The organism is Proteus sp. MB838 (assembly GCF_054767435.1).
In genome coordinates, this window is record NZ_BAABMO010000012.1 from 57,672 (window position 1) to 101,762 (window position 44,091).

37 protein-coding genes and 1 riboswitch (1 of these 38 cut by a window edge) are annotated in these 44,091 nt (G+C 38.6%); of the genes, 19 read left to right on the top strand and 18 right to left on the bottom strand.

What is annotated here, in order from left to right; all coding sequences use genetic code 11:
* Nucleotides 1-759, bottom strand: the 5' end (the start) of a protein-coding gene (gene dnaG, locus ACYUCW_RS07420; protein ID WP_004249459.1) for a DNA primase. 990 nt of this gene lie to the left of the window's left edge; 759 of the gene's 1,749 nt are visible here — the first part of the coding sequence; the start codon lies at nt 757-759; its stop codon lies off the left edge, out of view.
* Nucleotides 760-872: 113 nt separating this feature from the next.
* Nucleotides 873-1,088, bottom strand: a complete 216-nt coding sequence (gene rpsU / locus ACYUCW_RS07425) for a 30S ribosomal protein S21 (protein ID WP_001144069.1) — start codon at nt 1,086-1,088, stop codon at nt 873-875.
* Nucleotides 1,089-1,430: 342 nt separating this feature from the next.
* Here rpsU and tsaD point away from each other — a divergent pair, with 342 nt between their 5' ends.
* On the top strand, nt 1,431-2,453 hold the full coding sequence (gene tsaD, locus ACYUCW_RS07430; RefSeq protein WP_020946207.1) for a tRNA (adenosine(37)-N6)-threonylcarbamoyltransferase complex transferase subunit TsaD: 1,023 nt from the start codon (nt 1,431-1,433) through the stop codon (nt 2,451-2,453).
* 120 nt (nt 2,454-2,573) lie between these two features.
* On the opposite strand, the gene ACYUCW_RS07435 is transcribed toward tsaD, so the two are convergent.
* The 5 genes from ACYUCW_RS07435 to plsY all read right to left on the bottom strand — a co-directional run bounded on the left by ACYUCW_RS07435 (nt 2,574) and on the right by plsY (nt 6,726).
* On the bottom strand, nt 2,574-3,929 hold the full coding sequence (locus ACYUCW_RS07435) for a 3-deoxy-7-phosphoheptulonate synthase class II (RefSeq protein WP_460408326.1): 1,356 nt from the start codon (nt 3,927-3,929) through the stop codon (nt 2,574-2,576).
* A gap of 59 nt (nt 3,930-3,988) precedes the next feature.
* Complete coding sequence (locus tag ACYUCW_RS07440; RefSeq protein ID WP_004245582.1) at nt 3,989-4,387, bottom strand: cupin domain-containing protein; 399 nt, start codon at nt 4,385-4,387, stop codon at nt 3,989-3,991.
* A gap of 70 nt (nt 4,388-4,457) precedes the next feature.
* Complete coding sequence (locus tag ACYUCW_RS07445; RefSeq protein WP_004245580.1) at nt 4,458-4,982, bottom strand: prephenate dehydratase domain-containing protein; 525 nt, start codon at nt 4,980-4,982, stop codon at nt 4,458-4,460.
* 19 nt (nt 4,983-5,001) lie between these two features.
* Nucleotides 5,002-5,700, bottom strand: coding sequence for an RraA family protein (locus ACYUCW_RS07450; RefSeq protein ID WP_004249461.1), 699 nt, complete (start codon nt 5,698-5,700; stop codon nt 5,002-5,004).
* A 369-nt stretch (nt 5,701-6,069) separates the two neighbouring features.
* Entirely contained in the window at nt 6,070-6,726 is a 657-nt protein-coding gene (plsY, locus tag ACYUCW_RS07455) for a glycerol-3-phosphate 1-O-acyltransferase PlsY (RefSeq protein ID WP_004245577.1), read from the bottom strand.
* A 104-nt stretch (nt 6,727-6,830) separates the two neighbouring features.
* Here plsY and folB point away from each other — a divergent pair, with 104 nt between their 5' ends.
* On the top strand, nt 6,831-7,181 hold the full coding sequence (gene folB, locus ACYUCW_RS07460; RefSeq protein WP_004245575.1) for a bifunctional dihydroneopterin aldolase/7,8-dihydroneopterin epimerase: 351 nt from the start codon (nt 6,831-6,833) through the stop codon (nt 7,179-7,181).
* 18 nt (nt 7,182-7,199) lie between these two features.
* On the opposite strand, the gene ACYUCW_RS07465 is transcribed toward folB, so the two are convergent.
* Nucleotides 7,200-8,423: a multifunctional CCA addition/repair protein gene (locus ACYUCW_RS07465; RefSeq protein WP_049219647.1), complete on the bottom strand. Its 1,224-nt coding sequence runs from the start codon at nt 8,421-8,423 to the stop codon at nt 7,200-7,202.
* 27 nt (nt 8,424-8,450) lie between these two features.
* Nucleotides 8,451-9,071 (bottom strand): TIGR04211 family SH3 domain-containing protein, encoded by a 621-nt coding sequence (locus tag ACYUCW_RS07470; protein WP_012368329.1) that lies wholly within the window; start codon nt 9,069-9,071, stop codon nt 8,451-8,453.
* A gap of 219 nt (nt 9,072-9,290) precedes the next feature.
* Between ACYUCW_RS07470 and ACYUCW_RS07475 the strand changes: the two genes are divergently transcribed.
* The 5 genes from ACYUCW_RS07475 (at nt 9,291) to ACYUCW_RS07495 (ending at nt 17,069) form a co-directional block, all read left to right on the top strand.
* Nucleotides 9,291-10,214: a CYTH domain-containing protein gene (locus ACYUCW_RS07475; RefSeq protein ID WP_004245571.1), complete on the top strand. Its 924-nt coding sequence runs from the start codon at nt 9,291-9,293 to the stop codon at nt 10,212-10,214.
* Between the two features lie 24 nt (nt 10,215-10,238).
* Entirely contained in the window at nt 10,239-13,073 is a 2,835-nt protein-coding gene (gene glnE, locus ACYUCW_RS07480) for a bifunctional [glutamate--ammonia ligase]-adenylyl-L-tyrosine phosphorylase/[glutamate--ammonia-ligase] adenylyltransferase (protein ID WP_460408327.1), read from the top strand.
* Nucleotides 13,074-13,173: 100 nt separating this feature from the next.
* Entirely contained in the window at nt 13,174-14,598 is a 1,425-nt protein-coding gene (hldE, locus tag ACYUCW_RS07485) for a bifunctional D-glycero-beta-D-manno-heptose-7-phosphate kinase/D-glycero-beta-D-manno-heptose 1-phosphate adenylyltransferase HldE (protein ID WP_036905068.1), read from the top strand.
* A gap of 210 nt (nt 14,599-14,808) precedes the next feature.
* Nucleotides 14,809-15,762 (top strand): reverse transcriptase domain-containing protein, encoded by a 954-nt coding sequence (locus ACYUCW_RS07490; RefSeq protein WP_004250214.1) that lies wholly within the window; start codon nt 14,809-14,811, stop codon nt 15,760-15,762.
* Nucleotides 15,762-17,069: an AAA family ATPase gene (locus tag ACYUCW_RS07495; protein WP_004250215.1), complete on the top strand. Its 1,308-nt coding sequence runs from the start codon at nt 15,762-15,764 to the stop codon at nt 17,067-17,069. The genes ACYUCW_RS07490 and ACYUCW_RS07495 overlap by 1 nt, the downstream gene beginning before the upstream one ends.
* 60 nt (nt 17,070-17,129) lie before the next feature.
* Here ACYUCW_RS07495 and ubiK read toward each other — a convergent pair whose 3' ends face one another.
* Complete coding sequence (gene ubiK, locus ACYUCW_RS07500) at nt 17,130-17,444, bottom strand: ubiquinone biosynthesis accessory factor UbiK (RefSeq protein WP_004249470.1); 315 nt, start codon at nt 17,442-17,444, stop codon at nt 17,130-17,132.
* Nucleotides 17,445-17,645: 201 nt separating this feature from the next.
* Nucleotides 17,646-17,805: riboswitch (FMN riboswitch) on the top strand.
* Nucleotides 17,806-17,929: 124 nt separating this feature from the next.
* Between ubiK and ribB the strand changes: the two genes are divergently transcribed.
* Together ribB and ygiD are read left to right on the top strand one after the other, a co-directional pair.
* A complete protein-coding gene (gene ribB, locus ACYUCW_RS07505) occupies nt 17,930-18,583 on the top strand; it encodes a 3,4-dihydroxy-2-butanone-4-phosphate synthase (protein WP_004245565.1) in 654 nt (217 codons plus the stop codon).
* Nucleotides 18,584-18,754: 171 nt separating this feature from the next.
* Nucleotides 18,755-19,540: a 4,5-DOPA-extradiol-dioxygenase gene (ygiD, locus tag ACYUCW_RS07510; protein WP_004249471.1), complete on the top strand. Its 786-nt coding sequence runs from the start codon at nt 18,755-18,757 to the stop codon at nt 19,538-19,540.
* Nucleotides 19,541-19,679: 139 nt separating this feature from the next.
* On the opposite strand, the gene ACYUCW_RS07515 is transcribed toward ygiD, so the two are convergent.
* The 3 genes from ACYUCW_RS07515 to tolC form a co-directional block, all read right to left on the bottom strand.
* Nucleotides 19,680-20,843 (bottom strand): glutathionylspermidine synthase family protein, encoded by a 1,164-nt coding sequence (locus tag ACYUCW_RS07515; protein WP_020946201.1) that lies wholly within the window; start codon nt 20,841-20,843, stop codon nt 19,680-19,682.
* Nucleotides 20,844-20,850: 7 nt separating this feature from the next.
* Nucleotides 20,851-21,579 (bottom strand): DUF1190 family protein, encoded by a 729-nt coding sequence (locus ACYUCW_RS07520; RefSeq protein ID WP_004249472.1) that lies wholly within the window; start codon nt 21,577-21,579, stop codon nt 20,851-20,853.
* 330 nt (nt 21,580-21,909) lie between these two features.
* Nucleotides 21,910-23,307 (bottom strand): outer membrane channel protein TolC, encoded by a 1,398-nt coding sequence (tolC, locus tag ACYUCW_RS07525; protein WP_004245559.1) that lies wholly within the window; start codon nt 23,305-23,307, stop codon nt 21,910-21,912.
* Between the two features lie 213 nt (nt 23,308-23,520).
* Between tolC and nudF the strand changes: the two genes are divergently transcribed.
* The 10 genes from nudF (at nt 23,521) to folA (ending at nt 39,547) form a co-directional block, all read left to right on the top strand.
* Nucleotides 23,521-24,150, top strand: a complete 630-nt coding sequence (nudF, locus tag ACYUCW_RS07530; RefSeq protein ID WP_004245558.1) for an ADP-ribose diphosphatase — start codon at nt 23,521-23,523, stop codon at nt 24,148-24,150.
* A 231-nt stretch (nt 24,151-24,381) separates the two neighbouring features.
* Nucleotides 24,382-25,221: a 3',5'-cyclic-AMP phosphodiesterase gene (gene cpdA, locus ACYUCW_RS07535; RefSeq protein WP_004249476.1), complete on the top strand. Its 840-nt coding sequence runs from the start codon at nt 24,382-24,384 to the stop codon at nt 25,219-25,221.
* A 3-nt stretch (nt 25,222-25,224) separates the two neighbouring features.
* Nucleotides 25,225-25,815: an esterase YqiA gene (yqiA, locus tag ACYUCW_RS07540; RefSeq protein WP_004245556.1), complete on the top strand. Its 591-nt coding sequence runs from the start codon at nt 25,225-25,227 to the stop codon at nt 25,813-25,815.
* A 107-nt stretch (nt 25,816-25,922) separates the two neighbouring features.
* Nucleotides 25,923-27,818, top strand: coding sequence for a DNA topoisomerase IV subunit B (gene parE / locus ACYUCW_RS07545; RefSeq protein WP_004245554.1), 1,896 nt, complete (start codon nt 25,923-25,925; stop codon nt 27,816-27,818).
* Between the two features lie 33 nt (nt 27,819-27,851).
* A complete protein-coding gene (gene parC, locus ACYUCW_RS07550; protein WP_004249477.1) occupies nt 27,852-30,809 on the top strand; it encodes a DNA topoisomerase IV subunit A in 2,958 nt (985 codons plus the stop codon).
* A 64-nt stretch (nt 30,810-30,873) separates the two neighbouring features.
* Nucleotides 30,874-31,623 carry a 1-acylglycerol-3-phosphate O-acyltransferase gene (locus ACYUCW_RS07555; RefSeq protein ID WP_004249478.1) on the top strand — a complete coding sequence of 250 codons (750 nt, stop codon included), beginning with the start codon at nt 30,874-30,876 and terminating at the stop codon, nt 31,621-31,623.
* Between the two features lie 354 nt (nt 31,624-31,977).
* Nucleotides 31,978-33,399 carry a cell division protein FtsP gene (ftsP, locus tag ACYUCW_RS07560; protein WP_004249479.1) on the top strand — a complete coding sequence of 474 codons (1,422 nt, stop codon included), beginning with the start codon at nt 31,978-31,980 and terminating at the stop codon, nt 33,397-33,399.
* Nucleotides 33,400-33,858: 459 nt separating this feature from the next.
* Nucleotides 33,859-37,113, top strand: a complete 3,255-nt coding sequence (gene pta, locus ACYUCW_RS07565; protein ID WP_460408328.1) for an autotransporter Pta — start codon at nt 33,859-33,861, stop codon at nt 37,111-37,113.
* A 105-nt stretch (nt 37,114-37,218) separates the two neighbouring features.
* Nucleotides 37,219-38,400, top strand: a complete 1,182-nt coding sequence (locus ACYUCW_RS07570; protein ID WP_036918979.1) for a hypothetical protein — start codon at nt 37,219-37,221, stop codon at nt 38,398-38,400.
* Nucleotides 38,401-39,061: 661 nt separating this feature from the next.
* The gene (folA, locus tag ACYUCW_RS07575) at nt 39,062-39,547 is read left to right on the top strand and encodes a type 3 dihydrofolate reductase (RefSeq protein WP_004245545.1); all 486 of its coding nucleotides are present in this window, start codon (nt 39,062-39,064) and stop codon (nt 39,545-39,547) included.
* 376 nt (nt 39,548-39,923) lie between these two features.
* On the opposite strand, the gene apaH is transcribed toward folA, so the two are convergent.
* From apaH to surA, 5 genes are all read right to left on the bottom strand, one after another.
* Nucleotides 39,924-40,745: a bis(5'-nucleosyl)-tetraphosphatase (symmetrical) ApaH gene (gene apaH, locus ACYUCW_RS07580; protein WP_460408329.1), complete on the bottom strand. Its 822-nt coding sequence runs from the start codon at nt 40,743-40,745 to the stop codon at nt 39,924-39,926.
* Nucleotides 40,746-40,747: 2 nt separating this feature from the next.
* Nucleotides 40,748-41,125, bottom strand: coding sequence for a Co2+/Mg2+ efflux protein ApaG (gene apaG / locus ACYUCW_RS07585; RefSeq protein WP_004245543.1), 378 nt, complete (start codon nt 41,123-41,125; stop codon nt 40,748-40,750).
* A gap of 29 nt (nt 41,126-41,154) precedes the next feature.
* The gene (rsmA, locus tag ACYUCW_RS07590; RefSeq protein WP_004249482.1) at nt 41,155-41,973 is read right to left on the bottom strand and encodes a 16S rRNA (adenine(1518)-N(6)/adenine(1519)-N(6))-dimethyltransferase RsmA; all 819 of its coding nucleotides are present in this window, start codon (nt 41,971-41,973) and stop codon (nt 41,155-41,157) included.
* A complete protein-coding gene (gene pdxA, locus ACYUCW_RS07595; protein WP_004245539.1) occupies nt 41,966-42,967 on the bottom strand; it encodes a 4-hydroxythreonine-4-phosphate dehydrogenase PdxA in 1,002 nt (333 codons plus the stop codon). Before pdxA ends, rsmA begins: the two co-directional genes overlap by 8 nt.
* A partial coding sequence (gene surA / locus ACYUCW_RS07600) for a peptidylprolyl isomerase SurA (protein WP_460408330.1) occupies nt 42,957-44,091 on the bottom strand: 1,135 nt, incomplete at its 5' end. The genes pdxA and surA, both read right to left, overlap by 11 nt.

Here is a 44,091-nt window from a genome sequence, read left to right on the forward strand (position 1 = left end):
CTGTTGTGCTTCATAAAGCCCGTAAAGTTGGCGGCCTTTATGGAAAATCTCTGTTTCTGGGGAGTTTAAGTATTTGGGTAAATCATCACCTAATACACGTCCACCAAATGCAATAACACGACCTCGTCTGTCTCTAATCGGAAACATAACGCGCTGACGAAAACGGTCATAAGTGCGACCTTTATCGTTTGTTATTACCATTCCTGCTTCAAGTAACAGGGCTTGATTATCGGGATTTTGCCCAAAACGTTTTAGGATATTGTCCCAACCCGTAGGTACAAAGCCGATAGAAAAGCGGGTAATAACCTCTTCACTTAGCCCGCGATGCGCAAGATAATTTCTTGCTTCCTGAGCGTCAGGGGTATTGAGGGTGCTTTTGTAATACTGATTCAATTTCTCCATCACTTGATAGAGATTTTGTCTTATATGTCGCTCAATCGGGCTACTGCCAGTTCCTGATTCATAAGGAACTTCTAACCCATGCATTGCTGCTAACTCTTCAATGGTTTCGACAAAATCAAGCCTGTCGTAGTTCATCAAAAAATCAATAGCATTGCCATGCGCACCGCAACCAAAACAGTGATAAAACTGTTTGTCGCTATTTACTGTAAAAGAGGGCGTTTTTTCATTATGAAACGGACAACACGCTGAATGATTTTTGCCTTGTTTTTTAAGCGGCACACGAGCGTCGATAAGATCGATGATATCGGTTCGTGCTAATAAATCATTGATAAATGAACGTGGAATTCGTCCAGCCATAAGCCCTTTTACGCCTGTTGTTGAACGAGAATAAGCCGCGCTCTCATAAGAAAGCACGGCCTTTTAACTGCGACTACAGTGTCTGCATAAATTGCGGTATCAGCCGCAAAATATTAGTACAGACGAGTACGACGTGCGTTTTCGCGAGCTAATTTTTTAGCGTGACGTTTTACTGCTGATGCTTTAGCGCGTTTACGCTCAGTCGTTGGTTTTTCATAAAATTCACGACGACGAACTTCTGCTAATACGCCTGCTTTTTCGCAAGAGCGTTTGAAACGACGAAGAGCAACGTCAAATGGCTCGTTTTCACGTACTTTGATTACCGGCATGTGCCTCTCACCTCAATAGAAATCGGTTTGTGCTGGCATGATTTTAGCCAGCCGACATTTAAAATGGTGCGGAATTTTACTTCAAAGCAGGGCACTTTGTAAAGAGATGCACAAAATTGAAACGCAAACTCTCACTTTTGTGTCTTAATTTATTCAAAACACAACGTGATAGTTGCTAACCACACATTTAAATCATGTAAAATAGGTGGATAATTATAGACCAGAAAAAGAAATTTGTCACATACTGGTATGTAAAAGTTGTGGCGAAGGCGTATTAAATTAGCGAAATAATGCTACAATCGATCCATTACGCCATTGCGCGAGGAAGAATTTGGAAGCGTCATGCGAGTTTTAGGTATTGAAACATCTTGCGATGAAACCGGTATCGCAATTTACGATGATAAAGCCGGTCTGTTAGCGAATCAACTCTATAGCCAAATAAAACTGCACGCCGACTATGGTGGTGTTGTTCCCGAGCTTGCTTCACGAGATCATATCCGCAAAACAGTGCCACTGATCCAAGCCGCCCTTAAAGAAGCAAATTTAACTGCAAAAGATATTGATGCGGTCGCTTATACTGCAGGACCAGGGCTGGTAGGGGCATTGCTGGTGGGGGCGACTATTGGTCGTTCTCTGGCGTTTGCATGGGATGTGCCTGCTATTCCAGTTCACCATATGGAAGGGCATTTATTAGCACCGATGCTTGAAGAGAAAACGCCAGATTTTCCTTTCGTGGCGTTACTTGTCTCGGGGGGGCATACACAATTAATTAGTGTAACAGGGATTGGGGAATATACCCTGTTAGGTGAGTCTATTGATGATGCTGCCGGTGAAGCATTTGATAAAACAGCCAAGCTATTGGGGCTTGATTATCCCGGCGGCCCTGTTTTATCAAAAATGGCACAACAAGGTGTAGAAGGACGTTTTGTTTTTCCTCGCCCTATGACAGACAGACCCGGACTCGACTTTAGTTTCTCTGGTTTAAAAACCTTTGCCGCTAATACCATTCGTCAAAACGATGATTCAGAGCAAACTCGAGCAGATATTGCGCGTGCTTTTGAAGATGCTGTAGTAGATACTCTGGCAATAAAATGTCGTCGAGCATTAGAGCAAACAGGCTTTAAACGCTTAGTGATGGCGGGGGGTGTAAGTGCTAACCGTACTTTACGCGCCAAAATGGCAATGATAATGGAACAACTCGGAGGGGAAGTGTTTTATGCTCGCCCTGAGTTATGTACCGATAATGGTGCCATGATTGCTTTGGCGGGGATGATCCGTTTTAAAGGTGGTACCGAGGGGCCTTTAGGGGTGACAGTGAGACCGCGTTGGCCTTTAGCTGAATTACCTGCTTTAGCGGATGAATGATTAGCCATTGGCAGTGTTGGAAATGATAAGTGCTTGGCTTAAGTACTAAGCACTTATATTTGGTTACAATTAAAGTGAATTATGCCAATGCCGTCCAACCAAGAAGGCTAACTCTAATGATTATGTCCGGTTAAGACGAGGGTCACATAAAGTTTGATAACCATGACTTAGGTCAGTGTATCGAATTTGTTGTAATCCTCCAGTACATTCAGTGACTTCTTGTCCGGTCATTTCTAAATGTATCCCCCCAGCCTGTATGCCCATCTCATGTAAAATATGAATAAAAGCACGAGTTTCTTCGGCAATATCATTGAAATGTCGGGTTTTCATACTGTCATTTGCTGATTGTGTATTGCCATGCATTGGATCTATTTGCCAAATAACCGCTCGTTGATGTTCTTTTACCGTTCTTACTAATTCCGGAAGATATGCATGAATAGCATCTTTACCCACGCGAATGATTAAGATAATTTTTCCAACTTCATTGCTCGGGTTAAGAGTATCTATTAGCTTAATCAGTTTTTCTCCTGACATTCTGGTGCTGCATTTTATACCGATAGGGTTTTCAATACCTCGTAGGTACTCGATATGGGCATGATCAATATCGGTTGTTCGTTCTCCTACCCAAACCATATGTGCTGAACAGTTATACCATTTGTTGTCAATGGAATCTTGACGAGTCATCGATTCCTCATAATGCAGTAACAAAGCTTCATGACTAACATAATAAGAAGAGGTATCGGGCTGTTTATTAATAATATGGTGTTGTGAATGATAGAGTTGTTCTAGCAAATGGAAATAATGCTCAGGCTCTGTAGAGCCAGGATGAGCGTTAATATCCAAGGCCCATTGTTGCTTGGTATATTGTGTATAATTCATCGCACGTAACAGATTTAAGGTCGCTGCTGAGTGATGATAGGCAGTTATCATTCTAATCGGATCTGGCTCTCTACTTTTAACTGAAAAATCAAGACCATTAATAATTTCTCCTCGATAGCTGGGTAAAGTTAAGCCATTTTGTGTTTCAAATGCTTGGCTACGAGGTTTAGCGTATTGTCCAGCCATACGACCTAATTTAATCACCGGCAATCCCGTTGATTGTTCAATTAATGCGGACATTTGCGATAAAGTGAATGTTAAATCACGGATAATAGTGGCTTGGCAATCATCAAAAGATTCTGCACAGTCTCCTCCTTGCAGAAGAAAAGCTTCACCATTTGCAACAAGTTTTAATAAATTTTTAAATGCTCTGATTTCGGAAGCTAAAATTAGCGGGGGATAATGCTTAAGCTTTTCTTTGCAATAATTTAAGGCATGTATATCTGGGTATTCAGGGAGTTGCTTGGCGGGTAAAGATTTCCATAATGATGGGTGCCAAGAGATGGAAAATATATTCTGTAATGATAGGGTGTTTTCTATTGGTAAATATTGATGATTTTGTTCTGTTAAAACATCAATATTATAGGTGCTAAACATAGAAAGTGCTCCTGCGATTATAGTAAGAATAGAAAAAGCGAGGTGATCCTCGCTTTTTGTTATCCTTGGGGTTGAGATGTTTCTAAATAGGTTTTAATGACGCCATTTTGCCTTGCCACATAGTCTTCTCTAACGGGGGTATAGACATCAATAACCTCAGAAGGCTCTAAAGCAATTGCGTGATGAACGGCCCATGAGGGAATAATAAAAGAGTCGCCAGCATGTAAATAAACAATGCGGTTATTTACCGTCAGTTTCAAAGAGCCTTTTAGTATAGATGTGGCAGTTTCATGTTCATGTTTATGTTCAGGAATAATGGCATTAGTTTTAAATGTCCAAAATGCCATTGTAAAATTAGAGCCATGAATAAATTTAGCTTGAATTTTACTTTCTTCACCTTCGTTTCTATTTAGATCCATATCATAAGAGATCATTTCACTAGATAAATATAAGCTCATAGTTTTTTCCTTTTTATTAACCAAGTGACTAGATAATTAACGTTTTGACTGTTGTGATGTAATTAATTACTTAATTTAATTTTGAATGAATAGAAAATCCCATAGGGACAGGGCCAAAATCATATAAAATATTTAAATGATATTTTTTAGCTGCACTAAGTGTGGTAATGCAGCCATCTACTCGCCCTAAACCACATTGAAGTGCTGCTTCACTATTTGAATTAAAAAGAACTCTTTCAATATTATCGAGTTCTGTTATTTTTCTAAATAGATCTTGTGGTGCGGGATGAGAACCTAACTTTTTTATCTCCTTAATATTATTAAATCGGCTAGCAAATAGCATGTTATGGGTATCCATAACAAAACAATCTGTTAATTTGATAAAAGATAGATTATTAAAAACAATATTGTGTAAAAAAGGATAAACAATACAACCTAATAGAATACTATTTTGGCTTACCTCCATTTCTTTTACTGCGGTTTCTAATGTAGGGTGAAGAATAATATTTCCTTGTTGATTATTTTTATTTAGCCAATAATAAGCGGCTTTCTCACAGTTTGTTCCTGCAGGACCCAATGTATGAATATTTATCATGGTCAGTCACCTTTATTTATTATATACGTCCCGTTATATTGATAAGTTCTGGTAAACGTTGTCCATGTTTGATTTTTTCTAGCATGTTATTTTCAATGCTATCTATCTTAATCGCTTCTTCTAGAACATTATCGACGAGTGAAAAAGGGATAATCACGGTGCCATTAGGGTCGGATATCACTAAATCACCACTACAGATTGTGGCATGCTCAATGGTGCATTGAGTGCCAGTCTCACTGACAAAATAAGCGCCTTGTGTATCTGTAGGAGTAAGATTGGTGGCAATGACTGGAATGGTTAGATTGGTGAGATCTTTCTTGTCTCGTACCGCTCCCCCTAAAATAACTCCTTCAAAGCCTAATTTTTCAAAATAAGTACAACTCATGCCACCTGCAAGTGCTGCTTCGGTTATTAGTTCATGTCCTCCGGCTATATAGAATAATCCTTTTGCATCTGTTATTTCAGGGACTAAAAAAGAACTAACTTGTTCCCACGTAGAAGGTTGTTTATTTAAAATAGATTTTTGTTTTCTAATTAATTTCCATTGCACAGTATAAGCTTGTCCAACAGAATAAAAGTTTTCTAGGTTAATACTTTTTAATTGACTATTTAATACAATGGTTTTTCCTAAACTATCGAGAATATCGACTAATGTAGGAGTACTAAGTTGCATTCTTTTTATTAATGCAATTTTATTGGCAGATATTTTTTGTAGCATGGTGAACTCCAATGTTTCACAGAGTTAAATGATTATTTTTTTATAGTTATTAATTAATAGATGTAAGTTGGTTTTTTTTCAAGCTATTTATTTCGTTAAATTTGATTTTTTATATAAGTTTATCTTATTTAAGATTTTTATTTTTAATGTTTTTTTGTAATAAATAAAACCAATGTTGATATATTTAATCTAAATATAGAAGGGTATTATTAATAATGTTATTTATTATTTTTATTTTTCGAATATAAAAAGGGTGTTTTTTTTTATGTGTGATTATTTTTAATTTATTTATATTTTATAATAGAATTTAATTATTAAATAAAAAGGTCACTTAGTTAATAAATGACCTTTTTTTAATAAGGATAAGCGTTAATCTTCTTTTTCTTGCTCTTTGGCTTCTTGGATTATCTCTTTATCTGTTTTCTCTGTCTTTTTTTTCAGCTTATGCCAAATGCGACTCTCTTGTCCTCGCCATAAACGTTGAATATTGTCATGATGACGGTAAAGTACTAAGCATGATAATAGTGCAACGGGATAAGTGAATTCGGGTTTAAACCACCAGACATAAAATGGGGCAAGCAATGCACTGATAATAGCACCCAGTGAGGAATAGCCACTGAGTAAAACAGTTAGTAGCCATGTTCCCGCAATCAGTCCGCTAAGATCCCAACCAATAGCAGCGATAGAGCCAAATGCAGTAGCAACCCCTTTTCCGCCTTTAAAGTGGAAAAAAACAGGGTAAATATGGCCTAGACAAGCCGCTATTGCGACAATACCGAGATAAAAGGGAGGCACATTTAGGTAATAGGCGAGCCAAACGGGGATCATCCCTTTTAGGACGTCACAGATAAGCACAGATGCCGCTGCAAGTTTACCACCAATACGTAGCACATTGGTGGCGCCAGGATTACCAGAGCCAAATTTTCTTGGATCAGGGAGTCTTGCCAGTCGGCAAATCAAAATCGCGCTGGAGATTGAGCCGCACAAATAGGCGAAGATGATCATTCCAAGTGCGTTAGCACTCATTTGTATTCTCCAATGTTGATGAACGTTCGTTAGACATGTATGGATAATACGCATATTTCATCGGAAGTGGTATCCGATGAGCAGAAAAAATAAGAGATGACGTGATGGATATCGTATTTATTGAACAATTATCAGTAATAACCACAATCGGTGTTTATGATTGGGAAAAAACCATTAAGCAAAAGTTAGTGTTCGATATCGAAATGGAGTGGGATAATAAACGCGCATCCCAAACCGATGATGTTGCTCACTGTTTAGATTATGCCAGTGTCAGTCACGCCATAATAGAGTATGTGGAAAAGCGACGTTTTGAATTAGTCGAGCGTGTTGCTGAAGAAGTGGCACAGCTACTGATAACTCAGTTTTCTGTACCACGTGTCAAAATAAAATTAGCTAAACCAGGGGCGATAGCACAAGCCGCCAACGTCGGGGTGATTATTGAGCGTTACGCTTAATATTGCCACACACAATAGTTAAAGTCGCGATTTCCATTCTATTATCGCGACTTCTCTTTGTTTAGTTAATGCTTCTCGTATGGCATTGCCTTTTAAACCACGACTGACAATTGATTTAACATCAACTTGATTGGCAATCTTAAAGGCTTGACGAAAAAATATTCCTTGGGGATAAGACAAATTTTCTGATCCTTGGCGTCCCCTTGCATCGGCCTCGCTAATTATAGCGAGTTGATCGATGCGTTCTGGTTTGCGCCAAGCATCAATCGCATCGAAAAGTCGAATTATTTTTGAGGGGCGCATTCTTTCTATGCGGTGGAGATGATCGTGATATTTGGCTGCCAGTTTGGCGAGATCACGTATCTGGTTAGGAATACGATAACGTTGGCACAGAGCCTCAACTAAAGGAACACCCGCAGGGCCATGTCCGTGATGGTGAGGCCAATTTTCTACCGGGGTAACACCTTTACCGAGATCATGACAAAGTGCGCTAAAACGTACCGCGATATCGTCAGTCAACCGGCTGGCCATGGCTAATACCATCATGGTATGGATACCCGTATCAATCTCAGGATGCCACTTTTTAGGGGCAGGAACGCCAAAGAGTGCATTAATTTCAGGGAAAAGTATTTTTAGAGCGCCACATTGATGTAAGATCTCAAAATAGACTTGTGGGGCTTGGCTGTGAAGTGCTTTTTCCGTTTCTTTCCACACTCGTTCAGCCGTGAGGGCATTTAATTCACCGCTGTTTGTCATCTCTTGCATCAATGACATCGTCTCCGGCGCTATTGTAAAACCTAAAGGGGCAAAACGAGCCGCAAAACGAGCGACACGTAGTACCCTTAATGGATCTTCACTAAATGCATCAGAAACATGGCGCAGTAATTTGGCATGAATATCATCAATGCCATGATAGGGATCGATATATTCACCTTTAGCAGAGTAAGCAATGGCGTTAATGGTTAAATCACGCCGTTGCAAATCATCTTCTAAGGTCACATCAGGGGCTGCATAGCAGGTAAATCCCGTGTAACCTGAGCCTGATTTTCGTTCGGTACGCGCTAAAGCGTACTCCTCGTGAGTATCAGGGTGAAGAAAGACCGGAAAATCTTTACCCACTTGTTGGTAGCCTTGTTGTAATAGTGTCTCTGGTGTTGCGCCAACCACTACCCAATCTCTGTCTTTTACCGGTAAATTTAATAGTTGGTCGCGCACAGCACCACCAACAAGATAGATTTTCACGGGATCTTGATCCTTAATTGCCTGTGATTAATTCATCCAACGGTCATTACGCTTACGGCGACGAGGAATAATATGTGGCAATATTAAACCCAAAATAAGACCAGCACCGGCAACACCACCACCATACATAAACCACTGTAAGATGATATCACGCTGCCTATCATCTAATTGTTGATTAGCAAAATCGAGTTTTTTCTCAGCAACCGCTAATTTTGTTCTCATCTGCTCATTTTCTTTTTTCAAACCATTGATAATTTCATCGCTGTTTGACACTTTATTTTGCATGTCAATTGTGCGCTGGTTCCAGCTTTGGTCGATATTCGCTAATTTATCGCGTAGGGTTTGGATCTCTTTTTCCATAGCCGGAATGCGAGTGCGCATACTCGGTTGTGTACTTAATTGATTTTCTGGTAACCAAACTGTCCGATCTTTATCGTCTTTGATTTGCACATAACCTGTAGCGGCATTACGAGAAAGTACCGTAACTGTTGCCCCTGAACTTAATGAGCCAACAATACGGTATTGATTACCAGGGCCACTGTGAACATAGGTGGATAATTCATCGGAAACATAACGAGTTTCTGCGTGTGAGCTCAGAGAAACGCCTAAGCCAAGTAAGGAAAGAAAAAGTAAAGGTAATTTTCGCATTATGTTTTCAACTTTTTTATCTATACAAGAGAATATTTTTACTGATACTAAAGAGTAAAGTTTGCGTAAGCAAATAGTAAACCAGAATGAGAACAGTCTTAACTGATAGAATATAAGGGTAATCTGCCTTTTATTCATTATTGTGAATAGACTACCATTTGCGAAATAACAATGCGTTAAATATTTTACTAATCGATTGATTTACTTAAGGGAAATAGAATGAGCCAATTAGAAACCGAACTCAAACTTAGTGCGATACCTGCCGCTATTCCTCAGATTATTCAGCGCATTCTGACTTTGCCATACCAGCATACACCACCGCATAAATTGACTAATCTTTACTTTGAAACCTCCGATAATCAGATGCGTAATTGGGACATGGGGCTACGTATCCGTGGCATTGACTCTCATTATGAAATGACAATTAAAACAGCGGGTAAAGTGGTTGCGGGGTTACATCAACGCCCAGAATATAATGTGACATTAAATGAGCCAACCCTCGATTTAACCCGTTTCCCAGCAGAAATTTGGCCGGATAAGACCGATTTAACGGCATTACAAGCACAATTAAAGGTTCTTTTTCATACCGATTTTCATCGTGAAATTTGGCTGGTGGATTATTTAGAGAGTCAAATTGAAGTGGTGCTAGATAAAGGCACTATTCGTACAGCGCAATATGAATTACCTATTGAAGAGTTTGAACTGGAGCTAAAAAAAGGCCAAGTGGCGGATGTGATTGCTTTGGCGACTTTTTTAGGTGAACAAGGGGGATTACGACTTGCTTCACGCAGTAAAGCTGCCCGTGGTTATTATCTTGCTAAAGATAAGCCCGCATTATCGTTAAGTGTGGTCAATCTTGCACCTAATGACACAATAGCGGAACAACTGACTAAGTGGTTAGCGGCTATTCAAGCGTTAGAAGAAGCTATTTTTGCTAATCCGACGCCACCAACACTCACTATGCCCGCTATGTTAGCACTGTTTTCTGATTGGTGTAAAAAGCAGCCTCAGTTACCTGAATCAATGCAGCAAGCACTCGATAATCTTTCGTTGTTATCCTTTACCCGCGCAACGGATTATTATCATGTGTTATGGCTGAATTTTAAATTATCTGCAATGGCGTGGTTGCTGGCTATCGCTTAATTTTCTGACAATTGAGAGTTTATTATGTCTGCTAACAGTGTGTTTCAACAATTATGGGATAAAGCACAATGCACGTTTTCTACAAAGCTCAACGAGCTTGCCCCTTTTAGTGAGCGAGAGCAGCAATTTTTTGCCTTTAGCCCCTTTGCAACCGAGCATTTACGTGTCAATCCTCACTGGTTAACGGAAATCAGACAAACACCACCTGTTAGTGATGAGTGGCAAAATTACTCATCTCAATTAAAGCAACAACTCACTCATGTTGATAATGAAGATGACTTGATGGTCATTTTACGACAGTTCCGTCATCAACAATTAGTGCGTATTGCCTGGTCACAATTTTTCCAACTCTGTGATACACCCTGTACGCTCAAACAATTGAGTGTACTCGCGGAAACCTTGATTAGTGTCGCCAAAGATACGCTATATCAGCAATGTTGCCAACAATGGGGAACGCCTTGTGATAGTGAGGGAAAACCTCAGCCATTACTTATTTTGGGAATGGGCAAGTTAGGTGGATTTGAACTGAATTTCTCTTCTGATATCGATCTTATTTTTGCTTATCCTGAAAATGGTGTGACTCAAGGTGGGCGACGTGAATTAGATAATGCTCAGTTTTTTACCCGATTAGGGCAAAAACTGATTAAAGTGTTAGATCAACATACAATGGATGGTTTTGTGTATCGTGTAGATATGCGTTTACGTCCTTTTGGCGAAAGTGGCCCTTTAGTGATGAGCTTTGCCGCGCTTGAAGATTATTATCAAGAGCAAGGACGTGATTGGGAGCGCTATGCAATGGTAAAAGCGCGTGTTTTGGGGGCAGAAAAAAGAGAGTATTGCCAAATCTTACGCCAAATGTTGCGCCCTTTCGTTTATCGTCGCTATATCGATTTTAGTGTGATCCAATCTCTTCGTAATATGAAATCGATGATAAGTCGTGAAGTACGTCGTCGAGGGATGATTGATAATATAAAGCTTGGAGCGGGGGGGATACGTGAAATTGAATTTATTACTCAGGTTTTTCAATTAATTCGAGGCGGTAGAGAGCCTGAGCTACAAAGTCATTCACTATTAACGGTGCTTAATGTCATTGCTAAATTGGAATTACTCTCTGCACAAGAAACATCACAGTTAGCAGATAGCTATCTTTTCTTACGTCGATTAGAAAATCTTCTTCAATCTATTGCGGATCAACAAACACAAACGTTACCTGACAATCTTGAAGATAAGGCACGACTGGCGTTTGCGATGGGATTTGACGATTGGCAAATGCTCTATCAACAAATTAACCAAAAAATGCAGGCTGTTTCCGTTATTTTTACGCAACTGATTGGCGAAGATGATGAAAATGAAGATGAAGAAGATGTCAGCGAATTTAAGCGATTATGGTTATTAGGGCGTTTACCTGATAGCGCAACGCTTTTTCATCAAGGGCTAACGGCAGAAGATAGGCAAGCTATTTGTCAAACACTGCAACTGTTTCGCCAAGATATCAGTAAACGTACTATAGGGCCTAGAGGGCGTGACGTGCTTGATGCGCTAATGCCTAAATTATTGGCTAAAGTGTGTCTTCAACCACAAGCGTTGGTGATCTTACAGCGTATCACCCCGTTGTTATTGGGCATTGTAAGTCGAACCACTTATCTAGAGTTAATGCAAGAGTCTGATGAGGTATTAACCCACGTAGTGCGCTTATGTGCTGTATCACCGATGATTGCTGAACAATTAACACGACATCCATTATTATTGGATGAATTACTCGATCCTCATTCCCTCTATCAACCATTACCATTAAATGCCTATCAGGACGAATTACGTCAATATTTATTGCGTGTGCCAGAAGAAGATGAAGAGCAACGTTTAGAAGCATTACGCCAATTTAAACAAGCCCAGCTATTGCGTATTGCCGCAGAGGATATTGCAGGGGTATTACCGGTGATGAAAGTCAGCGATCACCTAACCTATTTAGCGGAAGCCATTATCCATGCCGTTGTTCACCAAGCATGGTCCTATATGGTGAAACGCTATGGGGAACCTGCGCATTTAGCGCAACGAGACGGTTTAGGTTTTGCGGTCGTTGGGTATGGCAAATTAGGGGGCTGGGAATTAGGGTATAGTTCTGATTTAGATTTGGTTTTTTTATTAGATTGCCCAATGAATATTCTGACAACGGGGGCAAAACAGATTGATGCTCGCCAATTCTATTTACGTTTAGCGCAGCGTATTATTCATCTATTTAGCACCAGAACCTCTTCCGGCGTGTTATATGAAGTAGATGCACGCTTACGTCCTTCCGGTGAATCAGGTATGTTGGTAAGTACTATTCAAGCCTTTGATGAGTATCAGAAAAATGAAGCTTGGACTTGGGAGCATCAAGCATTAATTCGTGCAAGAATGATTTATGGCGATGACCAATTACAGCAGATGTTTGCACGTACTCGCCATGAAACATTATGTTTAGCACGTAACGCAACTGTACTGCAGCAGGAAGTGCGTGAGATGCGCCAAAAAATGGTACAGCATTTGGCACCCACTCAAAGCAATACATTTGATTTAAAGGCCTCATCAGGGGGGATCACTGATATTGAGTTTATCGCACAATATTTGGTATTGCGCTTTTCACATCAATATCCGGCTTTGACCCGTTGGTCTGATAATGTGCGAATTTTGGAATTAATGGCAAAATACCAAGTGATGAGTGAACAAGAGGCTCAGTTATTAACTCAAGCTTATGTCACCTTACGTAATGAGCTTCATCATCTTGCATTACAAACATTACCTGCGGTTGTTGATGAAGATTGTTTTATAACAGAACGGCAATGGGTATTGAGTAGTAAACAAAAATGGTTAGATGAATAAACGCTCTTTTTTGTTCACACTATTCTGATGAGTTTCGCTTTTTGCGTAACAAGTTATGGTATTATTTCGGCTTATTTTTGAAAATAATGTGGAGTATGGGATGAAAGTAACGCTGCCGGATTTTAATAAAGCCAATGTGCTGGTTGTCGGTGACGTCATGTTAGACCGTTATTGGTATGGTCCTACAAGTCGGATCTCACCAGAAGCACCAGTGCCTGTGGTAAAAGTAGATACCATAGAAGAGCGTCCGGGTGGTGCAGCTAACGTTGCAATGAATATTGCTTCTTTAGGGGCTAATTCTCGTTTAGTGGGGTTAACCGGCATCGATGAAGCGGCAAAAGCATTAAGCAATACATTAAGTCAGGTTAATGTGCGTTGTGATTTCGTCTCTATTGCGACACATCCAACTATTACTAAATTACGTGTCCTATCACGTAACCAACAACTTATCCGCCTTGATTTTGAAGAGGGATTTAGCAATGTCTCTCCAGAGCCAATTTATGAGCGTATTCAACAAGCATTACCCTCAATTGGTGCCTTAATTTTATCGGATTATGCTAAAGGTGCACTTTCTCACGTACAGCAAATGATCCAATTAGCTAAAAAAGCAGGTGTGCCGGTACTAATCGATCCTAAAGGCAGTGATTTTGAACGCTACCGTGGTGCCACACTATTAACACCGAATATGTCAGAATTTGAGCAAGTGGTGGGCGTTTGTCATACAGATGATGAGCTAGTAGAAAAGGGCACTCAACTAGTAAAAGATTTAGCACTTGATGCACTATTGATCACTCGTTCAGAGCGGGGCATGAGTTTATTACAAGCCAATGAAGCGCCATTGCATTTACCCACTCAAGCACAAGAAGTTTATGATGTGACAGGGGCTGGAGATACGGTTATCGGCGTGCTTGCTACTGCGTTAGCTGCAGGCAAACCATTAGCGGAAGCGTGCTTTCTTGCCAACGCTGCGGCTGGTGTGGTTGTGGGGAAACTGGGAACGTCAACGGTTTCTCCTATTGAGCTTGAAAATGCTATTCGCGGGCGTGCTGATAACGGCTTTGGTATTATGGAAGAGTCACAACTCAAACAAGCGGTTGCTTTAGCGCGTCAACGTGGTGAGCGCATAGTGATGACAAATGGTTGTTTTGATATTCTTCATGCTGGGCATGTTAGTTATTTAGCTAATGCACGTAAATTGGGTGATCGCCTGATTGTTGCGGTAAATAGTGATGCATCAACTAAACGATTAAAAGGTGAAAGTCGCCCAGTCAACCCATTAGAGCAACGAATGACCGTATTAGGCGCGTTAGGGGCAGTTGATTGGGTTGTCGCGTTTGAAGAAGATACCCCACAGCGTTTAATTGCATCAGTATTGCCTGATATTTTAGTAAAAGGTGGCGATTATAAACCCGAAGACATTGCTGGCAGTAAAGAGGTGTGGGCTGCGGGTGGTGAAGTGAAAGTACTTAATTTTGAAGATGGTATTTCCACAACTAATATTATTAATGCCATTAAAAAGAAATAATTAAGCTGTTTATTATAATTGAAAGGGCACTCTAATGAGTGCTTTTGTTGGATGTACTTGCCGTTTATGTTGGAAATGGCTATAATATAACCATACTCCTGACTAGCGAGTTATCTCCAGTCATAAAGGGAGTCCCTAAAGGCAGTATAAATATATTAGAAAGGGTGAAGAGAGATTCTTCACCCTTTCTAATATATAGGGGGAAAGAATATGAAATTAGAGGAAGTCTTTAATTTTTATTTTAATGGAAAAGAGAGTTTCGAACAATTTTATACATTATCTTTAAATGATCATATTAAAGAATTTAATTTTAATAATAAAAAATGTTATTCAATCAGTGATGAATTAAAAACAATTCAACTATTTTTATCTAAATTTATTTTTGAAAATATAGAGTTTAGAAAAGATTTAGTTTACTCTTATCGAAAAGGAGTTAATGTAGTAGATTGTATTTCTCCTCATAGGTTTAATAATTATATATATAAAACAGATATTGAAAATTTTTTTCCATCTATAGGCTATGACTTAATAAAAAATAAAATAATAGAAAAAGTAAAAGATATTTCTTTTTTAGATACAAATGATGTAATGGTTCATTTATCTAGAATATTAGAGTTAGTTACTATAGATAAAAAACTACCTATAGGTTTTTCGTCATCACCAGCTATAAGTAATTTTGTTATGTATGATATTGATTGTAAAATAGATTGTTTTGCTAAAAATAACGATTTAATATATACAAGATATGCGGATGATATTATTTTATCAGGTAAAAATAATTTAGATAAGAATTCAATTAACCAAGAGATTAATAATATATTGAATTATAATCAGGATAATGTATTTCATTTAAATGATAAAAAAACAAAAATAATAACAAAAAAATTTGAAAGGAATATATTAGGTATAAGCATTTCTCCTGTAGGAACTCTTTCGATAAGTCGTCAGTTAAAAAAAGAGATAGAAGTTAAAATATTTTTTCTTATTAATAATAAAGATAAATTTGTCAAGTTTTCAGAAATGGATGAAATGAGTGCAATATTTTCTTTAGCTGGAAAATTATCTTATGCATTAGGTGTTGATCCAGTTTATATAAATAAGCTAAGACGTAAATATGGTAATTCAATAATTAATAAATTAATTAAAAATAAAGGTGATTTGTGATGTTTATATCACTAAACATTAAATCATTACAACACATTAATAATGTTTTATTAGATTTCGATTTTTCCAATAGGAATTTAATTTGTATAACTGGCCGGAATGGAATAGGGAAAACATCTATAGTAAAATCATTATGCTTATTAAAAGATATAAGTGTCTTAAATAAGACATCTTCAATTTTCAGTATAAATAAAGAAACTAATATAACAATATCTATAAATAAAAACAATTATCATTATTATTGTAATAACGGAGAAATTGATTCAAAAGATATTATTGATGAAAGTTTTTTAAATGTTGAACTCCCTATTCCTTATGGAAAACGTTTCTCTAATTTTCCTGTTTTAGGTAATATTGATAAAGAATTAAGAGAGAGTTATATTAAGGGAGAGTTTAATAAAAATATAGAAATAATTTATTTTTTGAGCCAAATCTATATAGGAGAGAGATTCTCATCACTCAAAGAGGTAATTATAAGAGGTAATAAGTATTATTTTCTTCCTCTTGATGGATATAGATATATTAGAGAGGATTATTTTAGCTCTGGAGAGTACTTTGTAATAAATTTATATAAGACAGTAACTTCTGATTGTAAATTAATTGTTGTAGATGAAATTGATATTTCTCTTGATGCCTCTGCTCAAGTTAGATTAATACAAGCCCTCAATAATTTGTGTGATAAATATAAGAAAAAAATAATATTTACAACACATTCTCTTCCTATTATGAGAGTGTTATATCAACAGGTTGGTGAGTCTATATTTTATTTAGAGAATATTAATTCCAGGCTAATTATGAGAGAAGTCTCATATAGTTATATTGTGGGTGAGCTTTTTGGTTTTAAAGATTATGATAAATATATTCTAACAGAAGATATAATGTTGGAAATTTATTTAAAAAGATTAATTTCTAAAATTGATACAAATAAATCAGTAAAGATTATTTATATAGGTGGTGCTTCAAATGTTATAGATTTTATGAGAAGAAATAAGCGGGAAAACTTTATTTGTGAAAGTAAACATATGATTTCTTTTTTAGATGGTGACTCTCGAGGTAAAGTATCTGGAGATAATATCTTATATAGTCCATTTTTAGATATAGAAGATGAGTTTTTTAGAAAATATACTGAAGAAAATAATAGATTTAATTTACCTTCAATCGGGGTTGATAATTGTAAAAGTAAATATTACTGTAAAACAGTAATTAAAGATATTGGTTACGAAGCTTTTTTTAATATCCTCGATATTGATTTTGAAGATAAAATAGAACAAACAATAGCCGAACTAAGAGAATTTATTAACAAATGAAAGTTATTTTTGAGAAAACACCCTGTCCGAATGTGGCACAGGGTGTTATTACACTATCAACTAAGCTTTACTGTCATTCCCAGTTTCAACAATAACATCAACTTCTTCAATCTGTGCAACTTCCGCTGGCGCTTGTTGTCCTGCTTCCAACTCATTTAAACGTTGCTCTAAACGAGCCAATTTTTCGCGAGTACGTAACAGCACTTGTGTTTGCACATCAAATTCTTCGCGATTAACCAAATCTAATTTGTTTAATTGAGATTGAAGTATTGCACGGATTTTCTTATCAATATCATCACCTAAATCTTTGATACCTTGTGGTAGTACATTTTGGATTTGGCGAGCGACTTGTTCAATTTTTTTTGGGTCCAGCATGGATAGTCCTCACAATAAAATAGAAAGCTATGCTAAGTGTAATATGAGGGCTGTGGGAATAAAACCTGATATCGATATTATTGTTATATTTTTATGATAAATCGTTAAATTCTTTGCCTATCAATAACAGATTAGTGTGATTTGACAAGGGTTATTGTGGATTGGGATTGCCTCTTATTATTTTAAAGCGTATAGTTTCCCTGTTTATCTCAGGGCGGGGTGAAAGTCCCCACCGGCGGTAGATACCTGAATAATCAGGTAAAGCCCGCGAGCGCTTTGTATTACCAATGTGATGCAAAGGTCAGCAGATCCAGTGTAATTCTGGAGCCGACAGTTAAAGTCTGGATGGGAGAGAATAAAATAGCATCAGTGGGATCCTTGTATCCATTCCTGTTGTTTCTGCTTGTCTATTTATACAGCAGAGATCCACTCCTAAGACTGCCCTGGTTCTGGTAACTTTCATTAATTATTGAGGTTTTTTTACCATGAATCAGACGCTACTTTCCGAATTTGGCTCTCCATTAGAGCGTGTTGAGCGTGCGCTTGAAGCCCTTCGTGCCGGTAAAGGTGTGATGGTGCTTGATGATGAGAACCGTGAAAATGAAGGCGATATGGTATTTGTCGCAGAAACCATGACCACAGAACAAATGGCGATGTCTATTCGTCATGGCAGTGGTATTGTGTGTGTCTGTATTACCGAAGAGCGCCGTCAACAACTCGATTTACCTATGATGGTAGAAAATAACACCAGTCATTTTCATACCGCATTTACGGTAACTATTGAAGCGGCCCAAGGGGTGACTACGGGAGTTTCAGCAGCAGACCGTTTAACGACAGTACGTGCAGCTGCTGCTGATAATGCAAAACCAAGTGATTTAAATCGTCCAGGTCACGTATTCCCATTACGAGCGCAACCTGGTGGTGTATTAACACGTGGTGGACATACTGAAGCTTCTATTGATTTAGCAACGTTAGCGGGTTTTAAACCTGTTGCCGTGTTATGTGAATTAACCAATGACGATGGCACCATGGCCAGAGCGCCAGAAGTTGTCACTTTTGCTAAACAGCATGATATGCCAGTGTTAACGATTGAAGATTTAGTGGCTTATCGTCTTCGCGAGGAGAAGAAAGCGGGCTGAAATTAACAAGTTAAAACGACACTGAAAACACACACACTTATTCAAGCCACTTAAGTTTCCCTAAGTGGCTTTTTCATATTTTTTGAATAACTATTTCACACTTCTTTGACTATATTTCAAGTAAGAAGGCAGTATGCTAAATGCCATAGATAGCAAGAATAAGAGGTGATTATGGACAGAAAATTGATGCCAGCGCTATTTGTTGGACATGGCAGTCCAATGAATGTATTGGAAGATAATAAATATACTCGCCTCTGGACGACGTTAGGAGAGACACTGCCTAAGCCTAAAGCAATATTAGTCATCTCAGCGCATTGGTATACGCAAGGGACTTATATTACAGCGATGACTCATCCTAAAACAATTCATGATTTTTATGGATTTCCACCAGAGTTATACCAAATAGAATATCCTGCAAAAGGCTCCATTGGTCTCGTTGCATTAATTGAAGATCTGATTGATCCGATGAAATTAAAACTGGATATGGAGCAATGGGGATTTGATCACGGTAGTTGGGGAATATTAGAGAAGATGTACCCTAATGCTAATATTCCTGTTGTTCAGTTAAGTATTGATGCTAACCAATCGCCACAGTGGCACTATGAGTTTGGAAAAAAACTGGTTGAACTACGTAGAGAAGGTGTATTAGTGATTGGCAGTGGTAATATCGTTCATAATTTAAGAATGATGGATTGGCAAAATGACCAAGCAGAGCCTTACTCTTGGGCATTATCTTTTAGTGAAACAGTAGAGCGCTGTTTACAAAGTGATAAAGTGCCTGAAGCGCTTTTTACCATTTTATCAACGCAAGAAGGGCAACTCGCACACCCAACAGCAGAACATTTTTTACCTGCATTATATCTACTCGGTTTAAAACAGCCGGATGAAAAAGTAACTTTATTAAATAATGATATTATTAATAAATCACTTAGCATGATGACCTTTCAAATTGGGTAAAATATTCAATAAAACTAATTGATAGAATGTTAAGGCTAAATTTATTTTTTAGGTGTGCCATAAAACCCCGCCCTTTAGTTCAGGGCGGGGAGGGGGTCAATGCTAGACAATAAGTTTTGCTATCACAGCAATTGCGTTATTAATCTAAAATAATATGTGGATAGAAACGAGACAGATCTTGCGTGATAAGCTCTTTATCTTCTCGAATACAAATACCTGCAGATTGATCGTTAACTAGCCAGCTACCAATTAATGTATAGCTATCACCAAATTTTGGCAGTGGATGGAAGTCCTGAACAATAAAGCCTTCTTCACCGTAAGGGCCATCAGCAACAGCGATATCTTTACCATTTTCAACGATACGAATATTCGCCCCTTCTCGTGAAAAGAGCGGTTTGATGACATAGCGTGATAATGAATCTGGCGCTTTACCGTCATAAAAATAAGCCGGTAATAAATTAGGATGATTAGGGAACATTTCCCACAGCATTGGCAGTAACGCTTTGTTGGAAATAATACTTTTCCAAGCTGGCTCTAACCAACGGATCCCTGCATCAGCAAGTTTGGTCGAGAAATCTTCACGGAACATAAACTCCCAAGGATAGAGTTTAAACATATTGCTGATGATCTGGTCTTGTAGATCGGTCAGCTCACCCCGTTCACCTAAACCAATATCTTCAATAAAAACGAAATCGGTAGCGACTTCGGCTTCTTCTGCACAATCTTGTAAATATTGTACTGTACCGCGATCTTCTTGCGTATCTTGGCAACATGACATATGCAGATAACGCATACCATATTGATCACGCAATTGAGCGAATCTGTCGATCAATTTTTCTTGGATACTATTAAATTGATCGGCATTTTGTGGCAAACGACCCGCATTGATTTGATCTTCAAGCCAGATCCACTGGAAAAAAGCAGACTCATACAATGAAGTTGGTGTGTCGGCATTATTTTCGAGTAATTTTGCCGGCCCCTTACCGTCATAAGCTAAATCAAGACGTGAATAAAGCGATGGTTGCGAGGTTTTCCATGACTCACGGACAAAATCCCAGCAATGGCGAGGAATTTGAAAACGAGTCAATAGCTCCTCACTATTAGCCACTTTATCAGCGACTTGTAAGCACATCTGATGAAGCTCTTCCGTGGTTTCTTCTAATGTTTCCACTTCTTCCATTGAAAATTGATAATAAGCATCTTCACACCAGTAAGGCTCGCCATACATGGTATGGAAGTTAAAACCATATTCAGTGGCTTTTTCGCGCCAATCAGGACGTTCAATAATTTGTTCGCGTTTCATGGTTTAATTAACCACCTGCACGATATGAAGAGGAGCCTGTTGAGCTACGGTTGTTATTCGTCGCGCTTGCACGTTGAGCTGCCGCTTGTCGTGAAACGGTATTACCAAAGCCACCACGCGTAATGGTTGATGTTGTAGATGGTTTTGGTGTCATAGCTGTTTTAGGGACGTTCATTTGACGACCACCAACAGCTGGACCATAGTTACGACCCGTTGCATCAACAAACTTACCATTAGCTGGGCTACTTGGATTACGTGAGCTAAATAAAGGCTGTGCTGGTGCGCCACCTCCCATTAAACGCCCCATCATATAACCTGCCATCAGTGGCATAAAGAAGCTACCACCAGAGTTAGCTTGTGCCATTTGTGAACTATCAGGGTTGAGGTTATTGGCGTTTTCGGTGTTAACGGGGTTACCATCAATTGAGGCAGTTTGTGTACATTGCGCATCACCAAATTCAGCAACACAATCTTCCATTGTTGCGTATTTAGGTGCAGTACGTTGCGCTTCTTGTAATGCCGTGCGGTAAGAATCTTCACATTGTGCTGCTTGTGATGGATTCGCTTGCGCACATTCTTGTGCATTCATATACAGTGAAACCGTCTCATCACTCTCTTCACACCCTGAAAGGGCGAATACCGCGGTGATGGCGATGGCAACAGGCGCCAGACGATAAGGGCGAAATGCTTTACGAAAAGCATCGCGATTAATCGATTTGGTACGTTTCATTGTCATATTGGTAAGATCCATAAAAAGTAAAACGTTCAAAATAAAAGCTAGGATAGGTTAAATAGGTTAGAAAATAAATAAGAAACACCTAATCATCAGCGATTAGCAGAAATTTGTGATCTTCATAGGGATAATGGCAATGAAATCAGCTAAATCCTCTATTTATTAAACAAATAATGATTGGGTTATTTATAAACTTAAGTAATGGGCATTAGGTGAATTTATTTTTAATCTATTTATAACCAAAAATGTTTTTTCTCGCTAGTGTATAAAAAAAAACCGCTTACTCGTATATCACTGTAAGCGGTTTTGATGGTTAACGGTGTCTATTAACGATTAATTTGTCGTATTCAGTACGGGACTTGTTAATGGACGAATAATGTTGTCAGGGGAAGTGGAAATCTCTTCACCCAACGCATTATTTAACTGAATTAAGTCATTTTCGTTTAAGGTACCACGTGCATATTGGATATTTAATTGGTTAATCAAATAGTCGTAACGTGCACTTGATAATTTTTGTTTAGCATCATAAAGCGTTGTAGTTGCATTTAAGACATCAACAATAGTACGAGTACCCACTTGGTAGCCAGCTTCAGTTGCATCTAAAGAGCTTTGCGCGGATACAACCACTTGTTGATAGGCCTTAATGCTACTGATGGAGGCTGAAATATTGTTATAAGAAGAACGTGCAATTTGTACGATAGAACGGTATACCGATTCTAACTGCTCACTGGCACTGGTAAAGCCATATTGAGCTTGTTCTACTTGTGAGCTCGTTCTGCCACCTGTATATAATGGAATGCTTAAAGAGAGTCCGATGCTGCTTTGACCATTATAGCTATTACGGCTGTTAGCAGGTGTTTCTGGTGGTAAAGCACTACCATGATTATGACTGTTTGAGACACCCGTTGAAGCATTTAAATTTACGGTTGGCAAATGACCTGATTGCGCTAAACGAATATTTTCACGTGCTAAATCTTGACCTAAACGAGCACTGAGTAAACTTAAGTTACGCTCTTCTGCGTCTTTTAACAGTTTATCAATGGCGTCTGGTGGAGTGGTGGAAAAACGTGCGATATTAAGTGAAGCCAGATTAATATAATACACACCGCTGACTTGGCGCAGTTTTTCTAATGCGTTATCCAGTTCATTACGTCCAGCTACTTCTTGTGCCAACACGCTGTCGTAGTTTGCACGCGCATTTTGTACGTCAGTAATCGCAACAAGTCCTACATTAAAACGCTGTGTAGTTTGATCTAATTGGCGATACACCTGCTCTTTTTGTGCTTCAATAAATGATAAGGAGTCAATGGCACGCAAAACATTAAAATAAGCTGTTGCGGTATCTAAAATAAGCTGTTGTTGGCTTGTTTGATAGGTAACATCACTCATACCCGCCGTTTTTTCTTGCATGGTCAATTGACGCCATAAAGACATATCAAAAATAGTCTGGGTCAGCGTTAAATTCGCACCAAGAGAGTTAGACTCGGTATTTTTAGCATCACGATAGCCACTTTTATAATCAATAGAAGCGCCTAATCCTAATTGTGGTAATAATGGGCTACGTGCCTCATTGATTTTCTCAAAAGCTTGATTGCGTTCAGCTAATGACTTACGTAATTCTGGGTTACTGTCCTTTGCTTTTTGATAAACTTGTAGCAGATCCTCAGCCTGACTTGCAGTGCTGAATCCTGCCAAACTCATCGTGACTAAAAGAGAGAGCAGTTTTTTCATTTTAATTCCTTGTTGCAACAGTTTCGCTGAGTTGCCTCTGTTAATCTTGTATAGAAACAATTCTAGCAGATTGTTTCCCTAAGTAGGGGTAGCCATTTGTGCCATATCCTTTTATTTTAGGTTAACTTTACAGGATTTGCGGGCAAATATCTTTAAATCTGTATTAAACGTATGCAATAAAAAAAGACTTAAGTATAACCAGAGGAATATTGTATGAACAAAAAGGAAAATACACCATTTTTATATACACGTAATGATGTTGAGCTGATAAGTAAAAAAACACTCTATAAAGGCTTTTTCCGTATGAACGAATATCGTTTCAAACACCGTTTATTTAAGGGAGGATGGAGTGCAGAAGTTAAGCGAGAAGTGTTCGAACGTGGTCATGCGGGTGTTTTATTGGCTTATGATCCTAAACGAGACGAAGTTGTATTAATCGAACAAATTCGTATTCCAGCTTATGAAACAAGTCAAACACCTTGGTTATTAGAAGTGATTGCCGGCATGGTGGAAGAAGGAGAAAGCCCTGAAGAGGTGGTAAGACGGGAAGCCACAGAAGAAGCTGGGATCACAATAGGTCGTTGTAAGCCCATTGTAAGTTACCTTTCAAGCCCCGGAGGAACCAGTGAGCGGATGTATGTCTATGTAGGGGAAGTGGATGCCACAACAGCAACAGGCATACATGGGCTAGCTTGTGAAAATGAAGATATTCGTGTTCATGTCGTCAGCCGAGAGCAGGCTTATCAATGGGTTGAAGAAGGGATAATTGATAATGCTGCTTCTGTCATCGCACTTCAGTGGTTACAACTTCATCATGTCACCTTAAGAAAAGATTGGTTGTGATAATTGCCAAAAGAAACTTTATTCGTCACTATGAAAAGATATGATAAATGACGTAATTATCTTTAAAGTATATGAATATACAATCGATTAAGCTTGAACATAAGAGATAAAAAATGTGACTGGTAGCGAGAATATTTCTCAATAATCTTTTGAAATGTGTATTGGGTGGCAGATCTTTAATACAAAATTACGTTAAAATAACGGCTAGTAAGAGAGAAACAAGGAAACCTTTTGGAAAGCCAGCTTGAATTGTCGGTGGATCAACAACACACCGTTAGAATATTACAAATCACAGATACCCACCTTTTTGCTAATGTGGATGATACCTTGTTGGGAATTAATACCTATCGTAGCTATCATGCGGTATTGGACGCGATTAAACAGCAAGGGTTATCGATTGATTTGATTGTTGCTACTGGGGATTTAGTTCAAGATCAATCCTTTGCAGCTTATCAGCATTTTGCTGATGGGATTGCAAGATTACCTTCACCTTGTGTGTGGTTACCCGGTAATCATGATTATCAACCAGCAATGATTGATGCTTTAAATCAGGCAGGCATTCTGTCGGCAAAACAAGTGTTAATTGGTGAACATTGGCAATTGTTATTATTAGATAGCCAAATTCAAGGTGTTCCCCATGGCGAGTTATCTGACTGTCAGTTAGATTGGCTAACACGCTGTCTAGAAAGCCACAAAGAAAGAGATACTGTGATCTTATTGCATCATCATCCGATGCCTTCTGGCTGTACTTGGTTAGATCAACATAGTTTAAGAAACTCTCACCAGTTAGCTGAGCGTGTTAAAGGTCACCCTCAAATAAAAATGATGCTATGTGGTCATATTCATCAAGAAATGGATGAAATGTGGAATGGTATTCGCTTATTAGCAACACCCTCTACCTGTATTCAGTTTCGCCCGCATTGTACTAATTTTTCTTTAGATACCGTTTCGCCAGGTTGGCGCTATTTGGAGTTATCATTATCTGCACAGGGTAAGAGGAATATTGATACTCAAGTACATCGTCTAGCGGGTAAAGATTTTTGTCCAGATCTTGACGCGGATGGCTATTAAGTCATGTCTCGTATCCTCTATTTACATGGTTTTAATAGCTCGCCTCAATCAGCCAAGGCGCAAGGGTTTAAACAATGGTTATCAGTCACTCATCCTGATATTGAGCTACTTGTACCCCAATTACCCCCTTATCCTCAGCAAGCCGCTCAATTAATTGAAAAATTAGTAAAAGATAATGCCAATGATAAGTTAGGATTAATTGGCTCGTCGCTGGGGGGCTATCTTGCTATTTGGTTATCACAACGTTTTCATTTACCTGCAGTGGTGGTGAATCCTGCGGTTCGCCCGTTTGATTTGCTACAGGATTTTTTAGGCGATAATGAAAATCCTTATACTCATCAAAAGTATAGATTAGCACCTCACCATATGGATGAGTTACTTGCCTTACGTATTCCTACGATAACTTCCCCCGATCTTATTTGGTTGCTTCAACAAACTGGAGATGAAATACTTGATTATCGTCAAGCGGTTTCATATCTTGGCGCTTGTAAGCAAACAGTAGAGCAGGGAGGAAACCATGCTTTTGTTAATTTTGAACGTTTTTTCCCGGAAATTGTTCAGTTTTTGAAAATAACATCGTTTTCGACTCATTAACCTGCAATACTGGGGTTGATGTCTCAATTCAAAAATGAATATCATATTACCGCTAACACCTGTTATTATAAACAGTATTCTCAAACAGTGAACCGCAGATTAAAACAATGACTCAATCAAGTTATAATGCAAAGGATATTGAGGTTCTTAATGGTCTAGAGCCTGTACGTCGGCGTCCTGGTATGTATACCGATACCACTAGACCGAACCATTTGGCACAGGAAGTGATAGATAATAGCGTGGACGAGGCGCTTGCGGGGCATGCAACCAAGGTCGAAGTTATCTTATATGCAGACCAATCTATTGAGGTTATCGACAATGGGCGAGGAATGCCGGTTGATATCCATCCAGAACTGAAAGTCTCTGCTATTGAGCTGATCCTTGCCCATCTTCATGCCGGAGGAAAATTCTCCAATAAAAACTACCAATACTCTGGTGGCTTGCATGGTGTCGGGATCTCAGTGGTTAATGCGTTATCAAAGCGTATTGAAGTCACCGTGCGCCGAGAAGGCAAAATATATCAAATTGCTTTTGAGAACGGTGATAAAGTTGAAGAGCTACATCAAATAGGTACGTGTGCTAAACGAGATACAGGAACCAGTGTTCATTTCTGGCCGGATAGCACTTACTTTGATATTCCTCGTTTCTCATCAAAAAGCTTATCTCATGTATTAAAAGCCAAAGCGGTGTTGTGCCCAGGCGTCAATGTCTCTTTTACCGATAAAGTCAATAATACCCAAGAAACGTGGTGTTACGCTGATGGTTTAACAGACTATTTAAGTGAAGCTGTCGCTGAATTTGTTCGCCTGCCTGAAGAGCCATTTACAGGGAAATTTGAAGGTGATAACGAAGCCGTTGAATGGTCAATGCTTTGGTTGCCGGAAGGAGGCGATTTACTCACAGAAAGTTATGTGAACCTCATTCCAACCGTACAAGGTGGTACACACGTTAATGGTTTGCGCCAAGGTGTATTAGATGCCATGCGCGAGTTTTGTGAATTCCATAATTTATTGCCAAGAGGCATTAAATTAACCGCAGATGATACATGGGAGCGTTGTGCTTATGTGTTATCAGTAAAAATGCAAGATCCTCAATTTGCAGGACAAACCAAAGAGCGTCTATCGTCACGTCAAACCAGTGCCTTTGTTGCTAGTGCAGTAAAAAATGCATTTAGTTTATGGTTAAACCAAAACGTTCAAGTCGGTGAATTACTCGCAGAAATGGCTATTAGCAGTGCGCAACGACGTATGCGTGCGGCTAAAAAAGTGGTAAGAAAAAAACTGACTTCGGGGCCTGCATTGCCGGGTAAATTAGCAGATTGTACTTCGCAAGATTTACGTTATACCGAACTCTTCTTAGTTGAAGGGGACTCTGCGGGTGGCTCTGCTAAACAAGCTCGCGATCGTGAATATCAAGCGATTATGCCTCTACGTGGTAAAATTCTTAATACTTGGGAAGTCTCTTCTGATGAAGTATTAGCGTCACAAGAAGTGCATGATATTTCTGTGGCGATCGGGATGGATCCTGATAGTGATGATTTAAGCCAATTACGTTACGGAAAAATTTGTATCCTTGCGGATGCGGACTCCGATGGTTTACATATCGCCACTTTGCTTTGTGCTTTATTTGTTCGTCATTTCCCGGCATTAGTAAAGCAAGGTCATGTCTATATGGCTATGCCACCTCTTTATCGTATCGACTTAGGTAAAGAAGTGAGTTATGCCCTTGATGAAGCAGAAAAGAACGCTATTTTGCAACGCCTTAGCCGTAAAAAAGGTAAGCCAAATGTGCAACGCTTTAAAGGCTTAGGTGAGATGAATCCACTGCAATTACGTGAGACAACGCTTGATCCTAATACACGTCGTTTAGTGCAATTGGTGATTGATGATGAAAATTATCAAGAAACGTTGGGCATGATGGATATGTTACTTGCCAAAAAACGTTCTGAAGATCGCCGTAACTGGTTGCAAGAAAAAGGCGACGAAGTTGACATCGAAGTGTAATGGAACTCACCAAGCGTCTGAGGAAAATATTGAATGAGTGAACTGACTCATGATGGTGTAGAGCGCCAACCGCTCCACTTATTTACGGAAAATGCCTATCTCAATTACTCAATGTACGTGATTATGGATCGTGCATTGCCTTTTATTGGCGATGGGTTAAAGCCAGTACAGCGTCGTATCGTCTATGCGATGTCTGAATTAGGTTTAAACAGCAGTGCTAAATTTAAAAAATCAGCACGAACAGTGGGGGATGTATTAGGTAAATATCATCCCCACGGTGATAGCGCCTGTTATGAAGCCATGGTATTGATGGCGCAACCCTTCTCTTATCGTTATCCATTAATTGATGGGCAAGGTAACTGGGGGGCTCCGGATGATCCAAAATCTTTTGCAGCTATGCGTTATACCGAGTCTCGCTTATCTAAATATTCACAGATCCTGCTAAGCGAATTGGGACATGGTACTGTTGATTGGATCCCCAATTTTGATGGCACCCTGCAAGAGCCAAAAATGTTGCCTGCTCGTTTACCTAATATTTTATTAAATGGGACAACGGGGATTGCTGTCGGTATGGCAACGGATATTCCGCCACATAATGCGCGGGAAATCGGCCAAGCATTAACCATGCTATTAGATAATCCTGATGCTGGGTTATCTGATGTTATGCAATATGTACAAGGACCTGATTATCCAACAGAAGCGGAAGTGATCACCGCTCCTGAGGATATCAAAAAGATTTATAAAACAGGACGTGGTTCTATTAGAATGCGTGCTGTTTGGCAAAAAGAAGAGGGTTGTGCGGTGATAACAGCTCTCCCTCATCAAGTCTCTGGTGCTAAGGTACTTGAACAAATTGCTGCATTAATGCGAGCGAAAAAATTGCCTTTAGTTGATGATTTACGTGATGAGTCAGATCATGAAAATCCTACTCGATTGGTGATTGTTCCTCGTAGTAATCGCGTCGATTTAGAACAAGTCATGTATTACTTATTTGTAAATACAGACTTAGAGAAAAGTTATCGCGTTAACCTCAATATGATTGGGTTAGATAACCGTCCTGCTGTGAAAGGGCTATTAACCATTTTAAATGAGTGGTTAGTTTATCGTCGTCAAACCGTAACCAATCGTTTAAACCATCGCTTAGAAAAAGTATTACGCCGTTTAGAAATTCTAAAAGGTTTATTAATCGCTTATCTCAATATTGATGAAGTGATTGAGATCATCCGTTATGAAGATGAGCCAAAAGCGGAATTAATGCGTCGTTTTGCATTATCAGATATTCAAGCAGAAGCGATTTTAGAGTTACGTTTACGTCACTTAGCTAAGCTTGAAGAGATAAAACTGCAAGCTGAAAGTGATGAACTGGAAAAAGAGCGCGACAGTATTGAAAAACTGTTAAATTCTCCTCGCCGTCTCAATACGTTATTGAAAAAAGAGATAGAGGCAGACGCTAAAGAGTTTGGTGATGAACGACGTTCTCCTATTCGACCTCAAGAAGAGGCGAAAGTGGTTAATGAACAAGATATGTTGCCATCAGAGCCTGTGACTATTGTGCTTTCTGAAATGGGATGGGTGCGTAGTGCGAAAGGGCACGAAATTGATCCTAGTACCATGAGTTATCGTGCCGGAGACAGTTATCATAGTGCGGTACGGGGTATGAGCAACCAGCCAGTATTGTTCCTTGATTCAACGGGTAGAAGCTATAGTTTAAGTCCCAATGACATGCCATCAGGCCGTAGCCAAGGTGAGCCTTTAACCGGTAAATTGACCTTCCCACCTGACGCCAGCGTAAAATATATGTTAGCGGGAGCCGCTAAACAGGAGTATTTACTGGCAACGAAAGAGGGTTATGGCTCCGTACTCAGTTATGAAGAGATGGAGACAAAAAATAAAACCGGTAAAGGGTTGTTAACGGTTTCAGATGAAACAGAATTGCTAGCGCCTTTCTTAGTCGATGCAGAAAAGAAAAACAATCAACATTGGTTAGTTATTATCACCGATAAAACACGTATTCTGGCGATATCTGCAGAACATCTAAATGAGATGAATAAGAAAGGTCGAGGCACTCGCTTAGTTGCATTAGGCAAAGAGCAAAGTGATGTTATCGAACAAATCGTGTTAATAGCAAAAAATGAAGCCCTCACATTTACTGTTGATGGTCAACAACAAACATTAAAAGCAGAAGAGATTAGCTATTTTAGTGGTGATGTTGGCGATGAGCCTATCCCATTAAAACATCTTCACCCTGAAGCGGTTACCGTGATCATGTCCGAAAAAGGGCTTATCCGTTGCCAAAAAGGCCATAACATTGATGCGAAATCAGTGGGCTTTAAAACAGGGGATGATTATTTTGATGCAGTTGAAGGGATGAGCAATCAAGCGGTACATCTGATTGATACCACGGGTCAAAGTTATACTGTTGATGTTGATGCATTACCATCAGGCCGTAGTAAAGGTGATGATTTAACTGGACGATTAAAAGTCCAAAAAGGGGCTCAATTACGTCATGTAGTGATGGGGGAAAGTAGCGATAAGATCTTAATGGCATCCGACGCTGGTTATGGGTTTATCTGTAGTATTGATGATTTAACCTCTAAAAATAGAGCTGGTAAATCATTATTAACATTACCTGAAAATGCATTACCATTACCACCTCAACGCTTAAATGATGAATTGAGTGATTTGATCATGATCATTACTCAGGGTGGGCGAATGCTGATTTTTGAAGCCTCTGAGTTGCCAACTATGGTAAAAGGAAAAGGTAACCAAATGGTTTCTATTCCTGCTTCACAGGCTGCAAGTGGTGAAGATAAAGTCGCTTGGTTGCGGGTATTACCAGAAAATGCCAGTGTTACATTGCATTTTGGTAAACGTAAACTCACGATGTCGATGAATGAATTACAGACATTTAAAGCCAAACGTGGTCGTCGTGGAACCTCGCTCCCTCGTGGTGCACAAAGTATCGATCATATAGATATCGAAACTGATTAATTTTAACTTTCAATGTAGATTAGTGGGTCATATGACCCACTTATTATTAGGACGCTAAAAGCTTATGCTAGCCATTATTCGAGGCATTATTGTCATTCTGTACACCATTATTGTGGTGACTTTTGGGATGATCTATTGCATGTTTTCTCCCAGAAATCCGAAACACGTAATGACTTATGGACGTTTATTCGGCAAATTATCACATATCTTTGGGATCAAATTAGTTGAGCGTTTTCCTAAAGAAGCTAAAAGTTATGGACCCAGTATCTATATTGGTAACCATCAAAATAACTTTGATATGGTGACAATGTCGAATGCGGTACAACCTAATACCGTGACGGTGGGCAAAAAAAGCTTGGTGTTTATTCCTTTCTTTGGACAGCTTTATTGGATCACTGGCAATATTTTGATTGATAGAGGTAATCGCTCTAAAGCCCATAGCACCATCACTCAGGTTGCAGAGCAAATCAAAGCGAAAAAAATCTCTGTATGGATGTTTCCTGAAGGAACTCGTAGCCGAGGACGTGGTTTATTACCTTTTAAAACAGGGGCTTTTCACGCGGCGATGCAAGCGGGGGTGCCTATTGTGCCTGTTTGTGTCTCTACCACACAAGGTAAGATAAAATTAAATCGCTGGAATAATGGCTACGTGATTGTTGAAATGTTGCCTCCCATTGATGTATCAAAATATAACAAAGATCAGGTGAGAGAATTAGCTGAAGATTGTCGTCAGATCATGAAGGCTAAAATTGAAGAGCTTGATAAAGAAGTGGAAGAAATGAATAAACGCGATTTTGCAGGTAAGTTAAATTAACGGTCTGTAATTTATTTAATTGTTTATCATACCTAATGCCAAATCGATTAGATTTGGCATTTTTATAACATCATGATTTTAATGGTTTAATTATATACTTTATAATGGCTAACAATAAACGTTATAGGTTGATTGATCGTTTGAATATATCCCGATTTTCGGACGGATATTGTCTTTAATAAATTAAAATGCACTAAGTTATCAACTATTTTTAGGATTTATGTCATATCCGCGTTATTATGCTGTCATAATTTGATTTAAGTCTTTTGTCTTTAAATATCACAGCAGCTTTTTTCCTATCAGTTGATCCTCACTCGTGGGATAGGAATATGGGTATTTTGTTGCGGAGAAAGTATGTCATTTAGTCGTCGCCAGTTTTTACAGGCTTCAGGCTTAGCGGTATGTCTGGGCTCATTATCTTCATCTGTTCGTGCAGGATCAGTTAGTGATAGAAAACTACCTATTCCCCCATTACTTGAATCACGTAATGGTCAGCCTCTTTTTGTAACGTTACAAAAAGTGCATTGGGCCTTTGATGGCACACAAAAAACAGAAGTCTGGGGCATTAATGGCTCAATGCCGGGTCCGACAATCAAAGTAAAAAGCGGTGATGATGTCAAACTGATTTATAGCAATCGCCTTAATGAACCCGTTTCTATGACCGTAAGTGGCTTATTAGTTCCGGGAACACAAATAGGTGGAGCTGCAAGGATGATGTCTCCGGGAGCCTATTGGTCACCGGTGTTGCCTATTCGTCAAAAAGCGGCCACCTGCTGGTATCATGCGAATACGCCTTTTAAAATGGCGCCTCATGTCTATAACGGATTGGTAGGCATGTGGATTGTTGAAGACGAAGAGAGCAAATCGTTACCATTGCCTAAACATTATGGGGTAAATGACTTTCCTATTATTCTTCAAGATAAACGCCTTGATAACTTTGGAACGCCACAGTACGACAAAGAAGCCGCGACAGAGGGATTTTATGGTGACACATTATTAGTGAATGGCTGTGAAGATCCTTATATTGAAGTATCAAGAGGTTGGATTCGTTTACGCTTAGTTAATGCCTCGAATGCTCGACGTTATGAGTTATCGGCGAATGATGGTCGCTCACTCTATCTGATAGCCTCTGATCAAGGTTTGTTAACGTCACCGGTAGAATTGAAATCTATTCCTATGGCACCGGGTGAGCGACGTGAAATTCTTATTGATCTATCAGAAGGCGAAGAAGTGACTATCACTGCTGGGCAAAGTGCCGGATTTATGGATAGATTACGTGGTATTTTTGAACCTTCTAACTTATTGCGCAATACCAATGTGCTAACCATCAAGCCTACTGGACTGATGTCATTGGTTACCGATAAAGTTCCACAACAGTTGGTGGTGGATGAGACACAAATCACCACCTCAATTCAACCGAGAACGATCCAATTGCAAAACAGTCCTCCTGGTATTAATAATGCGCGTTGGGAGTTATCAAGGATCGATCTTGTCGGTAAACAAAATGGCTGGGAACGTTGGCTAGTGACAGTGGAAACACCACAACCTTTTCATATTGAAGGTGCACGTTTTAAAGTGATTAATCATGATGGACAAAAACCAGCGCCTGCTGATTTTGGTTGGAAAGATACAGTGTGGATCGAAAAACAGAGTGAATTATTAGTTGAGCTAAAACAGCCTTCTTATTCTCATTTCCCTTTTGTTTATTATAGCCAAATACTCGAAAATGCGGATAAAGGGATTGCGGGGCAAATGGAAATCACGCCATCAGAATAAAAATTAAGTAATATCACGTCAAAAATTAAAATAAAAACAGTATTTTTAAAATAAAGATACTGTTTTTTTTTATTACTATAAAATTAAGAAAAATAAATTTTTCATACTAGAATTAAATAGCTAAATCAGATTATAAAATAAATTGTTAATTAATTTAGCTATTATGTTTTTTTATTGGTTTGCTTTTTATCAGCTTTATTTAGCTATTGAAAGCTGTCAGTATTACCGTAGAAAACGTTAAATCTATTTATTTATATAATATTAGATTATGTTTTAAAATTGTTTAATTAAACTATTAAGTTGTGATTTGTTAGGCAATCTATCTATTTTTGTGGTTTAGCTTCGTATATTTGAGAGATCCCTCAAGTAATTATTGTTATAAAAAAGAGAGGATCGCTACGTCTTTTGTTTTTATTCCTTAATTAATGTTATCCCTTTCAACATAACAGAAGGTACAGAATGAACAAAGAAATAGCTTTAAGTCACCATCCCATTAATCAGAAAAAAAATACCACAAACTCTCTATTTCAACTCTCCCTTATTACTTCGGCACTTCTTTTTTCTGGCTATGCTGTTGCATATTCAGAAGTTGGACAATTAGGTAATAAACAAAGTTGGGAAAGCCCTGAATATCAAAAAGACTGGGGGCTTGCAGCCATGAATGCCTCTAGTGCTTATGCTCTGGGTTTTCATGGTCAAGGTGCTAAAGTCGGGGTGATGGACTCTGGTGCACTGCTCTCACATCAAGAGTTGAGTGGATCTCGTTTTCATGCAGTAAAAGCCAAAGGTGAATATGGCTCTACGGGAATGCGCTATCCACAAGAAATGGGCGGACATTATGAAAAAGGCCAAGTCTTTGATGTTGATGGTAATTGGATCAAAGGGGTGAATGATACCCATGGCACACATGTCACTGGTACTGTGGGGGCTAACCGTGATGGTAATGGTATGCATGGTGTGGCGTGGGGGGCTGATATTTATTTAGGGAATACTGGGGCAACAGACAGCAATAACTATGGCCCTTATCAAGACTACACCTATTTCTATACTGGCTGGAAAGCGATGGTCGATGCGGGTGCGCAAGTGATTAATAATAGCTGGGGGACTAACCCGCGTATTATTAATACAGATAAAACAGAGGGGCCTGATGGTGGTAATACCACGATACATATGCCTGTTAACACCACGGCACAGACAGAATACGAATATTTCTACTTTAAAAAAGTCTATGGTGATAAACCTTCCTTTGTTGATGCTGCTTATGATGCAGTTAAAGGAACGAATGTTGTTCAGGTCTTTACAACGGGTAATCGCGACTTTGCTCAACCTTATTATCGTCCTCTTTATCCTTATTTTAATCCCGAAGCCGAACAGCATTGGATTGCGGTGGCGGGATTGAAGCAAAATGCGGATAACACCGGTTATGTATTAGAAAAAGTCTTCAATGAAGCGGGTAATGCAAAATGGTGGACAGTGGTTGCACCGGGTCGAAATATCTATTCTACAGTGGTTGATGAAGAGGGGAATCCAGGTTGGGATACCTTTAGTGGTACTTCAATGGCAGCTCCTCATGTGACGGGGGCGATGGGAGTATTAATGTCTCGTTATCCTTCCATGAACGCCATTCAAGTTCGTGATGTCATGTTCACTACCGCTAACCATCGTGATCCTGATGGCTCTTTATATGAGAGCTGGACGGCCGCAGAAGGTACTCCTGATGTACGTTATGGGTGGGGAACACCAGATTTAGATAAAGGGATGTATGGTCCGGGTCAATTGCTAGGTAAATTTGAATATAACCTAAATGCGACACCGCTTGATGTGTGGACTAATGATATTTCCCAAACAGCTTTAGATCTACGTAAGCAAGAAGATCTCGCATGGTTGAAAGAATATACCGAAAAAGGTATTGCGGCAGGAGGTGATTATCATCTCGGTACTGATTTTGTGATTAATGATGGCAATCCTGATCCTACATCACATATTGTTAGCCAAGAAGATGCTGAAAAATGGCGTCAAGAATATTACCAAAAACGCGCTGATGCTATTCAAGCTAAAATTGATGCTGGCTTATATGATGGTGCTTTGGTGAAGCGAGGCGAAGGTACGTTAGTCATGACGGGAAATAATAGTTACCGTGGTGGTACAACTGTCGAACAAGGTACTTTATATGGCTTTAGCGGATCTTTTGGGACGCAAGCCGTCAATGTTAATGGTGGGAAATTAGGTATTATTGAGCGTTATAACGATACTTTTACTCAAAAAGGCCAATTAACCTCAAACCAAAACCATAAAGTAAACATTAATATTAATGATAAAGGTCGTTATTTAGTGACCGCAGGACACAATGTTAATATTGGTAACTTAGTGCTTAATCAAGGAGCCGATATTGATGTGGGGGCGGATAATGTTGGGCAACTAAAAGATATTTATCTTAATAATAGTGTTGTTGTCGGTGAGGTGAATACAGATAGTTTAGTTGATAATCGCACTAAAACGAAAATGTTAGCCAGTAACCGTGTGGTTGCAGAGTCAGCCACAACCACGACTGTCACCAATAATGATTATGCTTTATTTGATAAACATATCACGATAACAGATAAAACCATCAGTGGTAGTTTAACTAAGAAAGAAAATACGACTTTAGCCACCTTTGCTGATAATGAAAATGGTCGTGCTATTGCTAATGCATTAGATAATACAGGAGATGGTGAGCTATTTAATGCTGTATTACCGATGAATGAAAATGATCTGAAAACCACTTATCAATCATTGGGTAGTGATATGTATTTAAATGCCAATAATGCCAGTATTGTTAATGTATTGGGTTTAACTCGTACAGTGAAAGATCAGGCTATTGGTATCGGTGATGGTCGTCATGCACAACTAGGTAATAGTAATGCGCGTATTTGGATCAGCGGCATGGGTCAGTGGGGTAATACGGATTATGGCCACAGTGATATGGATGTTGATTTCTATGTTGGGTTATTAGGTGCTGAAATTGATGTTACTGAAAATACTAAAGCGGGTCTATTTTTCGGTGCAGGCTCCACCAAATATAAAGGTAATCAATATGGAAAGATAGATAGTAATGATATTCATATTGGTGCTTATGGGATCTCTAATCTTTATGATGTTGCCTCATTAAATTATGGATTTACACATACAAACCAAGATAGAGATGCCAAAAGAACACTCTGGATAGGACAAACTGCAGGTTATAACTCAACCAGTTACGATGCGAAAATTAGTCAATTCTTTTTAGAAGGTGCTTATACTCAATTGAATACTAGCCAGTACTCAATTGAACCTTATGCTGGATTTAGTTGGTTAAGAGTATCCACTGATAATATCAATGAAAATGTGGGTAATATGAAGTTTACCACTAAAACAGATGCACAAGATATTCAAGTTGCTACGGTTGGTTTACGTGGTGGATATCCATTTATGGCAGGCAATATTAATATGGCATTAAAAGGTGATATGTCAGCAAGCCATCTGTTTGGTGATAATCGCCCTGAATCACGTCTATGGTTATCCAATTCAGGTGAGGCATCACTACGAGGTGGTAAACTAGATAATTTATTTGGTGTTGGTCTAGGTGTTGATGCGCAGTTAAGTAAATCAACCACTTTCGGTATCTCTTATCAAGGTCAATATAATAGTGATATCAATTCGAGTGGTATTAATGCAATATTGAAAATTAATTTCTAAATCTTATTTGTTTTTTGATATTTATAGCCCTTAGTAATAAGGGCTTTTTTTTGTATGAAGATGTAAGTAAATAAAGGATAGTTTTACTATGAATAAGGAGTTTTTATGCATATAAGAAATAATTCTGATAACGTTACTTCAATAAAAAAATACTATGAAAATATAAAAGAGAAATACCAAATAAAAAATAAAATCAACAATGTGTTAAATACACTTTCAAGTCTTTATATTGAAAGGGAAAAGATTACTTTACTATCTAAAATATCATTTTTTATAAAGAGTGTTTTTAATATTAATGTTGGGGTGGTTTTTCTATTAGACAAAAGTCAACATGCTAAAATTAATACATTATCCATTTTGATGAGAAATGGAGGGGAAGTATATTTTAAAAACTGTAAGCTAATTAACTCAGATTTTGTTAGCTTTAAGAATAAACATTTAGAGACATTTTTTTTAAATTTAAGTTTTGCAATAAAAAATGATTGTCATGATGATGTTAAAAGATTAATACAATGTTATCTTTATGAACAATCAAAAACAAAAGGAGACTTTATTACTATAATGAACATTGCTTTCAATGTAATTAATCATTATCCAAAAGAAATGTTTGAACAATTAAAGAAATATCACCCAAAGTGCGATGATATGGTATATTATAGTGATTTTAACTATAAACAACATATTGATATGGCATTAAGTTATGTTTGTAAAGAGATTAATAGAAAAGATAATAATGAATTAATTAATTCAATAATGAATTTAGTTACTATAATGTATAATATTTATTCGGTGGAGATGGATAAAGCGTTTATTGTCAATATAACTAAATGTTTTATTGATAAAGCAATGGAATTTAATACGGTAAACTATATTAACGATGCTTTTAAAAAATCAATATTAAATTTTCTAACTAATAAATTAAGAAATAATGAAGACGTTCAAAAGTTTGTAGATGATATGCTTACATTAGGAGTGTTAGAAAAAAAAGATATTATTAAAGCTAAAAAAATGACAATGGAAGACGAGAGTTTTATCACTAAACATAATAGAAGAATGCAAAATATTTTTACTAAGAATGAAAATAGTGATGAAATGAAATATACCATTGCTAATATTATTAGAAATAATTATGAGGATATTTTAGAACAAATAGAAAATGAGTGTGATGATCTTAAAGATAAATATAAAGATATTTTACTGGATATTATTGATTACTTAAGGGACGATAAGGATTGGAATTTTGATTCATTAATAATCCGTTACACCTATTTTAATTCTTTTTATTAAAGAGATCTTTGTTTCTTTAACACTACTTTAATTTTTAAACCAACCAGCACGACACTTAGCACTTTATTGAGCCATTTTTTATTGACAAACTTTAACTAACAAAGGCAAGTAAACGACTATTAATCCTAAGTAATAAAAGCGTATCACAATTTTTCACCTGTACTCGAACTGACTCATATTGATGTTACATAGCGATAAAAAAGAGGGGAGCTTAAGAGAGTGTTGATGAAAGAGAAAATGGTGTAAGAGTCTTTTTAACGTAGATTTGCAACTAATACTCTCTATTTTTATCAATCGTATGATTGCCTTAACGAAAAGTGATACTTTAATGTTAAAAGTGCTATAAGCCAGTCAATGAGAAGTGGCAGTGCCTCTTTTCGCATGTTATTGATAAGGTGCTACATTTTTTACGATGAGAAAAAAGTAAGGTTCTCGCGCCTGTAATGAGCGTAAAGTAATTGTAAAAACACCTAAAGAATTTTCAAATATAATAGCAACTGCCATATAGCACTATTATAATGTTTAAAGCTTTCATGATTAAGTTAACACTTCCTGTATAAAGCAATTATTTATTATCGGTGAAGCATAAATTGTATCGACTCAAGTTTTCGCTTTCCGTATAGTATAAATAGTTTTCCCATTTTTACCCGTAGGTATGTAAATGAATATTAGTTTAATCGCAGCATTAGCGGCGGATCGTATTATTGGTATGGAAAAGGCGATGCCTTGGACATTACCGGGTGATCTCGCATGGTTTAAAAAAAATACATTAAATAAACCCGTTATTATGGGCCGGGTGACTTATGAGTCTATCGGGCGTCCTTTACCTAATCGACTCAATATTGTATTAAGCAGTCAGCCTGGAAATGATGACAATGTTGTTTGGGTGAAATCCGTTGAAGAAGCACTACAAGCTGCTGAAAATAATGATGAAATCATGGTGATTGGTGGCGGTAAGGTTTATGAGCAATTCCTACCAATGGCGAATAAATTATACCTTACTCATATTGATGCTGAAGTGATTGGTGATACAACCTTCCCCGATTATGAGCCTGATGAGTGGGATTCTACTTTTATGGAATACCATGAGGCAGATGAAAATAATTCGCATAACTACTGTTTTGAAATATTAAAAAGAAGAAAATAACAAAATTTAAATAAAAAAGGAGATTAAATATCTCCTTTTTATTTTTATTAATTTATTAATATATTCATATTTAAATATGAATAGTTACTATAACTAAAATATAATTAGCTATAAAGAGTACCCTATAATTAAATATTCATTATTTATCTTTTAATAAATATCTTTATAAAGAATAATCTATAATAAATAGCGCAATATAGCGGTGAATTCTGCTTGTTGTTATAAAAAAGCTACTTAATTTGTTTTGAGAAAAAATAACCTATTGATTTAAATCAAGTTATCTTTGTGATGGCTCTCAGAAGAGAGTAGATAGCCCAGATAGCCCAGATAGCATAGTAAAATAAATCAACACCTATGCTATCTTGACGCTACAAAATTATGGTAAATGTGTGAGACTAGGTTGGATAAAATAACGTTTGTCTTCCCAACGTAGACAGGTTAGAATACCGCCCCAGCAACAGCCAGTATCTAGCGCATAGATGTTTTCAGGGGTGCCTTTTCCCTCTAAAGAGGCCCAGTGGCCAAAGATAATACTGTAATCATTCGGTAGTTGATTAGGTAAATCAAACCAAGGTTTTAATGGCGCAGGTGCATTTTCAGGCTTATCTTTACAAATCATATCCAACTGCCCGTTAGGAAAACAATAGCGCATACGAGTAAAAGCATTGGTGCTAAAGCGTAATCGCGGTAAGCCAGTTAATTCGGGTGACCAATTATTGGGCATATCACCATACATGGAATTAATGAAAAGGGGGTAACTATCGCTACTTAATATGGCTTCTACTTCTCGGGCACATTTTTTAGCTGTTGCTAAATCCCACTGAGGGGTAATACCTGCGTGTGCCATAACGATTTTCTTTTCTTCATCAACTTGTAATAGCGGTTGACGTCGTAACCAATTAATTAATTCATCAGCATCTGGTGCATTGAGTAATTCATTAAGCTTATCTTTGGGTTTATTACGACTAATCTTTGCAAATACCCCCAGTAGATGCAGATCGTGATTCCCTAATACGAGTTTTAACGCTGAGCCTAAGCTTTTGACAAAACGCAATACTTCAAGTGAATCAGGTCCTCGAGCAACCAGATCCCCCGTTAACCAAAGTGTATCTTGATTGGCGTCGAAATTAACTTGATTGAGAAGTTGGCGTAATTCACGATAACAGCCGTGAACATCGCCAATTAAATAAGTAGCCATAATTAATTTATCAATGTAGGGATAGCAAGGCGGAAAACAGGGATGTCAATTTGAAACAGACGTCCTTGTGCGTCAATCATTTCATAATGACCTTCCATGGTGCCCATCGGCGTTTCAAGAACTGCGCCACTGGTATAACGATACCGTGAGCCAGCTTCAATCAGAGGTTGTTCACCAACAACCCCTTCACCTTGAACTTCAGTGGTATTTCCTTGTGCATTGGTGATCAACCAATAGCGACGTAGGAGGCGAATAGCATGTTTATTCAAGTTATGTATGGTGATGGTATAAGCAAAAACATAGCGCTGTTCTTCTGGCGAAGATTGGCTCTCAATGTAAACGCTTTGTACCTGTATCGCCACTTTGGATGAAGTAAACATAATACCTCCTAGGTCTAGTGTGCGCTATTTCACTCAGCGTGTTGCTGTTGTGATGATAACCAGTTTGCCACTTTACAGTATTGCTCAACAGAAATATTTTCTGCGCGTGCAGTGGGATCAATATCTAATGCCAGCATATCTTCTGCTGTAAGTAGTCCACCTAAGCTATTACGTAACGTTTTACGGCGCTGATTAAAGGCTTGTGATGTGATACGGCTTAACATAGCAATATCTGTCACCGGATAGGGTTTTTCCTTATAAGGGATCAGACGCACAACGGCAGAATCTACTTTCGGGGCTGGCCTAAATGAGCTTGGTGGCACTTCAATAATAGGAATGACTTGGCAGTGGTATTGTGCCATGACACTTAAGCGGCCATAAGTTTTACTACCATGACTTGCCACTAGGCGATTAACCACCTCTTTTTGCAACATAAAAGTCATGTCAGAAATGGCATCAGCAAAACTAAATAGATGGAACATTAATGGCGTTGAAATATTATAAGGTAGGTTACCAAAAACCCGCAGAGGTTGCTGACGCTCTTTTGCTAATTGGGCAAAATCAATCGTCATCGCATCTTGCTGAATAATGGTTAGCTTATCTTTTAATGTAGGGTGAACTTCTAAGCGTGCAGCTAAATCACGGTCAATTTCGACGACCGTCATTTTATCCATTCTTTCCCCCACCGGCTCAGTAAGCGCGCCTAAACCAGGACCGATTTCAATAACGGCTTCACCGGGTTGTGGATAAATAGATTCAACAATACTTTCAATAATATAGCTGTCTGTTAAAAAGTTCTGCCCGAAGCGTTTGCGGGCAAAGTGCCCCTGATGGACTCTATTATTCATTACAATTTTGTATCATATTAATGGCTAAATTTAATGCGGTGCGAAAACTGCCAGCATCTGCGCTTTTAGTACCTGCAAGTTCAAGGGCGGTCCCATGATCAACAGATGTACGAATAAAAGGTAGACCGAGCGTGATATTCACAGCACGACCGAAACCTTCATATTTTAGCACAGGTAATCCTTGATCGTGATACATCGCAAGCACAGCATCTGCATGTGTTAAATATTTAGGCTGGAATAAGGTATCCGCAGGGTAAGGCCCATGAAGTTGAATACCTTGTTGGCGTAATTGCTCTAATGCGGGTTCAATAATATCGATCTCCTCACGCCCCATATGACCGCCTTCTCCAGCATGAGGATTTAGACCGCATACGTAAATATGTGGTGATGAGATGCCAAATTTGGTTTTTAGATCATGGTTTAAAATGGTGATGATCTCATTAAGCAACTCACCCGTAATCGCATCAGCAACTTCTCTTAAGGGCAGGTGTGTGGTGGCGAGAGCGACTCTTAAAGTGTCCGTTGCCAGCATCATCACCACTCGTTGACAATGGCTACGATCGGCAAAGAACTCTGTATGCCCTGTAAATGGCACACCGGCATCATTAATAACCCCTTTATGTACCGGTCCTGTGACTAAAGCAGAAAACTCTCCGTTTAAACATCCATCACAAGCGCGAGCAAGCGTTTGTACCACATAGTGGCCATTGGCAGTATTAAGTGTACCTGCGACAACCGAAGGGTCGGTTAATTCAACGGCAAGTACACAAATTTGGCCAGGGATATGTGCTGTAGGTGGATTATCTGGGGAATATTCAACTAAAGTGAGTGGGAGATTGAGTTGCTGTGCTCTTGCTCGTAATAATTGAGGATCAGCGCATACTACCCAAGGAAGTGCCCACTGTGACTGTGCTAATGAAATAATCAGGTCAGGACCAACCCCGGCGGGTTCGCCGGGGGTGATAACGAGGGGTTTTTTTAGCTTAGTTTGCATTATTCTCGTTCATTATTTTCACATAAGCGCCTGCACGCAACTCTTGCATCCAGTTTTGCACTTCTTCATTAAACTTGCGGTTAAACAGTAAGCGGTAAGCTTGTTCTTTATTCGCTGCATCTGTTTTATCAACGCTACGCGTATCTTCAAGTTCAATTAAGTGCCAGCCAAAATTAGAGCGCACAGGTTGGCTTAATTCATTTTTGTTTAAACGCATCAACGCGTCACGGAAAGCTGGATCATAAATATCAGGCATTGACCATCCTAACTCACCGCCACGTAATGCTGAACCGGGATCTTCAGAATACTCTTTAGCCGCATCCGCAAAACTGATTTTACCGCTACGAATATCGGCGGAAATTTTCTGTAGTTTGGCATAAGCTTGCTCATCATTCATGATAGGCGAGCTTTTTAGTAAGATATGGCGTGCTTTTACTTCAGTCACAGAAACGGTTTTTGAAGCACCACGTATATCATTGACTTTAATAATGTGTAGACCAACACCTGATTGCAGTGGCCCGACAATTTCACCTTTTTGTGCATTAGCAAGCTGTTTAGCAAAGATTGTCGGTAACTCATCAATTGATGCCCATCCCATATTACCACCATTAAGTGCTTGTGGATCGGCAGAATAAGTGGCAGCTAATTTTCCGAAATCAGCACCGTTTTTTAGCTGGTTCTTAATACGGTTCACCACTTGCTGTGCTTTTTCAATTTCTGCAGGTGATGGATTTTCTGATAATGGAATTAAGATATGGCTAAGATTAAGATCAATACTTTGGCTTGCTTGGCTTTCAATTTGTTTAGCTAATGAGTCCACTTCTTGTGGCAAAATCGTAATACGACGACGAACTTCGTTATTACGCACTTCTGCTAACATCATCTCTTTACGAATATCTTGACGATAATCGTTATAGGCAATCCCGTCGGCAGCAAGACGTTTTTTTAACTGCTCTAGTGTCAGGTTGTTTTCTGCGGCAATCCCTTGAATGGTTGACTCAACGGCAGCTTCAGGAATATCAATTTGCATCTCTTGAGCCATTTGCAAGATGATGTTATCCATCACCAAGCGCTCTAAGATTTGTTGGCGCAAAACTTGCTCATCAGGCATTTCTTGCCCGGCA

What these genes read in the sequence shown, in the direction of transcription:
- apaG (WP_004245543.1), bottom strand. Translation starts at nt 41,125, where the DNA reads ATGTTTACTTCATCCAAAGTGGCGATACAGGTACAAAGCGTTTACATT.
- ACYUCW_RS07555 (WP_004249478.1), top strand. Translation starts at nt 30,874, where the DNA reads ATGCTAGCCATTATTCGAGGCATTATTGTCATTCTGTACACCATTATT.
- folB (WP_004245575.1), top strand. Translation starts at nt 6,831, where the DNA reads ATGGATATCGTATTTATTGAACAATTATCAGTAATAACCACAATCGGT.
- ACYUCW_RS07490 (WP_004250214.1), top strand. Translation starts at nt 14,809, where the DNA reads ATGAAATTAGAGGAAGTCTTTAATTTTTATTTTAATGGAAAAGAGAGT.
- pdxA (WP_004245539.1), bottom strand. Translation starts at nt 42,967, where the DNA reads ATGCAAACTAAGCTAAAAAAACCCCTCGTTATCACCCCCGGCGAACCC.
- parE (WP_004245554.1), top strand. Translation starts at nt 25,923, where the DNA reads ATGACTCAATCAAGTTATAATGCAAAGGATATTGAGGTTCTTAATGGT.
- glnE (WP_460408327.1), top strand. Translation starts at nt 10,239, where the DNA reads ATGTCTGCTAACAGTGTGTTTCAACAATTATGGGATAAAGCACAATGC.
- ftsP (WP_004249479.1), top strand. Translation starts at nt 31,978, where the DNA reads ATGTCATTTAGTCGTCGCCAGTTTTTACAGGCTTCAGGCTTAGCGGTA.
- yqiA (WP_004245556.1), top strand. Translation starts at nt 25,225, where the DNA reads ATGTCTCGTATCCTCTATTTACATGGTTTTAATAGCTCGCCTCAATCA.
- ACYUCW_RS07445 (WP_004245580.1), bottom strand. Translation starts at nt 4,982, where the DNA reads ATGATAAATATTCATACATTGGGTCCTGCAGGAACAAACTGTGAGAAA.
- pta (WP_460408328.1), top strand. Translation starts at nt 33,859, where the DNA reads ATGAACAAAGAAATAGCTTTAAGTCACCATCCCATTAATCAGAAAAAA.
- ACYUCW_RS07515 (WP_020946201.1), bottom strand. Translation starts at nt 20,843, where the DNA reads ATGAAACGCGAACAAATTATTGAACGTCCTGATTGGCGCGAAAAAGCC.
- rpsU (WP_001144069.1), bottom strand. Translation starts at nt 1,088, where the DNA reads ATGCCGGTAATCAAAGTACGTGAAAACGAGCCATTTGACGTTGCTCTT.
- rsmA (WP_004249482.1), bottom strand. Translation starts at nt 41,973, where the DNA reads ATGAATAATAGAGTCCATCAGGGGCACTTTGCCCGCAAACGCTTCGGG.
- ACYUCW_RS07475 (WP_004245571.1), top strand. Translation starts at nt 9,291, where the DNA reads ATGAGCCAATTAGAAACCGAACTCAAACTTAGTGCGATACCTGCCGCT.
- ACYUCW_RS07570 (WP_036918979.1), top strand. Translation starts at nt 37,219, where the DNA reads ATGCATATAAGAAATAATTCTGATAACGTTACTTCAATAAAAAAATAC.
- ACYUCW_RS07435 (WP_460408326.1), bottom strand. Translation starts at nt 3,929, where the DNA reads ATGTTTAGCACCTATAATATTGATGTTTTAACAGAACAAAATCATCAA.
- ACYUCW_RS07470 (WP_012368329.1), bottom strand. Translation starts at nt 9,071, where the DNA reads ATGCGAAAATTACCTTTACTTTTTCTTTCCTTACTTGGCTTAGGCGTT.
- ACYUCW_RS07520 (WP_004249472.1), bottom strand. Translation starts at nt 21,579, where the DNA reads ATGACAATGAAACGTACCAAATCGATTAATCGCGATGCTTTTCGTAAA.
- folA (WP_004245545.1), top strand. Translation starts at nt 39,062, where the DNA reads ATGAATATTAGTTTAATCGCAGCATTAGCGGCGGATCGTATTATTGGT.
- ygiD (WP_004249471.1), top strand. Translation starts at nt 18,755, where the DNA reads ATGGACAGAAAATTGATGCCAGCGCTATTTGTTGGACATGGCAGTCCA.
- tsaD (WP_020946207.1), top strand. Translation starts at nt 1,431, where the DNA reads ATGCGAGTTTTAGGTATTGAAACATCTTGCGATGAAACCGGTATCGCA.
- nudF (WP_004245558.1), top strand. Translation starts at nt 23,521, where the DNA reads ATGAACAAAAAGGAAAATACACCATTTTTATATACACGTAATGATGTT.
- tolC (WP_004245559.1), bottom strand. Translation starts at nt 23,307, where the DNA reads ATGAAAAAACTGCTCTCTCTTTTAGTCACGATGAGTTTGGCAGGATTC.
- hldE (WP_036905068.1), top strand. Translation starts at nt 13,174, where the DNA reads ATGAAAGTAACGCTGCCGGATTTTAATAAAGCCAATGTGCTGGTTGTC.
- ubiK (WP_004249470.1), bottom strand. Translation starts at nt 17,444, where the DNA reads ATGCTGGACCCAAAAAAAATTGAACAAGTCGCTCGCCAAATCCAAAAT.
- ACYUCW_RS07440 (WP_004245582.1), bottom strand. Translation starts at nt 4,387, where the DNA reads ATGAGCTTATATTTATCTAGTGAAATGATCTCTTATGATATGGATCTA.
- ACYUCW_RS07450 (WP_004249461.1), bottom strand. Translation starts at nt 5,700, where the DNA reads ATGCTACAAAAAATATCTGCCAATAAAATTGCATTAATAAAAAGAATG.
- apaH (WP_460408329.1), bottom strand. Translation starts at nt 40,745, where the DNA reads ATGGCTACTTATTTAATTGGCGATGTTCACGGCTGTTATCGTGAATTA.
- ACYUCW_RS07495 (WP_004250215.1), top strand. Translation starts at nt 15,762, where the DNA reads ATGTTTATATCACTAAACATTAAATCATTACAACACATTAATAATGTT.
- parC (WP_004249477.1), top strand. Translation starts at nt 27,852, where the DNA reads ATGAGTGAACTGACTCATGATGGTGTAGAGCGCCAACCGCTCCACTTA.
- ribB (WP_004245565.1), top strand. Translation starts at nt 17,930, where the DNA reads ATGAATCAGACGCTACTTTCCGAATTTGGCTCTCCATTAGAGCGTGTT.
- plsY (WP_004245577.1), bottom strand. Translation starts at nt 6,726, where the DNA reads ATGAGTGCTAACGCACTTGGAATGATCATCTTCGCCTATTTGTGCGGC.